Source organism: Aliivibrio sifiae, assembly GCF_002954715.1.
In the GTDB taxonomy this organism is placed as follows: Bacteria; Pseudomonadota; Gammaproteobacteria; order Enterobacterales; family Vibrionaceae; genus Aliivibrio; species Aliivibrio sifiae.
This window is the reverse complement of record NZ_MSCP01000003.1, coordinates 338,732-387,001: the sequence shown is the minus strand read 5'-3', so window position 1 is coordinate 387,001 and position 48,270 is coordinate 338,732. Positions and strand designations below refer to the sequence as shown.

The 48,270-nt window shown below is 39.9% G+C and carries 52 protein-coding genes (1 of these 52 running past the window's edge); 18 read left to right on the top strand and 34 right to left on the bottom strand.

Annotated features, from left to right (window positions below; translation table 11 throughout):
• Positions 1–252 precede the first annotated feature (252 nt).
• Positions 253–795: a gamma carbonic anhydrase family protein gene (locus BTO23_RS20165; RefSeq protein WP_060993507.1), complete on the top strand. Its 543-nt coding sequence runs from the start codon at positions 253–255 to the stop codon at positions 793–795.
• Here the strand turns inward: BTO23_RS20165 and BTO23_RS20160 are convergent.
• The 3 genes from BTO23_RS20160 to tsaC form a co-directional block, all read right to left on the bottom strand.
• Positions 788–1,051 carry a DUF1488 family protein gene (locus BTO23_RS20160; RefSeq protein WP_060993506.1) on the bottom strand — a complete coding sequence of 88 codons (264 nt, stop codon included), beginning with the start codon at positions 1,049–1,051 and terminating at the stop codon, positions 788–790. The two genes, BTO23_RS20165 and BTO23_RS20160, sit on opposite strands and share 8 nt — an antisense overlap.
• Complete coding sequence (aroE, locus tag BTO23_RS20155) at positions 1,052–1,873, bottom strand: shikimate dehydrogenase (RefSeq protein WP_061005085.1); 822 nt, start codon at positions 1,871–1,873, stop codon at positions 1,052–1,054.
• A 64-nt stretch (positions 1,874–1,937) separates the two neighbouring features.
• The gene (gene tsaC, locus BTO23_RS20150) at positions 1,938–2,495 is read right to left on the bottom strand and encodes an L-threonylcarbamoyladenylate synthase type 1 TsaC (RefSeq protein WP_060993504.1); all 558 of its coding nucleotides are present in this window, start codon (positions 2,493–2,495) and stop codon (positions 1,938–1,940) included.
• A gap of 203 nt (positions 2,496–2,698) precedes the next feature.
• On the opposite strand from tsaC, the gene purE reads away from it, so the two are divergent.
• Positions 2,699–3,184: a 5-(carboxyamino)imidazole ribonucleotide mutase gene (gene purE / locus BTO23_RS20145; protein WP_060993503.1), complete on the top strand. Its 486-nt coding sequence runs from the start codon at positions 2,699–2,701 to the stop codon at positions 3,182–3,184.
• 2 nt (positions 3,185–3,186) lie between these two features.
• A complete protein-coding gene (locus BTO23_RS20140; protein WP_061005083.1) occupies positions 3,187–4,299 on the top strand; it encodes a 5-(carboxyamino)imidazole ribonucleotide synthase in 1,113 nt (370 codons plus the stop codon).
• A gap of 55 nt (positions 4,300–4,354) precedes the next feature.
• On the opposite strand, the gene BTO23_RS20135 is transcribed toward BTO23_RS20140, so the two are convergent.
• From BTO23_RS20135 to BTO23_RS20120, 4 genes are read right to left on the bottom strand one after another with little or no spacing between them, the layout of a single operon-like run.
• Complete coding sequence (locus BTO23_RS20135; protein WP_060993501.1) at positions 4,355–4,918, bottom strand: DNA topoisomerase family protein; 564 nt, start codon at positions 4,916–4,918, stop codon at positions 4,355–4,357.
• An 11-nt stretch (positions 4,919–4,929) separates the two neighbouring features.
• On the bottom strand, positions 4,930–5,403 hold the full coding sequence (locus BTO23_RS20130) for a DUF494 family protein (protein WP_060993500.1): 474 nt from the start codon (positions 5,401–5,403) through the stop codon (positions 4,930–4,932).
• Between the two features lie 2 nt (positions 5,404–5,405).
• On the bottom strand, positions 5,406–6,509 hold the full coding sequence (dprA, locus tag BTO23_RS20125; protein ID WP_060993515.1) for a DNA-processing protein DprA: 1,104 nt from the start codon (positions 6,507–6,509) through the stop codon (positions 5,406–5,408).
• 13 nt (positions 6,510–6,522) lie between these two features.
• Positions 6,523–7,593: a LysM peptidoglycan-binding domain-containing protein gene (locus BTO23_RS20120; RefSeq protein WP_060993499.1), complete on the bottom strand. Its 1,071-nt coding sequence runs from the start codon at positions 7,591–7,593 to the stop codon at positions 6,523–6,525.
• A gap of 117 nt (positions 7,594–7,710) precedes the next feature.
• Here BTO23_RS20120 and def point away from each other — a divergent pair, with 117 nt between their 5' ends.
• From def to BTO23_RS20095, 5 genes are all read left to right on the top strand, one after another.
• Positions 7,711–8,220 carry a peptide deformylase gene (def, locus tag BTO23_RS20115; protein WP_060993498.1) on the top strand — a complete coding sequence of 170 codons (510 nt, stop codon included), beginning with the start codon at positions 7,711–7,713 and terminating at the stop codon, positions 8,218–8,220.
• A gap of 21 nt (positions 8,221–8,241) precedes the next feature.
• Entirely contained in the window at positions 8,242–9,189 is a 948-nt protein-coding gene (fmt, locus tag BTO23_RS20110) for a methionyl-tRNA formyltransferase (protein ID WP_060993497.1), read from the top strand.
• A gap of 104 nt (positions 9,190–9,293) precedes the next feature.
• Positions 9,294–10,574 (top strand): 16S rRNA (cytosine(967)-C(5))-methyltransferase RsmB, encoded by a 1,281-nt coding sequence (gene rsmB / locus BTO23_RS20105; protein WP_060993496.1) that lies wholly within the window; start codon positions 9,294–9,296, stop codon positions 10,572–10,574.
• A 24-nt stretch (positions 10,575–10,598) separates the two neighbouring features.
• On the top strand, positions 10,599–11,975 hold the full coding sequence (gene trkA / locus BTO23_RS20100; protein WP_060993495.1) for a Trk system potassium transporter TrkA: 1,377 nt from the start codon (positions 10,599–10,601) through the stop codon (positions 11,973–11,975).
• A gap of 2 nt (positions 11,976–11,977) precedes the next feature.
• Entirely contained in the window at positions 11,978–13,423 is a 1,446-nt protein-coding gene (locus tag BTO23_RS20095; RefSeq protein ID WP_060993494.1) for a TrkH family potassium uptake protein, read from the top strand.
• Positions 13,424–13,509: 86 nt separating this feature from the next.
• Here the strand turns inward: BTO23_RS20095 and trhA are convergent, their stop codons facing one another.
• The gene (gene trhA, locus BTO23_RS20090) at positions 13,510–14,157 is read right to left on the bottom strand and encodes a PAQR family membrane homeostasis protein TrhA (RefSeq protein ID WP_060993493.1); all 648 of its coding nucleotides are present in this window, start codon (positions 14,155–14,157) and stop codon (positions 13,510–13,512) included.
• 99 nt (positions 14,158–14,256) lie between these two features.
• On the bottom strand, positions 14,257–15,045 hold the full coding sequence (locus tag BTO23_RS20085) for a sporulation protein (RefSeq protein WP_061013314.1): 789 nt from the start codon (positions 15,043–15,045) through the stop codon (positions 14,257–14,259).
• A 240-nt stretch (positions 15,046–15,285) separates the two neighbouring features.
• Here BTO23_RS20085 and BTO23_RS20080 point away from each other — a divergent pair, with 240 nt between their 5' ends.
• The 5 genes from BTO23_RS20080 to BTO23_RS20060 all read left to right on the top strand — a co-directional run bounded on the left by BTO23_RS20080 (position 15,286) and on the right by BTO23_RS20060 (position 19,256).
• A complete protein-coding gene (locus BTO23_RS20080) occupies positions 15,286–15,453 on the top strand; it encodes a hypothetical protein (RefSeq protein ID WP_105056613.1) in 168 nt (55 codons plus the stop codon).
• Between the two features lie 116 nt (positions 15,454–15,569).
• On the top strand, positions 15,570–15,833 hold the full coding sequence (locus BTO23_RS20075) for a YihD family protein (protein ID WP_061005076.1): 264 nt from the start codon (positions 15,570–15,572) through the stop codon (positions 15,831–15,833).
• Between the two features lie 264 nt (positions 15,834–16,097).
• Positions 16,098–17,516, top strand: coding sequence for a cytochrome c oxidase accessory protein CcoG (gene ccoG, locus BTO23_RS20070; RefSeq protein ID WP_061005074.1), 1,419 nt, complete (start codon positions 16,098–16,100; stop codon positions 17,514–17,516).
• Positions 17,517–17,573: 57 nt separating this feature from the next.
• Complete coding sequence (locus BTO23_RS20065; RefSeq protein ID WP_060993489.1) at positions 17,574–18,557, top strand: serine/threonine protein kinase; 984 nt, start codon at positions 17,574–17,576, stop codon at positions 18,555–18,557.
• A gap of 99 nt (positions 18,558–18,656) precedes the next feature.
• The gene (locus tag BTO23_RS20060) at positions 18,657–19,256 is read left to right on the top strand and encodes a thiol:disulfide interchange protein DsbA/DsbL (protein WP_172794773.1); all 600 of its coding nucleotides are present in this window, start codon (positions 18,657–18,659) and stop codon (positions 19,254–19,256) included.
• A 77-nt stretch (positions 19,257–19,333) separates the two neighbouring features.
• Here the strand turns inward: BTO23_RS20060 and BTO23_RS20055 are convergent, their stop codons facing one another.
• Together BTO23_RS20055 and BTO23_RS20050 are read right to left on the bottom strand one after the other, a co-directional pair.
• Positions 19,334–20,191 carry an acyltransferase gene (locus BTO23_RS20055; RefSeq protein ID WP_060993487.1) on the bottom strand — a complete coding sequence of 286 codons (858 nt, stop codon included), beginning with the start codon at positions 20,189–20,191 and terminating at the stop codon, positions 19,334–19,336.
• A gap of 99 nt (positions 20,192–20,290) precedes the next feature.
• Entirely contained in the window at positions 20,291–21,817 is a 1,527-nt protein-coding gene (locus BTO23_RS20050; protein ID WP_061005071.1) for a YifB family Mg chelatase-like AAA ATPase, read from the bottom strand.
• A 405-nt stretch (positions 21,818–22,222) separates the two neighbouring features.
• Between BTO23_RS20050 and ilvG the strand changes: the two genes are divergently transcribed.
• From ilvG to cspE, 5 genes are all read left to right on the top strand, one after another.
• On the top strand, positions 22,223–23,869 hold the full coding sequence (gene ilvG, locus BTO23_RS20040) for an acetolactate synthase 2 catalytic subunit (protein ID WP_105064401.1): 1,647 nt from the start codon (positions 22,223–22,225) through the stop codon (positions 23,867–23,869).
• A complete protein-coding gene (gene ilvM, locus BTO23_RS20035) occupies positions 23,869–24,114 on the top strand; it encodes an acetolactate synthase 2 small subunit (RefSeq protein ID WP_061030392.1) in 246 nt (81 codons plus the stop codon). Before ilvG ends, ilvM begins: the two co-directional genes overlap by 1 nt.
• Before the next feature lie 26 nt (positions 24,115–24,140).
• Positions 24,141–25,997 (top strand): dihydroxy-acid dehydratase, encoded by a 1,857-nt coding sequence (gene ilvD / locus BTO23_RS20030; RefSeq protein WP_105064400.1) that lies wholly within the window; start codon positions 24,141–24,143, stop codon positions 25,995–25,997.
• Positions 25,998–26,001: 4 nt separating this feature from the next.
• On the top strand, positions 26,002–27,534 hold the full coding sequence (ilvA, locus tag BTO23_RS20025) for a threonine ammonia-lyase, biosynthetic (protein ID WP_061005066.1): 1,533 nt from the start codon (positions 26,002–26,004) through the stop codon (positions 27,532–27,534).
• Between the two features lie 277 nt (positions 27,535–27,811).
• The gene (gene cspE / locus BTO23_RS20020) at positions 27,812–28,021 is read left to right on the top strand and encodes a transcription antiterminator/RNA stability regulator CspE (RefSeq protein ID WP_060993481.1); all 210 of its coding nucleotides are present in this window, start codon (positions 27,812–27,814) and stop codon (positions 28,019–28,021) included.
• A 150-nt stretch (positions 28,022–28,171) separates the two neighbouring features.
• Here cspE and glmU read toward each other — a convergent pair whose 3' ends face one another.
• The 23 genes from glmU to BTO23_RS19905 all read right to left on the bottom strand — a co-directional run.
• Positions 28,172–29,530 (bottom strand): bifunctional UDP-N-acetylglucosamine diphosphorylase/glucosamine-1-phosphate N-acetyltransferase GlmU, encoded by a 1,359-nt coding sequence (gene glmU, locus BTO23_RS20015; RefSeq protein WP_105064399.1) that lies wholly within the window; start codon positions 29,528–29,530, stop codon positions 28,172–28,174.
• A gap of 231 nt (positions 29,531–29,761) precedes the next feature.
• Positions 29,762–30,184, bottom strand: coding sequence for a F0F1 ATP synthase subunit epsilon (locus tag BTO23_RS20010; protein WP_060993479.1), 423 nt, complete (start codon positions 30,182–30,184; stop codon positions 29,762–29,764).
• A gap of 18 nt (positions 30,185–30,202) precedes the next feature.
• Positions 30,203–31,606 carry a F0F1 ATP synthase subunit beta gene (gene atpD / locus BTO23_RS20005; RefSeq protein WP_060993478.1) on the bottom strand — a complete coding sequence of 468 codons (1,404 nt, stop codon included), beginning with the start codon at positions 31,604–31,606 and terminating at the stop codon, positions 30,203–30,205.
• A gap of 33 nt (positions 31,607–31,639) precedes the next feature.
• Positions 31,640–32,506, bottom strand: coding sequence for a F0F1 ATP synthase subunit gamma (atpG, locus tag BTO23_RS20000; protein ID WP_060993477.1), 867 nt, complete (start codon positions 32,504–32,506; stop codon positions 31,640–31,642).
• Between the two features lie 45 nt (positions 32,507–32,551).
• Complete coding sequence (atpA, locus tag BTO23_RS19995; RefSeq protein ID WP_060993476.1) at positions 32,552–34,093, bottom strand: F0F1 ATP synthase subunit alpha; 1,542 nt, start codon at positions 34,091–34,093, stop codon at positions 32,552–32,554.
• Positions 34,094–34,106: 13 nt separating this feature from the next.
• The gene (gene atpH / locus BTO23_RS19990) at positions 34,107–34,640 is read right to left on the bottom strand and encodes a F0F1 ATP synthase subunit delta (protein ID WP_060993475.1); all 534 of its coding nucleotides are present in this window, start codon (positions 34,638–34,640) and stop codon (positions 34,107–34,109) included.
• A 17-nt stretch (positions 34,641–34,657) separates the two neighbouring features.
• Entirely contained in the window at positions 34,658–35,128 is a 471-nt protein-coding gene (gene atpF / locus BTO23_RS19985) for a F0F1 ATP synthase subunit B (RefSeq protein WP_060993474.1), read from the bottom strand.
• A gap of 56 nt (positions 35,129–35,184) precedes the next feature.
• Positions 35,185–35,442, bottom strand: a complete 258-nt coding sequence (gene atpE / locus BTO23_RS19980) for a F0F1 ATP synthase subunit C (RefSeq protein WP_004411110.1) — start codon at positions 35,440–35,442, stop codon at positions 35,185–35,187.
• 45 nt (positions 35,443–35,487) lie between these two features.
• Positions 35,488–36,285, bottom strand: a complete 798-nt coding sequence (atpB, locus tag BTO23_RS19975; RefSeq protein WP_060993473.1) for a F0F1 ATP synthase subunit A — start codon at positions 36,283–36,285, stop codon at positions 35,488–35,490.
• Between the two features lie 8 nt (positions 36,286–36,293).
• Positions 36,294–36,683: a F0F1 ATP synthase subunit I gene (locus BTO23_RS19970; protein WP_060993472.1), complete on the bottom strand. Its 390-nt coding sequence runs from the start codon at positions 36,681–36,683 to the stop codon at positions 36,294–36,296.
• 189 nt (positions 36,684–36,872) lie between these two features.
• Complete coding sequence (locus BTO23_RS19965; RefSeq protein WP_060993471.1) at positions 36,873–37,757, bottom strand: ParB/RepB/Spo0J family partition protein; 885 nt, start codon at positions 37,755–37,757, stop codon at positions 36,873–36,875.
• Positions 37,747–38,547, bottom strand: a complete 801-nt coding sequence (locus BTO23_RS19960) for a ParA family protein (protein ID WP_060993470.1) — start codon at positions 38,545–38,547, stop codon at positions 37,747–37,749. Before BTO23_RS19960 ends, BTO23_RS19965 begins: the two co-directional genes overlap by 11 nt.
• A 17-nt stretch (positions 38,548–38,564) precedes the next feature.
• Positions 38,565–39,197, bottom strand: coding sequence for a 16S rRNA (guanine(527)-N(7))-methyltransferase RsmG (rsmG, locus tag BTO23_RS19955; protein WP_060993469.1), 633 nt, complete (start codon positions 39,195–39,197; stop codon positions 38,565–38,567).
• A gap of 1 nt (position 39,198) precedes the next feature.
• The gene (gene mnmG, locus BTO23_RS19950; protein ID WP_105064398.1) at positions 39,199–41,088 is read right to left on the bottom strand and encodes a tRNA uridine-5-carboxymethylaminomethyl(34) synthesis enzyme MnmG; all 1,890 of its coding nucleotides are present in this window, start codon (positions 41,086–41,088) and stop codon (positions 39,199–39,201) included.
• 423 nt (positions 41,089–41,511) lie between these two features.
• Entirely contained in the window at positions 41,512–41,946 is a 435-nt protein-coding gene (gene mioC, locus BTO23_RS19945; RefSeq protein WP_060993467.1) for an FMN-binding protein MioC, read from the bottom strand.
• 58 nt (positions 41,947–42,004) lie between these two features.
• Entirely contained in the window at positions 42,005–43,372 is a 1,368-nt protein-coding gene (gene mnmE, locus BTO23_RS19940) for a tRNA uridine-5-carboxymethylaminomethyl(34) synthesis GTPase MnmE (RefSeq protein WP_061005062.1), read from the bottom strand.
• A gap of 98 nt (positions 43,373–43,470) precedes the next feature.
• A complete protein-coding gene (gene yidC / locus BTO23_RS19935) occupies positions 43,471–45,096 on the bottom strand; it encodes a membrane protein insertase YidC (RefSeq protein WP_105064397.1) in 1,626 nt (541 codons plus the stop codon).
• 2 nt (positions 45,097–45,098) lie between these two features.
• A complete protein-coding gene (gene yidD, locus BTO23_RS19930) occupies positions 45,099–45,356 on the bottom strand; it encodes a membrane protein insertion efficiency factor YidD (RefSeq protein WP_081091604.1) in 258 nt (85 codons plus the stop codon).
• Complete coding sequence (rnpA, locus tag BTO23_RS19925) at positions 45,323–45,676, bottom strand: ribonuclease P protein component (protein WP_012548914.1); 354 nt, start codon at positions 45,674–45,676, stop codon at positions 45,323–45,325. Before rnpA ends, yidD begins: the two co-directional genes overlap by 34 nt.
• A 16-nt stretch (positions 45,677–45,692) precedes the next feature.
• Entirely contained in the window at positions 45,693–45,827 is a 135-nt protein-coding gene (gene rpmH / locus BTO23_RS19920) for a 50S ribosomal protein L34 (protein ID WP_012548915.1), read from the bottom strand.
• A gap of 184 nt (positions 45,828–46,011) precedes the next feature.
• Complete coding sequence (locus tag BTO23_RS19915; RefSeq protein ID WP_061005057.1) at positions 46,012–46,749, bottom strand: amino acid ABC transporter ATP-binding protein; 738 nt, start codon at positions 46,747–46,749, stop codon at positions 46,012–46,014.
• Positions 46,746–47,417, bottom strand: a complete 672-nt coding sequence (locus BTO23_RS19910) for an amino acid ABC transporter permease (protein WP_061005055.1) — start codon at positions 47,415–47,417, stop codon at positions 46,746–46,748. The genes BTO23_RS19915 and BTO23_RS19910 overlap by 4 nt, the downstream gene beginning before the upstream one ends.
• A 152-nt stretch (positions 47,418–47,569) precedes the next feature.
• Positions 47,570–48,270: the 3' portion of an amino acid ABC transporter substrate-binding protein gene (locus tag BTO23_RS19905; protein ID WP_105064396.1), read on the bottom strand. 52 nt of this gene lie beyond the right edge of the window; only the last 701 of its 753 coding nucleotides appear in the window; its start codon lies off the right edge, out of view; it ends in the stop codon at positions 47,570–47,572.

Genomic DNA, 48,270 nt, shown 5'->3' with positions numbered 1-48,270 from the left:
CCTCAGTGTCAAGCACTTATTTGAAACTTAATTTTTAAACCATCTTACTAACTCTGATTGCGAATCCCTTATGGGATGGGCTCTCCGTGTCAGTGAGGTCGCATTATAGAGAGTTAGATCACATTGGCAAGCTCTTTTTAAAGATAATTTCATATTTACGTTTTTATGGTTAAAGTACGAACAAATCAATGCTAAATTATCTTAATTAGCTCATTTTATTAACAGTAAGTTATCATTTTTAAGAGATATCATATGAAATCGTCATTACGCAGTTATAAATCCATCTTTCCTACTCTAGGTTTACGAACATATATAGACCCATCTAGCGTTTTAATTGGGGATATAAAAATTGGAGATGACTCTAGTGTGTGGCCTTTAGTTGCAGCAAGGGGAGATGTTAACTCAATTATTATTGGCCTTCGTACGAATATTCAAGATGGAGCAGTCTTACACGTAACTCATAAAAGCCAAGAAAACCCCAAAGGTGCACCATTGCTTATTGGAGATGATGTGACAATAGGACATAAAGTAATGCTTCATGGCTGTGAAATACAAAATCGTGTACTTGTAGGGATGGGGAGTATTATTTTGGATAATGCCATTATTGAATCAGATGTCATGATTGGAGCAGGCAGTTTAGTCCCACCAAATAAAATACTCAAAAGTGGCTACCTTTATATAGGCAGCCCAGTAAAACAAATTCGAGAGTTATCCGTAGAAGAAATTACCTTTTTAAAAAAATCGGCAATGAATTACGTTTCATTCAAAGATGACTATATAGAAGAAGCTAATTAATAATAATTTCACCAGAGGCATTGAATTCTTCATCTTCTATCAATGCTTCTGCTTGCTCTTCAACATCAAAACGATATTCTTCAAAAATACGTAATGCATCAATGTCATTTGTTATCTCTTCGTCACTCTCAGACTCAAGCCATGAAATTGCAACGCGGCATCGAATTAAATTTCCCATCTGCTGAGCAGAGAATAAGACAGTTTGTGTCTCTTCATTCCATTGAGCATCGTCACTAAAAAGGATTGACTGATTCATTTAAATACCTTCTAAGTTTTTTCGTAATTCACGCAATATCTGTTTCCCACCAGGACGAAGACCTCGCCACACAGTAAAACTTTCCGCGGCTTGCCCAACGAGCATTCCTAGTCCGTCATAAGCTTGGTGTGCATGGTGTTTTAATGCCCATTGGTTAAATACCGTTTTTCCTTGACCATACATCATGTCATAGCTAATCGTATTTTTAGAAAAAATTGTTCCACTGATATCTGGTAGCTGTCCAGATAAGCTTGCTGACGTCGAGTTAATAACTACATCAAATGATTCATCAACCTCATTCATCCGTACTGCATTAATAGTTCCGTAATTTGAAAAGATAGTAGCCAGTGTTTCTGCTTTTTCATAAGTACGATTTACGACAGTAATAGAAGAGGGGTTTTGCTTTAATAAAGGAAGAAGCACTCCACGAGCCGCACCGCCTGCACCTATTAATAAGATGCGCTTACCTTGAAGTGGGATTTGGTATTGCAGTAAATCTTGAACGAGCCCTTCGCCATCAGTATTGTCGCCCAAAACAATTCCATCATCTAATTTCTTTAATGTATTAACCGCACCAGCTAGTTTTGCTCGCTCTGTTAATTGGTTTGCAAATTGAAATGCTTCTTCTTTAAAAGGGACAGTAATATTACAACCTTTCCCACCGTTAGCAAAAAAATCAGTTACTGCATCTAGAAAACCATCCACAGGAGCCTCAATAGCAACATACTCTAAAGATTGAATTGTCTGACGCGCAAATAAGGTATGTATAAAGGGAGATTTACTTTGTGTTATTGGATTACCAAAAACAGCATACTTATCCATAAGTGATTCCTTTCAATAAATAACGTTAATTAAGTCACCTTACCTTAAAGAAATAATAGATGCATTAGCCTTGGCGTAATGTGTTTCCTGTTTTTGCATCACGAATTTCCGTAGGCTGAGTTCTATTACCTACCTCTCCCTCAAAAATAACGACTCCGGTATCACCTAACTGTTCCTTAACTTCAGATACGGTTCGACAAGGTTCATAACCAGAAAGATTTGCGCTTGTAGAGGTAATCGGTTTTCCAAATGCTGAACAAATCGCTTTAACCTGTTCATGAGCAGTAACTCGAACTGCGATACTATCAAACTGACCAATAACTAAAGAATGTGTCTTTTGGTTTACAGGAACAATCCATGTCACAGGCCCTGGCCATGTCGATTTTATCTGTTCTATTTGCTTATTCTCTAGCTGAGAAAAATCAACATAAGGAAGTAACTGCTCAATAGAAGCGGCGATCAATATTAATCCTTTCTCTTGAGGGCGTTGTTTAACCACTAATAGCTTATGGATTGCAGATTCATTATCTGGATCACAGCCAACACCAAAAACACCTTCTGTCGGGTAGGCGATAACATCACCATTATTTAAGGCTTTTACGACTAGATCTAGATTCTTCACTCTTACACCATTAATTAGACTAAATTAGTCTCTCTATTCTATTGATAAGATGAAATCAAACAACTGCTTTCCATTTTTCAATTGTCAATAATCGTTAATAACTTGTACTTTTCCTTACGCAAACGTTTCCCTTGGCATCAAATACCCATATAATGCTGCCAACTTTTTATATATTGCCAATATCTTTATCCAAGGAGTTCACAATGAAAGTCGGTATTATCATGGGTTCAAAATCAGACTGGCCAACAATGAAACTAGCTGCTGAAATGCTTGATCGTTTTAATGTTCCTTATGAAACAAAAGTAGTTTCAGCTCATAGAACTCCACAGCTACTTGCTGACTATGCAACCCAAGCAAAAGATCGTGGTATCAAAGTTATTATTGCTGGAGCTGGTGGGGCTGCTCACCTCCCTGGAATGGCAGCTGCATTTACTAGCATTCCCGTTCTTGGTGTTCCTGTTCAATCTAAAGCATTAAAAGGAATGGATTCTCTTCTTTCTATCGTCCAAATGCCAAAAGGCATCGCAGTAGGTACTCTTGCAATTGGTGAAGCAGGAGCTGCCAATGCAGGTATTCTTGCAGCTCAAATCATTGGAACATCAAACGAAGAAGTGATGGCCTCTGTTGAAGCATTCCGTAAAGAGCAAACAGAGACTGTATTAGCAAACCCAGATCCATCAGAGGACTAATCATGAAAGTGCTTGTACTCGGTTCAGGTCAACTCGCTCGTATGATGGCGCTTGCAAGTGCACCATTGAATATTGAAATTATTGCTTATGACGTAAATAACCAAAATGTTGTACATCCATTAACTCAGCAGCTTATTAATTTATCATTAGAACAAGCTATTGATGACGTTACGGTAATTACTGCTGAGTTCGAACATATTCCACATGATATTTTAGATATATGTAGCCAAAGTGGAAAATTTCAGCCAAATCCTGATGCAATAAAAGCAGGAGGAGATCGTCGCTTAGAAAAAGCTCTTTTGGACAATGCTAAAGTATCTAATGCCAAATACCACATCATCAATACAAAAGAAGATTTCTTAAACGCAATTGATATTGTTGGACTTCCAATGGTATTAAAAAGCGCACTTGGTGGCTATGATGGCAAAGGCCAATGGCGCTTAAAAGAACACGACCAAGTAAACCAAGTTTGGAATGAAATGGAAGAACTTATAAAGAGTTCACCAAACCAAGCAATGGTTGCTGAACAATTCATTCCATTTAATCGTGAAGTTTCCCTGATCGGTGCTCGTAATAAAAATGGTGATATGGTGACATATCCTCTAACAGAGAATGTTCACGTTGATGGCGTGCTCGCACTATCAACAGCCTTAGAGGGTACCAGTGAATTACAACAGCAAGCCGATAAGATGTTTTCAGCTATCGCTGATGAACTTAACTATATAGGTGTGCTTGCAATTGAGTTCTTTGATGTCAATGGACAACTGCTAGTAAATGAAATTGCACCTCGAGTTCATAACTCTGGTCACTGGACACAACAAGGTACTGATGTTTGTCAATTTGAAATGCACATACGAGCTGTATGTAATTTACCTCTAAACGGTACTGAGCTACTTAGATCAACAGCAATGATCAATATTCTAGGCGAAGATTCTTTACCAAAAAATATACTCACGATGCCCAACTGCCATGTTCATTGGTATGGTAAAGAAAAAAGGGCTGGAAGAAAAATGGGACACATAAACGTATGCGCCTCATCTTCAGAAAATCTACAAAAGGAATTAGCTACACTATCAACAATATTAGACAATGACGCTTTCCCTGTTCTTGCATAACACTATTGATATAGAGTAACTCTATCTATTTTTTGGAATAGTTATCGAGTTACTCTTACTTCTCTTGTATCGCACTACATTTTTTATCTGCACAAACAAGCTTTGCACCTGCCGCTGTCTCTTTCTTCAATAATAAAGAAAAACCACACTCTTGGCAGTTACCACTCTGAGGTTCTAAATTAACGACAAACCGACAATTTGGATACCCATCACACGCATAAAATGTTTTACCAAAACGTGATTTTTTTTCATGTAGAAGCCCTTTATGACAGCTAGGACAAGCAATATACTCTTTCGGTTCTTCTTTTTTTTGCTCTAATGATTCAATGTGTGTACATTCAGGAAAAGAAGAACACCCGACAAACATCCCATAACGACCTTGCCTTAGTACTAATTCACTGCCACATATAGGGCAAGGTATGCCAAGTTCTTTAACTACATGCCCATCATTACTTTTTAATGGACGAATATAATTACATTCAGGGTAATTTTGACACCCTAAAAATGACCCTCTTTTACCGTAACGAATAGCTAATTCACCACGGCATTCAGGACAAGATTCATGTTCTAAAGCGTGCTCATGAGCTTTAAATAATTGCTTATCTATTTTTCCAGACATTCAACAAAACCTTAATGCGTCATGCCTATATCAGCAGTATAAAGTAACTCTTCCATCTGTGTGTAAGCACTCTCTTGACCTGGGACGTTAAATAACACCATTAACACAACCCACTTTAAGTCGTCTAAAGACAATTCATCCGTTTCTAAAGCCATTACTTGTTCGATAACCATTTCTCTGGTTTCGCTAGTAAGTACTTTTATTTGCTCTAAGAAAAGTAAAAAACCACGACAAGCAGTATCAATACCCTCAATTTCTTGTTGAGTGTAAATACGCATTGAAGTTGATGTGCTTTTTTCTATATGTGTATAAGAATCGTCTTCTTGTAAACGAGCTAAGTCTTCCAACCAATCCAGTGCTTTATAGACTGCGTCTTGATGGAACCCGGCTTTAAGTAACTCATCTTCTAATTTTTCTTGATCCACACTGAGTTCAACATCACTATGGATATATGTTTCAAATAGATACATAAGAACATCCATCATGGCTAGCCCCTCCGCTTTTTAATATAACCACCTGGGACTGCAGCGATGAAACCTTGCAACTCTAATTCAAGTAATTGCATCATGATTTCATGTACAGGCATCTGACACCGCTCTGCGATAATATCAACAGGCGTCGCCTCACTGCCTACGGTAGCGAACACTTCGGGAAATGGCAATTGTTCTGTGATAACTTCTTGTTCAAATAATGACGGTTGGTGAGATATTGCACACTCAGTTAAGGCACCTATTTCATCAAAAATATCTTCAGGAGAAGAAACTAACTTAGCACCTGCTTTTATTAATCCATTAGATCCTTTTGCTGTTGGATTTTGTATTGAACCAGGAAGAGCAAAAACTTCACGACCTTGCTCATTTGCATACCTTGCCGTAATTAAAGATCCCGAGCGTTCTGCAGCTTCAACCACTAGAACACCTGTAGATAAACCACTAATAATACGATTACGTCTTGGGAAATTATCAGCCCTTGGTGGCGCATCCGGACGAAATTCAGAAACAAGCGCACCGTTTTCAATTACTCGATGAGCCAATGATCGGTGTTTTGCTGGATATATGTTATCTAAGCCTGAGCCCAACACGGCAATTGTCTTTCCTTTTGCTTCAATAGCCCCATGATGAGCATAACCATCAACACCTAACGCGAGACCACTGGTTACAACGTAATTATGTTGAACAATGGAGTGAGCAAATTGCTTAGCACAATCTAACCCCTCCAAACTGGCATTACGGCTACCAACAATTGCCACTTGAGGCTCTGACAGCGTAAGAGGGTCTCCTTTAATAAATAAAATTGGAGGAGGTGCACTGATCTCTGAAAGCAGCTTGGGATATATAGGACTACTTAATGGCAAGATAGTATGAGTATCACTTTTCTCTTGCCACTCTAAACACTTATTAACATCTTTATGTTGAGAGCATTGAAGGTATCTTATTTGCGTTGATGACAACCCCAAAGCAGTAAGTTGATCGGTATTGTAGTTCAGTATGTTTTCTGGTGAATCAATCGCCCGTAAACGAGTCATTACCTTTCCACCAACTCGAGGACAAAAACATAAAGTAAGCCAAGCTGATAAATGTACTTCTGAAATTGTCATTATCTAATTACTCTTTGTTTGGAGAGATCGCTATCACTCCTTTATGTATTGGCATTTCACTTCGAGTAATAAGCGCTAGACTGAATTTTTCATAAGGTCGAATTACGATCAGCTCTCCAATTTTAGTCTGTGGCAATTGGAGACTATTTTTATTTTTTCCCTTATCGAGATCATAATAATATTCCCCTTTATTCCCCTTAACGACATTACCTTCTTCTTTAAGAGAAAACATACTGCCTTGCAATAAACCATCATTAGTTCCTCTATCGATAACCGCTACCTGATTTACTGCGAGATACTCACCACCATCTATTGATCCCAATATTGAAACTCCCATACCTTTTGGTGCAGGTTGTGGATAAAAAGTCGTTGTTAGTTCTTTATTAATGTCACCAGATGTAATTGGAAGTACAACATCATTAATCGCAATTTCTTGTTGTTGCTTAATAACTTTTAATCCACTCATCTCTTTTGTTGTTTCAGCTAACTCAGCCAAACCAACCAATCGAAGCGCATAAGAGGTTTCTTTCGTATCTTTTCGAGAGAATTCATTTACTGTTCGATAAATACCCCATTCCTTATGCTCTAATTCAGCATCGACATATACTCGCTCATTCCCACTCAAGAATTTTCGTCCATCACTGGTTCCAAGAACTCGATATGCTTCTTTATAATTAGTCGCATCAATCAATCGATCTGATTGCAAATAAGGAACAACCAAGCTAGTTGGCAAGGTAGGTACAGGCTCTTTAATTACTGTTCGCATCTTAGGTGAGAGTTTTTTTAATGGCTTAACACTCAGGACAGGGTTGCCGTTCTGCCAAGTCAAACTAAGTTCATCGCCGGGATAAATTAAATGAGGATTATTTATCTCTGGATTGATTTTCCATAATTTTGGCCAAAACCAAGGATTATCCAAAAACAATGCGGATATATCCCAAAGTGTATCCCCCTTTTTAACGGTATAATTACTGGGATAATCTTGTTTTAGCACCAATTTTTCTTCATTTGAAAATGAAGGTAATGAGAAGATAATGGCACTACAAAATGAAGTAAAAATGAATAATTTTTTAAACATGGTCCGCTTTCCTTATCAGACATTTGAACCGATGCTGTCATTTGCTTAATAAAATGTCTAGAATTGGAGCTATTAGGTTTATGCCGTTTACGGCGCAGTTCAATATTTAGAGTAATTATGGCTTTATTAGAAGTATTAACGTTTCCGGACGATCGTCTACGTACAGTAGCAAAACCGGTAGAAGCAGTGACTCCTGAAATTCAAAAATTCATTGATGACATGATTGAAACCATGTACGACGAAGAAGGCATTGGTCTTGCTGCAACACAGGTCGATTTCCATCAACGTATCGTCGTTATCGATGTGTCAGACACTCGTGACGAACCAATGGTATTAATCAATCCAGTTATCACACAAAAAAGTGGTGATGATGGCATTGAAGAGGGTTGCTTATCAGTTCCTGGAGCAAAAGGGTTAGTACCTCGCTCTGCAGAAGTGTCTGTAACTGCACTTGACCGTGATGGTAAAGAATTTAGCTTTGATGCTGATGATTTATTAGCGATCTGTGTTCAGCATGAATTAGATCACCTTGATGGCAAACTTTTTGTAGACTACCTATCGCCATTAAAGCGTAAGCGCATCAAAGAAAAGTTAGAGAAGATCAAAAAATTCAATGCTAAAAACTAGCCATAAATACCGAGGTTCCTTTTGAGTAAACCATTACGCATTATTTTTGCGGGCACACCTGATTTCGCCGCTCGCCATTTATCTGCACTAGTCAATTCTCATCACGAGGTGATTGGTGTATATACTCAACCAGATCGTCCTGCTGGTCGTGGTAAAAAGCTAACGGCAAGTCCTGTTAAAGAATTGGCTCTTGAACACAATATTCCCGTGTTCCAGCCTGAAAACTTTAAAAGTGACGAAGCAAAGCAAGAACTTGCCGATCAAAATGCTGATTTAATGGTTGTGGTTGCTTATGGGCTACTGTTGCCGCAAGCCGTTCTTGATACACCTAAATTAGGTTGTATTAACGTTCATGGTTCAATTTTACCTCGCTGGCGTGGTGCCGCTCCTATCCAACGTTCAATTTGGGCTGGAGATGCAGAAACAGGCGTCACCATTATGCAAATGGACATCGGTTTAGATACGGGTGACATGCTGAGTATTGCAACATTGCCAATTGAAGCGACTGATACCAGCGCATCAATGTACAATAAGTTAGCTGAACTTGGTCCTGTTGCTTTAGTTGACTGTTTATCTACGATTGCGAACGGTACTGCGGTTGCAGAAAAGCAAAACGATGAACAAGCTAATTACGCGAAGAAACTTAGCAAAGAAGAAGCTAAGATTGATTGGACTATGGATGCAGACACCATTGAACGTTGTGTCCGTGCTTTTAATCCTTGGCCAATGAGTCATTTCTCTGTAGAAGATAAAGCGATTAAAGTATGGCAATCTCGTGTAGAAACATACACAGGGAATGCAACACCAGGTACTATTATTCAAGCAGATAAGACAGGTATCTATGTTACAACAGGTTCAAATGCGATTGTATTTGAACAACTGCAAGTTCCTGGTAAAAAAGCGATGGGCGTTCAAGATATCTTGAACTCTCGTAAAGAATGGTTCGAAGTGGGTAATATACTTAACTAATTCTTCAAAACATAAAAAAGGTGGCATAATCGCCACCTTACTTTTTAAATGGCAAATATTGTATTTGCCATTTTATTTTTGCCAATCATATTTTAGGTGATGACATGAACGTTCGTGCTGCGGCAGCCAAAGTTATTTATCAAGTTGTCGATCAGGGTCATTCTCTCTCTTCAGCGCTTCCAAAAGCTCAATCCGAAATAAAACCTCGTGACCAAGCTTTATTGCAAGAGATTTGCTATGGCGTATTGCGCTTTCTTCCTCGTTTGGAATCTGTTGCTCAATCTCTTATGGATAAGCCACTGAAAGGGAAACAACGTGTTTTTCACCACCTTATCTTAGTCGGTATTTATCAACTAAGTTTCATGCGTATACCTGCTCATGCTGCGGTTGGCGAAACGGTTGAAGGCACTAAAAACCTAAAAGGTCCAAAACTACGTGGTTTAATCAATGGCGTTCTTCGTAGCTATCAACGTAACCAAGAAGAATTGGATGCTAAATCAATCAGTCACGATTCAGGTAAATATGGTCACCCAGGCTGGTTGCTAAAAATGCTAAAAGAAGCGTACCCAGAACAATGGGAATCAATTGTTGAAGCAAACAACAACAAAGCACCAATGTGGTTACGAGTAAATAGCCAACACCACACTCGTGACGAGTATATTGATCTACTTAAAAAAGAAGAGATTGAAGTAACACCACACAACCAAGCGACAGACGCTTTATTATTAGATAAAGCACGCGATGTATTTACACTACCAGGCTTTGAGCAAGGCTGGGTATCAGTTCAAGATGCTGCAGCTCAATTATCGGCTGAGTACTTACAACCACAAGATGGTGAACTAATCCTTGATTGCTGTGCTGCTCCTGGTGGCAAAACTGCACATATTTTAGAACGAACTAAAAATACAAATGTTGTGGCTATCGATTGTGATGAAACTCGCTTAACTCGCGTGTATGAAAACTTAGAACGCCTTAACTTAAGCGCAAAAGTTATTTGTGGTGATGCTCGTTATCCTGAACAATGGTGGCAGGGTGAGCAATTCGACCGTATTTTATTAGATGCACCTTGTTCTGCAACTGGTGTTATTCGTCGTCATCCAGACATTAAATGGTTACGTCGTTCAGAAGATATTAAAGCGCTTGCTGAGCTGCAAAGTGAAATATTTGATGCAATGTGGTTACAGTTAAAATCTGGCGGCACCATGGTGTATGCAACATGTTCAATCACACCACAAGAAAACTGCGATCAAGTAAAAGCCTTTTTAGAGCGTACAGAAAACGCCTCTTTGATAGATAATACCGATCCTGCAAAACCAGGGCGTCAAATTCTTCCGGGTGAAGAAAATATGGACGGCTTCTATTACGCTGTTCTACAAAAAGCATAATCTATATACGAGCGAGCAAGCGGCATGAAAATCATAATCTTAGGTGCGGGGCAGGTTGGCGGCACATTAGCTGAAAACTTGGTTGGCGAAAACAACGACATTACGGTTGTTGATAAGAGTTCTGAACGACTGCGTGAGTTACAAGATAAATACGACTTACGTGTGGTTCAAGGATTTGCAAGTCATCCTGACACATTAAGAGAAGCGGGTGCACAAGATGCAGATATGTTGGTTGCTGTAACCAATTCTGATGAAACCAATATGATTGCTTGTCAGATCGCATTTACCATTTTCAATACACCTAACCGTATTGCTCGTATTCGTTCGCCTGAATACCTAAAAGAAAAAGAGCGATTATTTCAATCGGATGCAATTCCGGTTGATCACTTAATTGCTCCTGAAGAGTTAGTGACTGGCTATATTGAACGCCTTATTGAATATCCTGGCGCACTTCAAGTTGCGAGTTTTGCAGAGAAAAAAGTCAGTCTTGTTGCGGTAAAAGCCTACTATGGTGGTCCACTTGTCGGTAATGCACTTTCTGCACTTCGTGACCACATGCCTCACATTGATACTCGTGTTGCAGCTATTTTCCGTCAAGGTCGCCCTATTCGCCCTCAAGGAACAACGGTTATCGAAGCCGATGACGAAGTGTTCTTCGTTGCGGCAAGTAATCACATTCGTTCTGTCATGAGTGAATTACAACGTTTAGAGCGTCCATACAAACGAATTATGATTGTTGGTGGCGGTAATATCGGAGCAGGTCTTGCGAGACGTTTAGAACAAAATTACAGCGTTAAACTTATTGAACGTAATATGAAACGCGCAGAACAACTATCAGAATTGCTTGAAGAAAGTATCGTCTTCTGTGGCGATGCTGCCGATCAAGAGTTACTTAGTGAAGAGCATATCGACCAAGTTGATGTCTTCATTGCTGTAACCAACGAAGATGAAGCCAATATCATGTCAGCCATGCTCGCTAAACGCATGGGTGCTAAAAAAGTGATGGTGCTGATCCAACGTGGCGCTTATGTCGATTTAGTTCAAGGTGGCGTGATTGATGTTGCCATTTCTCCGCAACAAGCGACAATCTCTGCGCTATTAACTCATGTTCGTCGTGCTGATATCGTAAATGTATCTTCTCTTCGTCGTGGTGCAGCAGAAGCGATTGAAGCCATTGCCCACGGTGATGAAACTACCTCTAAAGTTGTTGGTAAAGAAGTACAACACATCAAACTTCCACCAGGTACTACTATTGGTGCAATTGTTCGTGGCGAAGAAGTTCTCATCGCACACGATAAGACTGTGATCGAACAGGATGATCACGTTGTTATGTTCCTAGTGGATAAAAAATACGTTCAGGATGTTGAGCGTTTATTCCAACCGAGTCCGTTCTTCTTGTAATTATGGTTAACTACAAACCGATCTTATTTGTTATAGGGCTTGTGCTATCTAAGCTAGCCCTATTCATGTATATCCCAACCCTTGTTGCCTTATTTACTGGTACTGGTGGTTTTATCGAATTTGCACAAGCGGTTGCTATTACACACATAGTGGCATTTGCTTGTTTAACTTTGGGCCGCAGTAAACAGTTTAAGATGAACGTGCGGGATATGTTCCTTATCACAACACTCGTATGGACAATCGCTAGTGCCTTTGCTGCACTTCCTTTTGTATTCATTAATCACATCAGTTTTACCGACGCTTACTTTGAAACCATGTCAGGGATAACCACAACGGGTTCAACGGTTCTCAGTGGCTTAGATGATATGGCACCGAGCATTTTATTATGGCGTTCAACATTACAGTGGCTTGGTGGTGTTGGTTTTATTGTAATGGCTGTGGCTATTCTTCCTATGCTTAATGTCGGTGGTATGCGGCTGTTCCAAACTGAATCTTCCGATTGGTCAGACAAAAGTGCTCCAAGAACTAAATACGTCGCTAAATACATAGTTAACGTCTATCTCAGCTTAACCTTGTTATGTTTTTTAAGTTATTTAGTCACAGGAATGACACCATTTGAAGCAATAAACCATGCCTTCACTACACTATCGACAGGTGGTTATTCAACATCAGATAGCTCAATGAATCGATTTTCCAACAGCACTCATTGGGTCGCTTCTTTCTTTATGTTTGCTGGCGGTTTGCCTTTCTTACTGTTTATTCAAGTTCTTAAAAAACGCGATCCCAAGGTTCTATTTAAAGATGCTCAAGTGGTTGGTTACCTTAAACTAATCTTAATAACTAGCTTATTAATTGCAGCTTGGTTAGTCATCCATAATGATTATGAAATCATGGACGCATTGCGAGTGTCTGTATTTAACATCATTTCGGTGGTAACTACGACGGGCTTTGGTTTAGATGACTTCACGGCATGGGGAGCGTTTCCTGCCATCATTTTTGCCTTCGTAATGTTGACGGGGGCATGTTCTGGCTCAACAGCGGGCGGAATTAAAGTTTTCCGCTTTCAAATTGCCTCAACCATGCTTAATAAACAGATGATGAAACTTATTCACCCATCGGGGATATTTGTTCAACGTTATAATGGACGCCCAGTAACTGACGATATTGCCCGCTCGGTAGTTGCTTTAGTATTTACCTTCATTTTAACCATCATCGTTATCTCGGCGCTATTAGGCAGCTTAGGTCTTGACCCAGTAACAAGCATAACGAGTGCAGTGACGGCAGTAGCTAACGTTGGCCCAGGTATGGGGCACATTGTTGGTCCAACAGGGAACTTTGCCACATTGCCTGATGCCGCAAAATGGATATTAAGTATTGGTATGTTAATGGGACGACTAGAGATTCTAACGGTATTAGTCTTATTTTTCCCTGCATTCTGGAAAGGATAACTAAGCCTTAATTTGATACAAAAATGGCGCTAGAGCTTCTTTATAAAAGTATCTCTAGCGCCATTTTTTATAGTAAGAAAGGGAACTTAAACCGGCTTCACATAATAGTAAATCGATAGAAATTGAGTAATACAACCACCTAATACAAATAGATGCCAAATTGCATGATTGTATGGGATCTTCTTCGCGACATAAAAAATAACCCCTAAAGAATAAATCACACCACCAAGGCCTAATAAAATAACGCCATTAATATCTATATGAATGACTAACTGATAAACCGCAATAACGGATAACCACCCCATAACAAGATAAGTTATTAGCGACAGTTTTTTAAACCGATACACAAAAACAATCTTGCCTATAATTCCAATCAAAGCAATCGCCCAAATAACAGCCATTAACCAATAGGCTAGAGGGGTACGTAAACTCACTAATAGATAGGGAGTGTAACTACCTGCGATAAGCAAAAATATGGCACAGTGATCAAGGGTTTTTAATAAACGCTTTGCTTTAGGTGCTGCAATAGAATGGTATAGCGTTGAAGCCAAAAACAGTAAAATAATACTAATACCATAAACAGACATACTTGCCATTGTGAGCCAATCTGCATCGACAGCATATGCCTTAACAAGCAATAATATTAATGCAACAACACCAAAAATAAGTCCTAAACCATGAGTTAGGCTATTGGCTAATTCTTCTTTTTTTGAATAAGGGGTAGGAGTAGACATTAATTATCCCATAGAGTGATTACTCGATAAGATAAGTATGCCACATTTAAGCGTACAGTTGTAAGCTTAAATGTGGCAATTTTTCACCAAAATAATGAATTATGTTGTTTGATTTAAGAAATCAATAACTTGTTGACCAGCATCTTCTGGCGATAGTTTTGTTGAGAGCACTAATTTACGCTTTAAATCTCCATTACTTAACACTGAAGATAATAGGCTCAATACTCCTCCTTGGTGTCTTCTATCAACCTCAAACCACAACTCTAATTCGTCATTATTTCTATGTGCGATTAATTCAAGCTCACGCCAACGGCCATGGTATGGTCCATCAAAAGGAACAAATTCAAATTCTTGTACGAAAGGGAAATCAAATCCCTTTACATATTCACACTCAACTTGCCGAATTCGCAATCCTTCTGTTTCCAACGCAGTTAAAACGCCATCAAACAACGGTTCAGGACGAACGGTAATAGGGTCTTTATCTGTAGGATCCAATCCTAAAGAGATATCTAGCCCTGTTTGTACCCACACTTTGGCTTCACCAATTGTCACCGGTGTGTTGAGTGGTAAGTCTAATTCAATCTCAAATTTTCGTTCTTGTTTTGGCTCTATCATAAACGCATAAGGTAAACTCCAATCAGCTAACACATGAGTTTGTTTTATAATTTGTGTTTGAGAACCATTATCACGATTACGCTTAACTTCTTTTTTATATTGGCAACATAGTTTCAAATCAATATTATCAATTTGTTGAGCCGTTGCTCCGCCAGTTACTTCAACCGTCACCAGTACTTTTTGCCCTGGGATTAATACTTCATGATGAATAACCGTGTCTACATTCGCAGAACCAATGCCTAATGACGCCAACGTTTTCTTAAAAAAAGACATTTTTATCTCCTAACTCATCCATGTTTTATGCTGTTATTATTACCTAGATCGTAAAATTACGTTGAGATGCACCTCGACTAATTAACAGTTTATGATACCCTTAATGAGTGTTTTTTAAACACATAATCCTGACTATTTATTTGGATTGCGAAAGCTAGAAGAGAGTTCCATCTTGATGTAACTCATAAATAGTTAGGTCATTAATTTGGCCAAGGAAGTGCCTGGCTATAGAGATCAACAATGCGTCCTATGACTGTCAGGTTCTCACGCTCTGCTTCAACGCACAGCGTGGATCGTCGTCGCAGCCACTTTGTAAAAGTTGCGGTAACGAAAAAGAACGTCCCTGAAATGACTTTAGTAGTTTCAGAAAAACCAGAAACGCTAAAAGAAGTTTCATTCGCGGCATAAGCAAAAAGCGTGACCTACTGGTTGCGCTTTTTTTTCTTAAAACAACCGCAATATCGCACTTAACATCCTTTATAACTTAGATATACTAACCCTAATAATTATAGGGAGAATGCTCAATGAAATGTCACCGCGTTAATGAATTAATCGAATTAATCCACCCAGAATGGAAAAAAGAACCTGAACTTAATCTTATGCAGTTCATTGTGAAACTAGTAGAAGAAACGAAGTACGAAGGAAAGCTAGAAGACCTGACCGATGACGTTCTTATTTACCATCTAAAAATGCGTAACAGCGAAAAAACAGAAATGATCCCTGGCCTTGCAAAAGACCAAGAAGATGATTTTAAAACCGCTATTTTAAGAGCTCGCGGGCTGCTATAAATAACCATCAACGCTAACCTCTACTCTATACCCAAGTAATTTCTGAAACAGTTTCAATAACTCTTACTTGGGTATCTCAATAAAAATGATCGTTTCTCCCTCAAATAAAACACACTTTTTTAACTAAATTTGAACCTTCTTACGAACTCTACCTATTCATCAGGCTATAATTCAGCCGCAATGTCTTAATATCTCAAACAAACAAATAAGTAGTTATGCTCAATAAACTACGTTGAGATACCCATAAAAATAATAGGAAGAATAATGAGTCAGGATAAGATCGACATCAAAGATGTGACTCCAAAACAATTTAACCCCAAAACACATAAATCTAGCAGTGACCGCTTTAACCCTAATTCCGGTATTTATGTGCGTCAAAGTAAAGGTTCATTCCAAAAATTACGTCGCTACGGTGGCTGGTTTTTGCTTGCTCTCTTTGTTCTAACCCCTTGGATTTCATTCGGTGATCGCCAAGCCATTTTGTTAGATATTAGCAGTCAACAATTTAACTTTTTCGGCACAACGTTATTTCCTCAAGACCTCACATTACTTGCTCTATTATTTGTTATCGCAGCTTTCGGTCTCTTTTTTATTACCACCTTTTTAGGCCGTGTATGGTGTGGTTATCTGTGCCCTCAAACCGTTTGGACCTTTATGTATATTTGGTTTGAGGAAAAGTTAGAAGGTCCAGCCAATAAGAGACGTAAGCAAGATCAAATACCTATGACCTCTAATTTATTGGTCAGAAAAACCATTAAACACATAGCATGGATAACAATAGCTATCGCCACAGGATTAACTTTTGTTGGCTATTTCGTTCCAGTAAAAGAATTAGTGGTCGATTTCTTTACTTTTAATAGTGATTTTTTACCTGCGTTCTGGATACTCTTTTTTGCTGCTTGTACTTATGGTAATGCTGGATGGATGCGTTCTATTGTTTGTTTACATATGTGCCCTTATGCTCGCTTCCAATCTGCAATGTTCGATAGAGATACTTATATTGTTGGCTATGACCCTAAACGAGGCGAAAATCGAGGCCCAAGATCTCGTAAGAAAGATCATAAAGAACTAGGATTAGGTGATTGCATTGACTGTAATTTATGTGTTCAAGTTTGTCCTACAGGTATTGATATCCGAGATGGCTTACAATATGAATGTATTAACTGTGGGGCTTGTATTGATGCGTGTAACGAAACCATGGATAAAATGGGTTACGAAAAAGACCTTATTAGTTATACAACCGAACATAAACTCGCAGGTCATAAAACTCATATTATGCGTCCAAAACTGATTGGTTATGGGTTAATAATGGTTTTAATGATGGGTTTATTCTTTGCTCAAATTGCAACGGTAGATCCAATGGGGCTTGACGTCTTACGAGATAGAAATCAATTATCTCGAATTAACAATGCAGGATTAGTTGAAAATACCTACACATTAAAAATTATCAATAAGACGCAACAAAAACAAGATTACCACTTGTCTGTTATTGGTTTAGAGGGGGTGACTTGGTATGGTTCTGACAGTGTTAATGTCGACCCCGGAGAAGTGTTTAGTTTACCTATTAGCTTAGGTATTAGTGCTGATAATTTAACAGCACCGATTACCACTATTATTTTTGAAATTAAAAATGATGAACAACAAGTGATAAAAGCAGAAAGCCGTTTCTTTAAACCGCTATAATTACTCTATTATTGACTCAAAGGGCTCATAATGAGCCCTTTTTATTTGAGAATAACTATGTCTGAACATGCCTTCAATTTCAGTACCCTTACTCCTGATATATTATGGAACGCGCTCGCAGATATCGGTATTCGAGCGGAATCAGGTTTTTTAGCTTTAAACAGCTACGAGAATCGAGTTTATCAATTCACTGATGAAGAAAGACGTCGTTATGTCGTTAAATTCTATCGACCTCAGCGTTGGTCTGAAGCTCAAATATTAGAAGAGCATCTTTTTGCTAAACAACTTGTTCAACAAGATATCCCCATTGCTGCACCTGTAGAGATTAATGGCAAAACACTGCACTTTGCCAACGGTTATTGGTTTGCACTATTTAATAGTTTAGGTGGGCGTACATTTGAAGTGGATAACTTTGATCAACTTGAATGGGTTGGTAGATTCTTAGGCCGAATACATAAAGTTGGTGAATCCGAATTATTTACTCACCGCCCAACACTTGGATTAGATGAATATCTATACCAACCTCGTAAGTTATTAGAGAACAGTTCTTTTATTCCGTCACATTTAGAAAATAGCTTTTTCTCTGATCTTGATATGTTAATTGGTCGAATTGAAGAACATTGGCAGCCAAGTAAAGCAATCCGCTTACATGGCGACTGCCACCCTAGTAATATTTTATGGCGAGATGGTCCGTTATTTGTTGATTTAGATGACGCAAGGAACGGTCCTGCAGCCCAAGATATTTGGATGCTTTTAAATGGCGAACGACAAGATAAATTAGTTCAATTAGATATTCTGGTTGAAGCTTATTCTGAATATTGCGATTTTGACCACAGCCAACTGAAACTAATTGAGCCTTTACGTGGTCTACGAATGGTACACTACATGGCATGGCTAGCAAAACGCTGGCAAGATCCGGCTTTTCCTATTGCATTCCCATGGTTTGCCGACGCAAAATACTGGGAGAGCCAAGTTCTAGGCTTTAAAGAACAAATAGCGGCATTAAATGACGCACCTTTGGAGCTAATGCCACAGTGGTGATACAGTTCAAATAAGCAGTTATGTGGGAAAATACATTCATAAACATAACAAGCTAAAATAATAAAACAAACACAAATGGATTGGAGAAAGTTACACATGATGAAGAAAATGATGGCACTGTTTGGTGCTTTAGCGCTAAGTTTTTCAGTAAATGCGGCAAACTTTACAGAAGGTGATTACTATAAAGTTTTAAACCTTCCTGAATCGAAAACACCAACGGTAAACGAGTTCTTCTCTTTCTACTGCCCACACTGTAATAGCTTTGAACCACTGATTCAGGGGTTGAAAAAAACATTACCAGATAATGCTACCTTCAAAAAAACGCACGTTTCGTTCATGGGTGGAAAGATGGGTCTATCGATGAGTAAAGCTTACGCAACGATGGTTTCTCTGGGTGTTGAAGATAAAATGATTCCTGTTTTTTTCAATCGTATTCATACAATGAACAAGCCACCACGTAATGAACAAGAAATTCGTCAGATCTTCCTAGATGAAGGTATAAACGCTGATGAGTTTGATGGCACTTACAATAGCTTTGCAATTAACTCTATGGTTAATCGTTTTGATAAAGCTTTCCAAGATAGTGGCCTAACGGGTGTTCCCGCTCTTATCGTTAATAATAAATACCTTGTTGAAACAGGTAAAATTCAAAGTGCAGAAGAGTACTACGAATTAGTTAACTGGCTACTTAAGAAGTAGTTAAACGGTATTATCCTAAAAAGTAATAGAGACTAAAAAGGGAGCGATAATTCGCTCCCTTTTTTATATATCTAAGTTCATTTCTTTAAAATACCTTGCAGGTACTCATCTTTCTCTTTCCATAAATCATTTATCCACTTATGGAAACTGCGTTTAAACACTTTGTCACCAAAATAATCACCATTCACTTTCTCATCATTTTCGTGCAAATTAATACGAACAACCACTTTAGTCAGTTTACCTTGCAGCATATCAGTAAAAGGGGAATCCTGATTATCAGGATAAGCTAAAGTAACGTCCACAATGCCATCAAATAACTCGCCCATAGCAGAAAGGGTAAAGGCAATTCCACCTATCTTTGGTTTAAATAAATGCTGATAAGGTGTGCGTGCTTCTTTTAGCTTTTCTGGCGTTGCTCGTGTTCCTTCAACAAAATTAACAACGGTTGTAGGTACAGAACGGAAGTTGTTACATGATTTTTGGATCGCTTTAAAGTCATCTTCACGGCGTTCAGGATCACGACGCATGAAAGGCATATCTGCGCCCCAGCACGCTAGACCTACAAACGGGACGTAAAGCAATTCATACTTTAAAAAGAATTTGGTCATTGGTATTTTATCTTTCATCACTGATGACAATATAACGATATCAGCCCAGCTTACATGATTAGAAAGAAGTAAATACCATTTATCTTGAGAAAGCTCATCACCACCATCAACAACCCATTCGATGGTGTTATTCACATTCAACATCCAAAGATTCAATGTAGCCCAACCCCACAAGGTTTTATTTGCCATTGATACTGTGATTTTTTTTATAAAATAAAAAGGAAGTATGAGTTTGATAACAGCAAAAAAACTGATAATCAAAGAGGTTAACGCTGTATTAAGCATTACAAGCAAAACACTGATAACCAGTCGAATATTAGCAAACATAAGGCTCTTCATTTATTAACAGGGTGAAAATTGCTCATATCATAACAAGCCTCACTTTGTTTTTGTAATCATCTTTACGCCCATCTAAATAAAAAAGTACTACACAGCCTGAGCAGTAAGTTGCTTTAACAAACGGTCCATCGCTCTATATCCAACAGCTTCAGCAAGGTGAATCCGTTGAATTTGTTCTTCTCCTGCTAGATCTGCAATGGTTCTCGACACTTTAATTATTCGATGATAAGCACGAATAGAAAGACCAAGTTGATGAAGTGTATTTTCTAAAAATGCCGCATCTTCCTTTATTAATGGGCAATATTTCTCGACCTCTCTGCTGCCTAGTAAAGCATTCACCTTATTACTGCGTTCAAGCATTCGGGCACGAGCAACAAGAACTCTCGCCTTTACTTTTTGTGTCGACTCTCCTCTATCTCCTCCTTCTGTTAGTGTTCCTTTAGGTAAGAGAGGTATCTCTAATGACATATCAAAACGGTCAAGCAAAGGGCCTGAAATTCGGTTAAGGTAACGGAGTATTAATTGAGGATTAGTACGAGTTTGATTCCCTTCATAATACCCTGTAGGGCTAGGATTTAATGCACCAACCAATTGAAAACGAGCAGGGAATCGAGTCTTACTTGCTGCACGAGAAATGACAATCTCCCCAGACTCTAATGGCTCACGCAGTGAATCAAGTACCTTTCTTTCAAACTCAGGCATTTCGTCCAAAAATAAAATACCATTATGAGCTAGTGAAATTTCTCCCGGTCTAGGAATCGATCCGCCACCAACCAAAGCGGCCATAGAGCTAGAATGATGTGGAGAACGAAACGGACGAGCACGCCAATTAGATTCATTAATATGTTGATGAGTTAATGAAGCAACTGCGGCGGTTTCTAACGCTTCATCGTTAGTCATTTCTGGAAGTAAATCACTCATGCGAGAAGCCAACATTGTTTTCCCTGTACCAGGAGGGCCAAGGTATAAAAGATTATGTCCCCCCGCAGCAGCTATCTCTAATGCTCTTTTTCCCTGTTGCTGTCCGATAATATCTTGAAGATCACGATCAAGATATTGTATAGGCTCATCTATAGGAGAAGAGGTTAATAACCCAAGCTGTTGTTGACCACATAAAAACCCACACACAGATAATAGGTGAGGTGCTGATTTATGAATATCCTTGCCAACTAGCGCAGCTTGATCACCATTATCGTCAGGTACAATTAAACAACGATTGGATTTTAATGACGCTAACGCCGCAGGTAACACGCCTTTTACTCGACGTAACTCCCCAGAAAGAGCAAGCTCTCCCACAAATTCATGTCCTCGCAGTTTTGTCTCAGGGATCTGATCTGAAGCGGCAAGAATACCAAGCGCAATAGGGAGATCAAATCGCCCTCCTTCTTTGGGTAAATCTGCAGGAGCTAAGTTAACTGTAATTCGTTTTGATGGAAACTCGAAGTTCGCATTAATGATTGCACTTCTTACCCTGTCTTTTGCTTCTTTTACGGTCGTTTCTGGTAACCCAACTAAACTGAACCCTGGCATTCCATTACTAATATGAACCTCAACAGTGACCTCTGGCGCCTCTACACCTACGCATGCTCGACTGTGTATTATTGCTAATCCCATTTCCCTACCCAATTATTTATAAAGCGACTATTTCGAAGAATTTTATTGATTTGTTATATATAAGCGCTAAATGAACGAGAATTGTGAATAAAATGAGAGTTTTTTCTTGTCATGAGAGCCATGTCTGTGTTACCACTAAGTTAATGTAACGAATTATCAAAAAAAACACGTTTACGGATAGATTAAATGACCTTGTTTGCTCAACTTAATATTCTAATTATTAACATTCTCGTGGTGATTCTGGTCACCGCGCGGGGATAAGTGAGCAAAAAGTAGCAACAGCAACGCACACTTAAAACCCCCAAGCTAACAAGCAAGGGGGTTTTTTTATAGATTCAGGAAGAAATGGGAGCACATGATGTGCAAGAATAGAGAAAGAATCACTCACGCAGGGAGCGACAGTGTATGAATGGCTCACAGTTAGTAGTTAAAGCTTTGAGAGATGAAGGGATCACCACCGTTTTTGGTTATCCAGGCGGGGCAATTATGCCTATCTATGACGCCTTGTATGACGGCGGTGTAGAACACATTTTATGTCGACATGAGCAAGGTGCGGCAATGGCTGCCATTGGTATGGCACGAGCCAGTAAAGATGTTGCGGTTTGCCTTGCAACGTCAGGCCCTGGAGCAACTAACCTAATAACAGGTCTTGCTGATGCAATGCTTGACTCTATTCCCCTTGTTGCCATCACAGGACAAGTTGCTAGTCATTTAATTGGTACTGATGCCTTCCAAGAAATGGATGTCATTGGTATGTCTCTCTCTTGTACCAAACACAGTTACCTTGTTACTGACATTAATGAACTGGCACCAGTCATTGCTGAAGCCTTTGAAGTAGCTAAATCTGGCCGACCAGGCCCCGTATTAATAGATATAGCTAAAGACGTACAAGTTGCAGAAGCTCCTGTAACAACTCTTCCTCATTTTGAAGCACCAAGTATTCCTGTCGTATCTCCTGAAAATATTGAAGCCGCACAAGTCATTTTAAAATCAAGTAAAAAGCCTGTTTTATATGTTGGTGGTGGCGTTCAATTGGCTCATGCTACCGATGCCGTTCGTGAATTTTTAAACAACAACCCAATGCCTTCAGTAAGTACGCTAAAAGGATTAGGGTCAATAGCTCGCCATGATCCTCATTATCTCGGAATGGTTGGAATGCACGGCACCAAAGCGGCAAACCTTATTGTGCAGGATTCTGATTTATTAATCGTTGTTGGTGCTCGCTTTGATGACCGAGTAACAGGCAAACTTGAAGGTTTTGCCCCTCATGCCAAAGTGATTCACATCGATATAGATGCTGCAGAATTCAATAAACTTCGTCACGCTCATTCCACATTACGTGGCGACATTAATGTTGTTTTACCTCAGTTAAGTGCATCTCAAGACATTACCCCATGGTTAGAGCATGTTTCAGCTCTGCGTGCTGAATTTAAATGGCGTTACGATCACCCCGGAGACCTAATCTACGCACCATTACTATTAAAGCAGCTATCGGACATGATGCCAGACAGCTCGATTGTTGCTACCGATGTTGGTCAGCACCAAATGTGGGCAGCTCAGCATATTCAACCTCGCGCGCCTGAAAACTACTTAACCTCAGCAGGTCTTGGCACCATGGGGTTTGGTTTACCTGCAGCAATGGGAGCCAAAGTCGCTCGCCCTGATGATGAATCCATTCTTATCACTGGTGACGGTTCATTTATGATGAATGTTCAAGAACTAGGCACATTAAAGCGTAAACAAATTCCAGTAAAAATGGTGCTATTAAACAACCAGCGTCTAGGTATGGTTCGCCAATGGCAATCACTGTTCTTTGATGGCCGTCATAGTGAAACCATCCTTGATGATAACCCTGACTTTGTCGCATTAGCAGCAGCATTCAATATTCCAGGGAAAACCATCACACGCAAAGAAGAAGTAGAACCTGCACTAAAAGAACTATTAGAAAGTAAAACTGCTTATATGCTGCATGTGCTTATCTCTGAAGAAGAAAACGTATGGCCACTTGTTCCGCCAGGGGCTGCAAACCAAGACATGGTGGAGGGTGAATAATGCAACGTTATATTTTAGAAATTGAAGCCACAGACAAACCGGTATTATTAGAACGCGTATTACGAGTTATCCGTCACCGCGGCTTTGCTATCAAGCAAGTACTGGCGACTCAAAATCAAGCAAGTGGTGTTGCTGCTATCGAGATTATCGTAGAAAGTGACCGTCCTATCAGCCTGCTTACGAATCAAATTGAAAAACTTTGGGATATTACCGCGGTTCATGTCTCTACATTAAATCGCGCATAAGATAAAAATTTAAAGGATTAATGACAATGCCTACAGCACCTAAAAACAGATACCGTTCAGCCACCACAACTCATGGTCGTAATATGGCTGGAGCTCGCGCATTATGGCGCGCAACAGGCGTAAAAGAAGAAGATTTTGGCAAACCAATCATTGCCGTAGTTAACTCCTTTACTCAATTTGTTCCGGGTCACGTTCACCTAAAAGACATGGGCCAACTGGTTGCTGGAGAAATTGAAAAAGTAGGCGGCATAGCTAAAGAATTTAATACCATCGCTGTCGATGATGGTATTGCAATGGGTCACGGTGGCATGCTTTATTCACTACCGTCACGTGAACTGATCGCGGACTCTGTTGAATACATGGTCAATGCTCACTGTGCCGATGCTATGGTTTGTATTTCTAACTGTGACAAAATCACTCCTGGAATGATGATGGCAGCAATGCGCCTTAACATTCCGGTGATCTTTGTGTCTGGTGGCCCAATGGAAGCAGGTAAAACTAAGCTTTCAGATCAAATAATCAAGCTGGATCTTGTCGACGCAATGATCCAAGGCGCCGATCCAACTATTTCAGATGAACAAAGTGAGCAAGTAGAACGCTCTGCGTGTCCAACATGTGGTTCATGTTCTGGTATGTTTACCGCTAACTCAATGAACTGCCTAACTGAAGCACTTGGTTTATCTCAACCGGGTAATGGCTCAATGTTGGCGACACACGCCGATCGTGAAGAGCTATTTATCAATGCAGGTAAGCGCATCGTTACTCTAACAAAACGTTATTACGAACAAGGTGATGATTCAGCTCTACCACGTAATATTGCAAACAAAGCAGCCTTTGAAAACGCAATGGCATTAGATATTGCAATGGGTGGATCAAGTAATACGGTACTTCACCTTATTGCTTCAGCCCAAGAGGGTGACATTGATTTTGATATGGATGATATAGATGCCATGTCTCGTCGTGTACCTCACTTATGTAAAGTAGCGCCATCAACACCAAAGTATCACATGGAAGATGTTCACCGTGCAGGTGGAGTAATGGCTATCCTTGGTGAGCTTGATCGTGCAAATCTACTTAATAGCGATACTAATACCGTGCTTGGTTTAACGATGAAAGAGCAATTGGCTCAATACGACATAATGCAAACTGAAGATGAAGCGGTACTTAAGTTCTTCCGTGCAGGTCCTGCGGGTATTCGAACAACCAAAGCCTTCTCACAAGATTGTCGTTGGGATCGTCTTGATGATGATCGCGAAAATGGTTGTATTCGAACCAAAGAGAATGCCTTTAGCCAAGAAGGTGGACTAGCGGTTCTTTCTGGTAACATCGCCGTTGATGGCTGTATTGTTAAAACTGCCGGTGTTGATGAAGATAACCTTAAATTCCAAGGTCCTGCCATTGTATTTGAAAGCCAAGATACCGCAGTAGAAGGGATTTTAGGAGGAAAAGTAAAGGCAGGTGATGTGGTTGTTATTCGCTACGAAGGTCCTAAAGGTGGCCCAGGCATGCAAGAAATGCTGTATCCAACCACTTACCTTAAATCAATGGGACTAGGCAAAGCTTGTGCATTACTTACTGATGGTCGATTCTCTGGTGGCACATCTGGTCTATCAATTGGTCACGCCTCACCAGAAGCAGCAAGTGGCGGTACTATTGGTTTAGTAAATACAGGCGACATCATTACGATTGATATTCCAAGTCGCTCAATTACTCTTGATGTATCTGACGTGGAATTGGCTGAACGTCGAGTGAAACAAGACCAATTAGGCTGGAAACCCGTCAATCGTCAACGTGAAGTCTCTTTTGCATTAAAAGCCTATGCAATGATGGCAACTAGTGCAGACAAAGGTGCAGTACGTGATAAATCTAAGTTAGAGGGATAAGTTTATGCCTACACCTTCTAATCAAACTGGCGCAGAATATCTGCGTCAGATCTTACGAGCACCAATCTATGAAGTGGCCACAGTGACACCACTTCAAGATATGCCTCGTTTGTCAGAACGTATTCAAAACCGAGTTCAATTGAAGCGAGAAGACCGTCAACCGGTTCACTCATTCAAGCTTCGTGGCGCTTACAATATGGTTTCTAGTCTAACTGAAGAGCAAAAGAAAGCTGGCGTTATCGCGGCATCTGCAGGAAACCATGCTCAAGGAATGGCGTTATCTGGTACTAAACTTGGAATTCAAACCACAATAGTTATGCCACGCACCACTCCAGATATAAAAGTAGAAGCGGTAAAAGGCTTTGGCGGCAATGTGGTTCTTCATGGCAGTAATTTTGATGAAGCCAAAGCAGAAGCAGAACGCTTATCAGAACTCCATGGTTATACATTTGTTCCTCCATTTGATCATCCACTTGTGATAGCTGGTCAAGGAACAATAGGAATGGAAATGCTACAACAAAATGGGCATTTAGATTATATTTTTGTTCCTGTTGGTGGTGGTGGTTTAGCCGCTGGTGTTGCTGTTCTTATTAAACAATTAATGCCTGAAATTAAAGTCATTGCTGTAGAACCGGAAGACTCAGCTTGTTTAAAAGCCGCGTTAGATGCAGGAGAACCCGTCGTTCTAGATCAAGTAAGTATGTTTGCTGATGGTGTCGCCGTAAAACGCATTGGGGATGAAACATTCCGTTTATGCCAAAAATATATTGATGGACATATTACCGTTTCTAGCGATGAAATCTGCGCTGCCGTCAAAGACATTTTTGAAGATACTCGTGCAATTGCTGAACCATCAGGCGCATTAGCACTCGCAGGTCTCAAAAAATTCGCCGATAAACATCAACTGAAAGGTAAGCAGTTAGCGACGGTTCTTTCTGGCGCAAATACTAATTTTCATGGCTTACGTTATGTTTCTGAACGATGTGAACTTGGTGAAAAAAGAGAAGGGTTGTTAGCGGTAACGATTCCTGAACGCCAAGGTGCATTCTTCGAGTTTTGTAACCTTATTGGTGGTCGAGCAGTTACTGAATTTAACTATCGTTATAACGATGATAAATCAGCTAATATTTTTGTAGGTGTTCGATTACAAGAAGGGCAGCAAGAGCTAGATAATATAATTAATGACTTACAACAAGGCGACTATCCCGTCGTAGACCTATCTGATAATGAAATGGCAAAACTCCATATTCGCTACATGATTGGTGGAAAACCATCTAAATCATTAAAAGAAAGATTATATAGCTTTGAGTTCCCAGAATACCCAGGAGCATTGGTTAAATTCTTAAGTACCTTAGGCACTCATTGGAATATTAGTCTCTTTAATTATCGTAACCATGGCGCTGATTACGGTCGTGTTTTATGTGGTTTTGAATTAACGGATTCCGATCTTGTTAGTTTTTCAAAACACCTTGAAGAGCTTGGTTACCAATGGAAAGATGAAACAGATAATCTAGCTTATCGATTCTTTTTATCTTAAGACCGTACGGCGTAATAAGGCTAAGTAAATTTTAGCCTTATTTTCATTCATTTTTGAAATTATGCTATACAATCGGTTAAAAAATGCTATTATTTTTCTCGGCCTGTAAACAGACCTATTTATCTGTAATATTATGCTTTTGAAACCTTCGTTATACTGCTTTACCAGTTATGCTTGAAGCTTTTTATACATATGTTTTACCTCAAATAAATAATTCTTTATGGCTACAACTTCGCATTATGCGAATTATTTAATTAAAAAAATTAGGATATATATTATGTCTAAAACAACTGGTATCGTTAAGTGGTTTAACGAAGAGAAAGGTTTCGGCTTCATTACTCAAGATAACGGCGGCGCTGACGTATTCGTTCACTTCCGTGCTATCGCATCTGAAGGCTTCAAAACTCTGAAAGAAGGCCAAAAGGTTTCTTTCGAAGTTGAACAAGGTCAAAAAGGCCCACAAGCAGCTAACGTTGTTGGTGAGTAATTCGAATTTTCGAATTGAATTCTAAAAAATGCTGACTTCGGTCAGCATTTTTTTTATCTGCAATTTGAGTAAAACAATTAAGCACAAATTATAGACATAAAAAAGAAGCCTAAGTGACTTCTTTTTTACTATCCATACACTACAGATTAATTATTTTTTAACAGGACGCTGCCAGTTAGCAATTCGACGCTCTTTCGCACGACTAATGTATAATTCATTTTCACTAACGTCTTTAGTTACTGTTGAACCAGCACCGACTGTCGCGCCATTAGCGATAGTAACCGGAGCGATCAGTTGACTATCAGAACCAACAAATACATCATCACCAATGATTGTTTTAAATTTATTGGCACCATCGTAATTACATGTAATGACACCAGCACCAACATTTACACGTTTACCAATTTCAGCATCACCAAGGTATGTTAAATGATTTGCTTTAGAGCCTTCACCTAAACGTACATTTTTCACTTCAACGAAGTTACCTACGTGAGCATCATTACAAAGCTCAGCACCTGGGCGTAAACGAGTAAATGGGCCAACGGTACAATCTTCACCAACTGTTGCACCTTCAATAACACTGTATGGACGAACAATTGTATTGTCATCAATCTCACAATCTTTCAGTACACAGCCTGCACCAATAACAACATTATCACCCAGAGTTACATTACCTTCGATGATCACGTTCACATCGATCTCAATATCCATACCGCACTGTAATGATCCTCTTAGATCAAAGCGACTAGGATCGCGAAGCATAACCCCTTGCTCTAATAACTTTTGTGCTTGTGCTAATTGGAATGCTCTTTCTAAACGAGCAAGTTGAGCACGATCATTCACGCCTTCAACTTCAATCGGGCTAACAGGGTGTACCGCTTCTACAGCACGACCTTCATCATGAGCAGCAGCAATAATATCAGTTAGGTAATATTCACCTTGTGCGTTTTCATTTTTAAGAGCTGCTAGCCAACGTTTTAAATCGCCGCCCGTAGCAACCATTACACCGGTGTTAATCTCTTTAATTAGCTTCTGTTCTTCTGTTGCGTCTTTCTGTTCTACGATAGCGATAACAGGACCATTACGACGAATAATACGTCCATACCCCATAGGGTTATCTAAAACAACAGTAAGTAAAGCTATACCACCAGTTGGTTGAGCATCTAATAAGTTTTCAACTGTTTCAGCGCTAATCAGTGGAACATCACCATAAAGAATTAATACTTTCTCATCATCAGCAAATTCTGGCGATGCCTGATTAACCGCATGGCCTGTGCCTAATTGCTCAGCTTGAAGAACCCAAGTTACTCGTTCTTGACCTAACTCTGCTTGCATTTGATCACCACCATGACCATAAACAAGATGAATGTTTTTAGCACCAAGACCTTCACATGTATCAATTACATGCTTAGCCATTGGTTTGCCCGCTAAAGTATGAAGTACTTTAGGTTTATTTGAATACATGCGAGTGCCTTTACCCGCTGCTAAAATTACTGCACTGAAGTTCATAGGAAGCCCATTTTATTTTTATGCTGACTTAATTTGCCTAGCTCGTTAATACCAAAAATACTAAATCCATTACTTACTTCATCATTTTATTAATGAATAACCAATGGGATTAATATGCGGGTTAAATTATATGCTAAAAAATACGCGATAGGGTGAGAGATTAGTAAGAATTACAGCGAACAATAAAGAAAAGGCGACCATATAGGTCGCCTTCTTTCTAATGGTGCTTGATTAACGCGAACGTTTTGTCAGTTCGATAACTCGAAGCTGTGCGATCGCTTTAGCCAAATCACTGGCCGCTTGAGCGAAGTTAATGTCGCCATGCTGATTACGGATATTCTCCTCAGCCTTGCGTTTAGCTTCTTCTGCCTTAGCTGCGTCTAGGTCTTCACCGCGGATAGCGGCATCTGCAAGAACAGTTGCCGAACCAGGTTGAACCTCAACAATACCACCAGAAATATAAATAATTTCTTCGTGGCCATGTTGTTTAACAATACGCACCATACCAGGCGTGATAGCGGTCAGCAGCGGTGCGTGACCATGGAAAATACCAAGTTCACCTTCGCTACCGGTCACCTGAATCGTTTCAACTAGTCCTGAGAATAGTTTCTTCTCAGCACTTACAACGTCCAGGTGAAAGGTCATTGCTGCCATATCGCCTCCTAATCAGCCTTATAGCTTCTTCGCATTCTCAAGCGCGTCTTCAATTTTACCGCAGTACATGAAGGCTTGCTCAGGAACGTCATCGTAATCACCAGCTAATAAACCTTTAAAGCCAGCTAATGTGTCTTTAAGTGGTACGTAAATACCTGGGTCACCCGTGAATACTTCAGCTACGTGGTAAGGTTGAGTTAAGAACTTCTCAATCTTACGAGCACGAGATACAACTTGCTTATCTTCTTCAGACAGCTCGTCCATACCTAGGATAGCGATGATATCTTTTAGCTCTTTATAGCGCTGTAATGTTGATTGAACATTACGAGCGATATCATAGTGCTCTTGACCAACAACAAGTGGGTCAAGTTGACGAGATGTAGAATCTAACGGGTCAATCGCTGGGTATAAACCCATAGACGCGATATTACGGTTAAGTACAACTGTCGCATCTAAGTGAGCAAACGTTGTTGCTGGAGATGGATCCGTTAAGTCATCTGCAGGTACATATACCGCTTGAACTGAAGTGATAGAACCACTACGAGTTGAAGTGATACGTTCCTGAAGAACACCCATCTCTTCAGCTAGTGTAGGTTGGTAACCTACCGCTGATGGCATACGACCTAGTAGAGCTGATACTTCAGTTCCCGCTAGTGTATAACGATAGATGTTATCAATGAATAGTAAAACGTCACGACCTTCGTCACGGAAACGTTCTGCCATTGTTAGACCAGTCAAAGCAACACGTAAACGGTTACCTGGTGGCTCATTCATTTGACCGTAAACCATCGCTACTTTTGATTCTTCAGGATTCTCGATGTTTACAACACCAGCTTCCTGCATTTCAAAGTAGAAATCATTACCTTCACGAGTACGCTCACCTACACCTGCAAATACAGATAGGCCAGAGTGTTGTAGTGCGATGTTGTTGATAAGTTCCATCATGTTGACAGTCTTACCTACACCAGCACCACCGAATAGACCGATTTTACCACCCTTAGCGAATGGACAAATTAAGTCGATTACTTTAACACCCGTTTCTAGAAGTTCAGTCGAGTTAGACTGCTCTTCATAGCTAGGCGCTTCGCGGTGAATTGAATAATGCTCTTCAGCACCAATCTCGCCACACTCATCAATCGCGTCACCAAGAACGTTCATGATACGGCCTAAAGTTTTAGTACCCACTGGAACAGTAATTGGCGCGCCAGTATTTTCTACTGTTAAGCCACGACGTAAACCATCTGAGCTACCCATTACGATACAGCGCACTACGCCGCCACCGATTTGTTGTTGCACTTCAAGAACAAGACGTTCTTGTGCATCAACAACATTCAAAGCATCGTATACACGAGGTACATTGCCTTGTGGGAACTCTACATCGACTACCGCACCGATGATCTGTACGATCTTACCTGTAGTCATCGTTAATCCTCTAAACTGTTTAAATACCTATGCTTAAACCGCTGATGCGCCTGAAACAATTTCAGAAAGCTCTTGTGTAATAGCCGATTGACGGGCTTTGTTATACACAAGTTGCAGTTCATCAATGATGTCACCAGCATTATCAGTTGCTGCTTTCATCGCAATCATTCGCGCTACATGTTCACACGCCAAGTTTTCAACTACACCTTGATATACTTGTGATTCAACGTATCGAACCAATAATGTATCTAGTAGTAGTTTAGGCTCAGGCTCGTAAATGTAGTCCCAAGAATGAGTACGTTTCATTGCTTCATCTTCAGATTTAGGCAAAGGAAGTAATTGGTCAATTGCTGGCTCTTGCACCATTGTGTTAATGAACTTATTGTTCACTACATATAGGCGATCCAACTGGCCTTCATCGTATTTCTTCAGCATAACACCAACACTACCGATCAATTCTTCAAGACTTGGGTTATCGCCTAGTCCTGAATTTTGAGCAATAACATTACCGCCATAGCTGTTAAAAAATGCTGTTGCTTTTGAGCCGATAACGGCTAAATCAATTTCAACACCATCTTTTGACCATGTATTCATTTCTGCCATGACTTTTTTAAACAAGTTAATGTTTAAGCCACCACATAAACCACGATCACTAGAAATAACAATGTAACCAACACGCTTAGCTTCGCGTTCCTCAAGATACGGATGACGATACTCAAGGCTACCAAGCGCTAAATGACCGATTACTTTACGTATTGTGTCAGCATATGGGCGAGATGCTGCCATCGACTCTTGCGAGCGACGCATTTTAGAAGCAGCTACCATTTCCATTGCTTTCGTGATCTTTTGAGTGCTTTTTACACTCCCGATCTTGTTACGAATCTCTTTCGCACCGGCCATCGTTACTCTCCGTTTTCGGGTGACCCATAACAGGCCACCAACGAATTACCAGGTCTGGGTTGCTTTGAAATCTTCAACCAGTTTCACAAACTGAGCTTCAACTTCATTATTCCAAGCACCCGATGAGTCGATCTCTGTTGCTAGATCGGCAAATTGACCACGAGCATACGACAGCAGAGCTTCTTCAAAATCAGCAAGCTTAGAAAGCTCAACATCATTCAAGTAGCCTTTCTCAGCGGTAAAGATAACTAACGCTTGATCAAAAACAGACATTGGAGCGTACTGTTTCTGTTTCATAAGTTCAGTTACTTTTTCACCGTGATCAAGTTGCTTCTTAGTCGCGTCATCAAGATCAGATGAGAACTGAGCAAATGCTGCAAGTTCACGATACTGTGCAAGAGCAGTACGAATACCACCAGACAGTTTCTTAATGATCTTAGTTTGCGCAGCACCACCTACACGAGATACAGAAATACCAGGGTCTACCGCAGGACGAACACCAGCAGTGAACAGTTCTGTTTGTAGGAAGATCTGACCATCGGTAATCGAGATTACGTTGGTTGGTACGAATGCAGATACGTCACCAGCTTGAGTTTCGATGATAGGTAGAGCAGTTAAAGAACCAGTTTTACCTTTCACTTCACCATTAGTGAATTTCTCAACATACGCTTCGCTTACACGAGCAGCACGCTCTAGTAGACGAGAGTGTAAATAGAATACGTCGCCAGGGAATGCTTCACGACCTGGTGGACGTTTCAGTAGTAGAGAAATCTGACGATAAGCTACAGCTTGCTTAGATAGGTCATCATAAACAATCAGAGCATCTTCACCGCGGTCACGGAAGTATTCACCCATCGCACAACCTGAGTACGGTGCAAGATATTGCAGCGCAGCAGATTCAGAAGCAGAAGCAACAACAACGATAGTGTTAGCTAACGCGCCGTGCTCTTCTAATTTGCGAACTACGTTAGCAATTGTTGATGCCTTTTGGCCAATCGCAACATAGATTGAGAAAATACCAGAATTTTTCTGGTTAATGATCGCATCAATCGCCATTGCTGTTTTACCAGTCTGACGGTCACCGATGATTAGCTCACGCTGACCACGGCCGATTGGGATCATTGAGTCAACTGACTTGTAGCCAGTTTGTACAGGTTGGTCTACTGATTTACGATCGATTACACCAGGTGCAATCACTTCTACTGGAGAAGTCAGTTTCGCATCAATAGGGCCTTTACCATCAATTGGCTCACCAAGTGTGTTTACAACACGACCTAGCATTTCAGGACCTACTGGCACTTCAAGGATACGACCAGTACCTGTTACTTTCATGCCTTCCTGTAGGTCAGCATATGGGCCCATTACAACAGCACCAACTGAGTCACGCTCAAGGTTAAGTGCTAGCGCATAACGGCCACCCGGTAATTCAATCATTTCGCCTTGCATAACATCTGCAAGGCCGTGGATACGAATGATACCGTCGCTTACCGAAACGATTGTACCTTCATTACGAGCTTCACTTACAACGTTGAATTTTTCAATGCGTTGTTTGATTAGATCGCTAATTTCCGTGGAATTAAGTTGCATGCTCCATTCCCCATCAAGACTGCAATGTTTCACTCAGGCGGCTTAAACGGCCACGTGCTGAGTTATCAATGACTAGGTCTCCGGCTCGAATTATGACCCCAGCTAACAGGGCCTCATCTACGCTACAATTCAGCTTCACTTTGCGCTCTAGACGAGCTTCAAGTTTGGCACTAATGTCAGCTTTTTGCTGTTCAGTCAGTTCAATTGCTGAAGTAACTTCAGCATCAATTTCTTTTTCAAGCTCATGCTTTAAAAAGATAAATTGCTCTAACACACTAGGTAAAATCTTCAAACGGCCGTTTTCAGCCATAACATGAATTAGATTTTGTCCAAACTCGTTCAGTTGTTCACCACAAATTGAAATAAAGATTTCTGACAGTTTATCTGACGCAATAGCGCCATCCAGTAACTGAGCAACATCTTCATTTTTTGAGACTTCTGAACAAAAAGTTAGCATTTGAACCCATAGGTCCAATTCGCCTTTTTCGACCGCAAAGTCAAAAGCTGCTTTCGCGTAGGGGCGTGCGATGGTTGTCATTGTTGACATATCTTGCCCCCTTTTACTTACAATTTCGCAGTGATGTTATCAAGAATATCTCTTTGAGATTCTATATCAATAGAACGCTCCAAGATCTTCTCGGCACCAATCACAGCCAGAGTTGCAACTTGTTTACGCAGTTCATCGCGAGCGCGTTTACGTTCAGACTCAAGTTCAGCTTCACCTTGCGTAAGAATTTTTTGACGTTCAGTCAAAGCTTCTTCACGAGCTTCATCCAAAATTTGGCCTTTGCGTTTATTCGCTTGTTCGATGATCTCAGTTGCAGCGCGTTTTGCTTCTTTCAGTTGATCAGAAGCATTGGCTTGTGCCAAATCAAGGTCTTTAGCTGCGCGTTCAGCGGCAGATAAACCGTCAGCAATTTTCTTCTGACGTTCCTCGATCGCTTCCATGATTGGTGGCCATACATATTTCATGCAGAACCAAACAAACAGTGCGAAAGCGATTGCTTGACCAAGCAGAGTTGCGTTCATATTCACAACAGCTACCCCTCGTTAAGAATCAGCTACAAAAATTCAATTAGCAAAAGGCTAGATTAGCCTGCTAGTTGACCAACAAATGGGTTAGCAAATGTAAATAGTAGCGCGATAACGATACCGATCATTGGAACCGCATCCAATAGACCAGCGATGATGAACATCTTAACTTGTAGCATTGGAGCCATTTCAGGTTGACGAGCTGCGCCTTCCAGAAACTTACCACCAAGAATAGCAAAACCAATTGCTGTACCTACAGCACAAAGACCAACAATAATAGCTACTGCGATAGCTGAAAAACTAAGAACGGTTTCCATTTATATTCTCCAATTGAATAGATAGAGTTGTATTAAAAATTTAAATTAATGATCGCCATCTTCATGAGCCATTGACATATAAACTATCGTCAACATCATGAAAACAAATGCTTGGATTAAGATAACCAGAATATGGAAAATAGCCCAAGGTAACGCACCGACCCATTGTAAATACCACGGTAACATTGCAGCAATTAGTATAAATACCACTTCACCAGCAAACATGTTACCAAACAAACGCATGCCTAAAGAAAGAGGTTTAGCTAGTAGCGAAACAACTTCAATAAGTAGGTTGAACGGGATCATGAGCCAATGATTAAATGGATGTAATGCTAATTCTTTTGCAAAACCACCTAGGCCTTTCACTTTAATGCTGTAATAAATCATCAAAGCAAACACACCAAGAGCCATCGCCATAGTAATGTTTACATCAGCTGTCGGAACCACTTTAAGATAAGGGATACCTAGCAAATGTTCAGCAGAGTAAGGAATGAAATCAATAGGAACTAAATCCATGACATTCATTATAATTACCCAACAAAATATGGTTAAAGCTAATGGAGCAACCAAAGGGTTTCTGCCGTGGAAAGTCTCTTTTACGTTACTATCAACGAATTCAACTACCATTTCGACGAAACACTGTAATTTACCTGGTACTCCAGTCGTTGATTTCTTAGCTACAGAACGAAATACCCAAAGGAATAACACACCTGTTAGCACAGAAAAAAACAAACTGTCTATATGCACATTCCAAAAACTTAATTCATCAACAATGCCTAACTTCCCTAATGAGAGATTCTGCAGGTGATGATTAATATATTCAGTAGGCGTTGACGCAGACATAACTTTTCCTATTTCCTGTTGTTAATAAAGAAAACTGGTGCAAAGATATTACTACCCAGTACCAGCAAATAGGTTAGTTTGAGGGGAACAAGTTCCACCTCCGTATACACGTAAACAATAGAAAATAAGACAATTGTTATAAGAATTTTAAGCACTTCACCCAGATAGAAAAAAGCAGCAACCATTTTAGCCGCTCTTGCTCCACTGAACATAAATGCGCATTTTGAAAACACTGAATTTGCAATAATAAAAATACTACCGCCTATCAATGCAGACATTCCCCAACTAGCACTAACGGCTATGCTCATCCCTATTGTCATAACTGTAGTGACACTAAGCTGAATCAATAACAATCGCTTAGCAAGCAAACGCCCAGGTTTAGCTAGCGTAACTACCATGTATTCTTCCTTTTAAAGCATCTTTGCCTTGATATATATCAACAGAAGGCAAAGATTTTGCAAAAATTATACGTTGCACCGATATGAATGCAATCAAATAGCATTAAAAAGTTACATTTATGAGAACAAAGCAATAACTTTTACGACGTAAAATACAATTTTGCTTTTAAACACCGTTTTATATCACACTTAGCTTTCTAGCTTTGCGATAAGTTGTTCTAATTTGTGAGCCTCGTCAAAGGTAATCGTTACCTTCCCTTTACCTGATGAGTTTCGATTAATAACAACTTTAGAACCAAGCATTGCAGATAACTTATCCGATACCTCGGCCATTTCTACATCTTGCTTTACTGGTTTTTCTTCTTTTTTAGGTGATAACAACGCTTTAACTTGTTGTTCTGTTTGACGAACATTTAGTTTCTTTTTTATAACTAATTGAGCGAGTTCAATTTGAGATTCAAGGTCTAATGCTAATAACGCTCGCGCATGACCCATTTCTAACGATTTACTCTCAACAAGAGCTTTCACTTCATCAGAAAGTGCATTTAAACGTAATAAATTTGTCACCGTAGTACGAGATTTACCAATCACTTCAGAGATCTGCTGATGCGTTAATTCAAACTCTTGCTGTAGGCGCTCTAACGCTTGTGCTTCTTCTATTGCATTAAGATCTTCACGTTGAATATTTTCAATCAGTGCCATTGCAATTGCGGCTTTATCTTCAACTGACTTAACAACACAAGGTACGTGTTTTAATCCTGCTTTTTTAGCTGCACGAAAACGTCTTTCGCCAGCAATGATCTCATATTGTTGATGGGAAGTTTGACGAACAACGATAGGTTGAATAATGCCTTGAGAACGAATGGAAGCAGATAATTCCTCTAATGCTTCTTCTTCCATTATTTTTCTTGGTTGATAATGACCCGCATTCAGTTGATGGATACCCAGCTCAACCAATTGAGTTTCTTTTGAAATAGATTCACTTTGTTCTGCTGCAACTTGCTTTTCACGAGCCAGTGAACTTGTTGCTAATAGGGCATCTAATCCTTTACCTAAACCACGTTTATTTCCCATGAATTTCTGTTTCCCTTTCTTTTTCCACTTCGTCACGGCGAATTATCTCTCCGGCAAGAGCTAAATATGCTTTTGCACCATTTGAGTATTTATCATAATACATTGCAGGTTTACCATGACTTGGCGCTTCTGCTAAACGCACATTTCGAGGAATGACAGTACGATACACTTTGTCTCCGAAATGTTTTTTTAGTTGATCCGATACATCATTAGCTAAGCGATTGCGAGGATCGAACATGGTTCTTAATAACCCTTCGATCTTTAAATCAGCATTCACTACAGCGGCTAATTTACCAATAGTATCAATTAAAGCGGTAAGTCCCTCTAGTGCATAATATTCACACTGCATAGGAACTAATACAGAATCAGATGCTGCCATGGCGTTAATTGTAAGGAGATTTAGAGCGGGAGGGCAATCAATAAAGATGAAATCATAGTTACCACGAATTGGGTAGATCATGTTGCGCAAGCGAACTTCTCGCGCAAAAACTTCCATTAACTTAATCTCAGCAGCAGTAATATCACCATTTGCTGCTATTAAGTCATAGCCTCCAGATGTTTCCTCTATCACAACCTTTTCAAAAGGCACTTCGTCAACCAACAACTCATAAGCAGTAGCATCTACATCGTATTTATCAACCCCACTGGCCATCGTCGCATTACCTTGCGCGTCTAAGTCAATAAGTAGAACTTTTCGATGTGTTGCTGCCATAGAAGCGGCAAGATTCACCGCTGTTGTTGTTTTACCTACGCCACCTTTCTGGTTCGCAATAGAGATAACTTTTCCCACACTAACCTCTTATTCCATTATTTTTTTCCGGTTAAGGTGACTAAATGTCTTTCACCTTCTAACTCCGGAACGATTAATGTCGCTACATCTCTGACCGAACACCACTCAGGAAGATCATTTGCTTCATCTTCTGAATAGATCCCTTTTAATGCCAAAAATACACCATCTTCTTCTTTAGGTAGATGATGACACCAATTCACCATGTCTGTCATTGATGCAAACGCACGACTTAGGACTGCATCAAACTTTTCTTCTGGTTGAAACTCTTCAACACGACTTTGAATTGGTGTGACATTGTTAATTTTTAACTCATGAATAACTTGTTTAATAAAACGAATTCGTTTTCCTAAGCTATCTAACAGTGTAAATGATTTATCAGGGTTCATGATAGCTAATGGAATACCTGGTAAACCAGGTCCTGTACCAACATCAATAAAACGTTGACCTGATAGCTTTGGACTAACAACGATACTATCCAAGATATGTTTAATAACCATTTCACTTGGGTTTCTTACTGAGGTTAAGTTATACGCTTTATTCCACTTGTGAAGTAGAGCTACATAACCAAGTAACTGTTCTTTTTGCAATTCAGAGACAGTTAAATCAGTTTGAGCAATCAAACGATCGAATTGTTGAGATAAATCGGTCACATTACTCACCTTTTTTTAATAAACCGTGTTTCTTTAAATGAACCAATAAAATTGAAATCGCAGCTGGAGTAATACCAGAAATACGAGAAGCAATACCAAGAGTTTCTGGTTTTGCGTCGCTTAACTTAGCAACCACTTCATTTGAAAGGCCTTTTACTTTGCTGTAATCCAAATCTAATGGCAGTTTTGTATTTTCGTGGCGTAATGATTTTTCAATTTCATCTCGCTGACGTTGAATATAACCTGCATATTTAACTTGAATTTCAACTTGCTCTGCTGCTTGTAGATCTTCAATCGCTGGACCAAAGTTTTCAAGTGATACTAAAGAGTTGTAAGTAACTTCTGGACGACGAAGAAGATCCTCACCATTAGCTTCACGAACGATCGGGGTTTTTAAGATCGAATTTACTTGATCAATATTTTCAGATTTTGGATTAATCCAAATATCTTTTAATCGTTGATTTTCTTTTTCAATATTTTCTACTTTTTCACTAAAGCGAGCCCAACGAATGTCGTCAACTAAACCAAGAGCACGACCTTGTTCAGTTAAACGTAAATCTGCATTATCTTCGCGTAAAGATAAACGATATTCAGCGCGTGAAGTAAACATACGGTAAGGTTCTTTTGTTCCAAGAGTTGATAAATCATCAATTAAAACTCCCATGTACGCTTCATCACGACGTGGACTCCAACCTTCTTTGCCTTGAGCAAATAAACTAGCATTCAAACCAGCCATCAAACCTTGAGCAGCGGCTTCTTCATATCCAGTTGTACCGTTGATTTGACCAGCAAAGAATAAACCTTCAATAAACTTAGTTTCATACGTTGATTTTAAATCACGAGGATCAAAGAAATCGTACTCAATTGCGTAACCAGGACGTACGATGTGTGCATTTTCGAAGCCTTTCATTGATTGAACAATTTGTAATTGAACATCAAATGGTAAGCTTGTAGAAATACCATTTGGGTATAACTCGTGCGTAGTTAGCCCCTCTGGTTCAATAAAGATTTGGTGACTGTCTTTATCTGCAAAGCGCATTACTTTATCTTCAATTGAAGGGCAGTAACGTGGGCCAATACCTTCAATGACACCCGCATACATTGGACTACGATCAAGGTTCTTACGAATAACATCATGTGTTTTTTCATTGGTATGAGTAATGAAACAATTAACCTGCGTAGGATGCTGTTGACGATTACCTAAGAATGAAAATACTGGTGTTGGATTATCACCTGGTTGTGCTTCTAGTACTGAAAAATCAACAGTACGAGCATCAATACGAGGTGGGGTTCCTGTTTTTAAGCGGCCGATCCTAAATGGACGATCTCGTAAACGTTGCGCTAAAGTGATCGAAGAAGGATCTCCTGCGCGGCCTCCAGAGAAGTTTTCCATGCCAATATGTATCTGACCCCCTAAAAAGGTTCCAGCGGTTAATACAACTGATTTAGCACGGAATTTAAGGCCCATCTGAGTAACTGCGCCGATAACTTTATCATTTTCAATGATCAAATCATCTACGGCTTGTTGAAATAGGGTCAAGTTTGGTTGGTTTTCTAATACTGAACGAACGAATGCTTTATACAATGCTCTATCAGCTTGAGCACGTGTTGCTCGTACTGCAGGACCTTTTGAAGCATTTAGTGTTCTAAATTGAATACCACCGTGATCAATGGCTTGTGCCATTAATCCACCTAAGGCATCCACTTCTTTTACCAAATGGCCCTTGCCGATCCCACCAATCGCTGGGTTACACGACATTTGACCTAATGTGTCAATGTTATGAGTGAGGAGAAGTGTTTTTTGTCCTGTTCTTGCCGCAGCAAGTGCTGCTTCAGTACCAGCATGACCACCGCCAATAACAATGACATCAAAGTTTTCTTGGTAAAACATGATTCGACCTTAGGTGTAATGAAAAGAGTTAGAAGAATTTAACTTAAGAGATCTATTTTACCCTTTTTCTAGCTTGGAAAGAAATGAAAAAGTGACGAAGTTCAAAAAAGAAAGATCGCTTAATATATTTAAGATCTTTTAAAGAGATCTCTTATTAGATCTATTATATAGATCGCCGATCTCTGTGGATAAGTGCTAAATGATCAATTGGATCATATACTTTGGATCGATCCAAAGTTGTTACTTTTCTTTGATCTTCGATCGGATGGCTTGAGGATAAAAGAGCTTGTTATCCACAGGGGGGTAGGGCAATGGATCTTATTCAATGGATAACTATAACTTGATCACTGGATCTTTCTATAGTTATCCACATCGTAGATGTTTTCTATTTAATAACTTTTCATCATGATCATAAATGAATTATTAACAAATATATTCTTTTAGCCACAATTCTGCCGGCTCTTCAGGGATACTATGTTGGGTTACATCTATTTCTAAAAGTGGAAATTTTTCAGTTGCGCCTAATTCTAGAAGGGTGTTTTGCAGTGATTTACCAGCAGCACAGAAAGTGTCGTAATTTGAATCACCAATGGCAACTATTGCAAACTTTACTTTTGAGATGCTTGTGTTGTTGTCGGTGAGCTGCTGAATGAAAGGCTTGATGTTGTCTGGGTAGTCTCCCGCACCATGAGTAGATACGACTAAAATCCAAAGGCTACTGTTGTCTATTTCGTCTAAATTAGGTTGATTATGGATATCGGTTGTAAAGTCCATTTCCTCTAATAAATCAGCGATATGATCGCCAACATATTCAGCACCTCCTAGGGTGCTACCTGTAATGATTGATGCATTTTTCATGAATTTTTCCTATAAAAAATGGGCTGTAATAGCCCATTATTGTTTGTATTATTTAGTGTTATTTACCAATACAGAAAGAAGTAAATATACGTCCTAGCAGGTCATCAGAAGTAAATTCACCTGTAATTTCACTCAGGTGTTGCTGTGCTATTCTCAGTTCTTCAGCAAGAATTTCACCAGCCATATAACCTTCAAGTTGTTGCTGGCCTATATCTAGGTGTTGAGAGGCCTTTTCTAGTGCTTCTAAATGGCGTCTACGAGCCATAAAGCCACCTTCTTGGTTACCTGAAAAGCCCATACACTCTTTTAAGTGAGTACGCAGTGCATCAACACCTTCGCCTGTTTTGGCTGATAAGCGGATAAGAGTAGGATCATTTACGTGGCAAATACCAAGCTCTTCACCTGTTTGATCTGCTTTATTGCGGATCACTGTCATTCCCATATTTTTAGGAAGACGATCAAGAAATTCTGGCCAGATTACTTTAGGGTCGGTTGCATCTGTTGTTGTGCCATCAACCATAAATAAAACGCGATCAGCTTGTGCTATTTCTTCCCAAGCTCGTTCAATACCAATGCGTTCTACTTCATCAGAGGCTTCACGAAGACCGGCTGTATCAATGATATGTAAAGGCATACCATCAATATGAATGTGCTCTCTGAGTACGTCACGTGTGGTTCCTGCTATATCAGTAACTATTGCGCTGTCTTTGCCCGATAAAGCATTTAGTAGGCTTGATTTCCCTGCATTAGGACGACCGGCTATTACTACTTTCATGCCTTCACGCATGATCGCACCTTGGTTCGCTTCTTTACGAACAGCGTTTAGGTTGTCAATGATCCCTTGTAAATCACCACTGACTTTACCGTCTGCAAGAAAATCGATCTCTTCTTCTGGGAAATCAATGGCGGCTTCAACATAAATTCGTAAATAAATAAGTGACTCAACTAAGGTGTTTATCTTGTTTGAAAAAACGCCTTGTAATGAATTTAGCGCTGATTTAGCCGCTTCTTCAGAACTTGCATCAATTAAATCGGCAATGGCTTCTGCTTGAGCTAAATCCATTTTATCATTTAAGAAGGCTCTTTCTGAAAACTCACCTGGGCGTGCAGTACGAATGCCATCTATTTTTAGAATGCGTTTAATCAGCATATCCATGACTACAGGGCCACCATGACCTTGAAGTTCTAGAACATCTTCACCAGTAAATGAATGTGGGTTTGGGAAATAAAGCGCAATACCTTGATCAAGCTCTATACCGCTTTCATCTTTAAATGGGGTGTATTCTGCGTAACGAGGTTTAAGCGTCTTTCCTACCACTTCTAGAGCGACTTGTTGAGCTTTAGGACCTGATACTCGAATGATGCCTACGCCGCCTCGGCCAGGGGCTGTTGCTTGCGCAACGATAGTGTCTGTATGTAATGTCATGATTATTCTTAATGTCTATTGCTTGAGCATATTGTAAGCCGATAAAACAAAAAAGGCGACCAATGGCCGCCTTTTGTTTATTTCTTTAGAAATTCAACTTACTTAGAATGTAAGCCTTTTTTCTCAAGTGCACGATAAATCAGAGTTTGCTGAATTAGCGTTACGATGTTTGATACTAACCAGTAAAGAACTAAGCCAGCTGGGAACCATAAGAAGAATACCGTGAACATTACAGGCATGAATGTCATGATCTTCTGTTGCATTGGATCCGTTACTGTCGTAGGGCTCATCTTCTGGATTAAGAACATACTAGCACCCATTAGTAATGGCAGGATGTAGTATGGGTCTTGTGCTGATAAATCCGTGATCCAACCAAAGAATGGAGAATGACGAAGTTCAACTGATTCCATTAGTGCCCAGTACAGAGAAATGAAGATCGGCATTTGAAGAACGATTGGTAAACAGCCACCTAGTGGGTTTACTTTTTCTTTCTTATAAAGCTCCATCATTTCTTGGCTCATACGCTGACGGTCATCGCCGATGCGCTCGCGCATTGCTGCCAACTTAGGTTGAAGCATGCGCATTTTAGCCATTGATGTGTATTGTGCTTTCGTTAGTGGGTACATTGCACCACGAACGATGAACGTTAAGAACATGATCGCTAGACCCCAGTTCCCAACAATACCGTGAATGAAAGACAGTAGTTTGTGAAGAGGAGATGCAATGAACCATAACCAACCGTAATCAACACTTAAATCTAAGTATTTAGCAGTTGCAGCCATTTCTGGTTGAAGTTTTGGACCTGTCCAAAGCGTTGCTGTAAGCGTTGCTTCTTGGCCTGCAGGGATTGTTACTGAAGGCATACGAACGCCAATGTAACCGTAATCGCCAGCAACACGTGAAGTCAGTGTTGCATTATTCACGTTACGTGGGATCCAAGCTGATGCGAAGTAATGTTGTAGCATACCCGCCCAACCTTGACCATTTGTCATGTCGATAGATAAGTTCTTATCTTCCATGTCGTCAAAGCTGTATTTTTTATAGCGTGTATCTTCAGTAGAGTAAGCACCACCACGGTACGTAGGCATTGTTAAGCTGCCACCGTCATCCAATAAGTTTTGCTTTAAGTTTGCGTACATTTCTACTGTTGCTGGTGCTGAAGATTGGTTATCAACCGTGTAATCAACATCAATAGCGTAGCTGTCACGTTTAAGCACTAGTGTTTTAGTATAAGTAATACCATCTTTCACTAATGTTAACGGAACACGTAATTCGTTTTGGCCATCCGCTAAAACATAATCTGTTTTTTGCGCTGTAAATTGTGCACGACCCGTGTTTGAATCGATGCCTTGAGGACCGATTAAACCACTTTGAGCAATATAGCTATGATCAGCATCGTTTCTAAGAAGAACGAATTTTGCTTTAGAGTCTAATTCTGCATCGTATTTATTAAGAACAGATTCAATGATGTCACCACCCAACGTATCTACTTTTAAAGTAAGCACATCAGTTGTGATTGTAATCAGCTTGTCAGACTGTGCTGAATCCGCTGGTGTATCACTGTTTGCTGTCGAAGAAGTTGGAACATCACCATTCGTGTGAGTTTGTTGAACGGTACTAACTGTAGCTGGTTGCTGCGGATTAGTTTCTACTTGCCATTGTTGGAAAAGTAAAAAAGAAACTAAAGCCAGTGCTAGCAACAGAATATTACGTTGGGTATCCATCGTTATTGTTCTCTGTCTTTATGCTGCTTGGGTGGGACGGGGTCATAGCCCCCATCATTCAAAGGATGACATTTTAATAGACGTTTGCCAGTTAGCCAACACCCTTTTACTAAACCGTGTGACTTTAGTGCGTCAATTGCATAATGCGAACACGTTGGAGTAAATCGACAGCGAGGTCCAATCATTGGACTGATGACGAGTTGATAAAAACGGATTAGACCGATTGCTATCCACGAGAAGGGCGAGACAGGCGATGCCATAATTTATCTAGTAGCTTGTTAAAGTCTTCGTTACTCAATTCTTGAGCACTCTTTTTAGCGATAACCACAAAGTCTTTCGCAGGTAATGAATGTTGCTTATTGCGGAAACTTTCACGAGTTATACGTTTAAACTTATTGCGACCAACAGCAGTTTTAATTTGCTTCTTAGGAACAGCAAGACCTAAACGAGGGTGTGATAGTGAATTTTCTCTGGCAAGAATGGTGAAGTGAGGTGAGCCGGCTCGGTGAGCTTGCTTGAAAACTGATTTGTAATCCTCGGGAGTTAACAAGCGTAACTCCCGAGAGAAGTCGTAATTCATCAAAATAATCTATTGATTACTTAGATAGACGCTTACGGCCTTTAGCACGACGAGCGTTGATTGTGTTACGACCGTTCTTAGTTGCCATACGAGCACGGAAGCCGTGAGAACGTTTACGCTTAAGAACTGAAGGTTGGAAAGTGCGTTTCATGGTATTACCTTATTACTGATCAGTAGTTATTAGGTTTAATTAAACCCGGCGTGGGACGTACATTCCGACGCCTCTCAACAAAGAGGCGGAATTGTAATCATTGACAGAAAAATAGTCAATAAGAGGTTCCACGTATTTTCCGGACGATGAATTATACGTTTTGTGAGCGAGAGCGCAAGGATCTTTATGCGATCCCAACTTGATTTAAGAATTTCTGTAATTTTGGATCCTGTGGATAACCAAAAATTTGTTCAGGCGTTCCTTGTTCTACGATCTTTCCATCAGCCATATAGATAACTCTATCGGCGACTTCTTTAGCAAATTGCATCTCATGGGTAACTACTAACATGGTTTGATGTTGAGTAGCGAGTTTTTTCATTAAACTCAATACTTCATTTACCCATTCTGGATCCAGTGCTGACGTGGGTTCATCAAACAATAATAGCTCAGCTTCTAATGCCATTGCTCTACCAATGCCTACACGCTGTTGCTGGCCACCAGAGAGGGCTGCAGGGTAACTATCTCCTTTATCACCAAGACCAATATCATCTAATATTTGTTGAGATCGTTTGAGTGCTTCTGCCTTATTCCACTTGTGGACAGTTATTAAGCCTTCAGCAATATTCTGTCGTGCGGTTAAATGAGAGAATAAGGCATAATTTTGGAAGATAAAGCCTGTTTTTCGTCGTAACGCTAATATTTCTGCCTTGGTATTTTTTTCAGCATCAACGCTGACATCATCAATACTGATAGTTCCTTTGTCGGCTGTTTCAAGAAAATTAACGCATCTTAGTAATGTGGATTTGCCTGTGCCACTAGATCCTATGACGGCAATTATCTCACCTTTATTAATGGTAAGGTCAATACCTGAGAGAACGTCAGTCTCACCAAAGCTTTTATGTAGGTTGGTAATTTTTATCATCGTACATAGGCCTTATTAAGTTTAGTTTCAGCCCAAGTTTGTACTCGGGTAAGAATAACGACAACACCCCAATAGATTAGCGCTACGGCTAAAAAGGCTTCAAAGAACTTAAAGCTGGAAGAGGCTTCCATTTGAGCTTTCGCCATTATTTCAGATACACCAAGTGTAAAGGCCAAAGAAGTCGACTTGATCATATCGATAAAGTAATTCATTAATGAAGGTAAAGCCACGCGAGTTGCTTGAGGTAGAATAATACGACGCATTGCTTGGGAAGTTGTCATACCGATAGACAAGCTCGCTTCCATTTGGCTGCGATCGACACCAATAATAGCTGCACGAATACTTTCAGCCATATAAGCTGCAAAATGAAGTGTTAACCCGATAACGGCAGCACTGAATGCATCCAACCCAACAAAAATTGGAAACACTTGCGGTAGGCCATAATAAAGAAGGAATAACTGAACAAGCAATGGTGTTCCACGAAAGAAACTGATGTAAAGCTGGCTGAGTTGATCCAATACAGGGACTTTAAATACTCTTAAGTTAGCAAGTACTAACGCGAGAGCTAATGCGAAGAATAATCCCCATATTGCCATTTCTAGTGTCGTACCTAAATACTTAAATAGTATAGGTAAGAGCTCAATCATATACGTAAAATCAAATCCCATGATGTCTCTCTATGTATTCGTATGAAGAAAAGTGACTGTTGTTAGTGTCAATGAAATAAATGAGATAAGCAATAAACACAAAACCCACTAGAGTTGATAGTGGGTTTTGATCGTTCTATCTGAGTGAACGCTTACTTAACATAAGTAACAGATTATTTTGTTACGTCAGCATCAAACCATTTTTGAGATATTTTTGCTAATGTGCCATCTGCACGCATTTCAGAGAGGGCTTTGTTCACTTCTTTCTGAAGTTTTTGTCCTTTCTCATTTTTAACAAAAGGCCATGCATTTTCGATCGTTTCAAACGGTTCACCTGCTAATTGTAGTGGTAAACCTGACTTTTTGATTAATTGTGCCGCAGATAAACGATCCATCACAAATGCATCAGAGCGACCTAAAGCGACATCATGTTCGATACCAGTATCGTAAGTTTTGATGTTAATTTGGCCTGATTTATCATTATCTCTTAGTAATTTCTCAAAGTTCGATCCTAAATTCACCGCAACGGTTTTTCCTGCTAAGTCATCAATACTTTTAATGCTATCGTTACCTTTACGAACGGTAATTTGAGCACCATCAACAACATAAGGATCAGCAAAAAGATACTTTGCTTCGCGTGCTTCTGTTTTTGTTATTTGATTTGAAATTGTATCAATACGACCGGTTTCTAATAAACCAAATAGGCCAGAGAAGCTCGCTGTAACGTACTCTACGTTGTAATCATTACGACGACCAATTTCATCCCACAAATCAACTTCAAAACCTTGTAATTTATCCTGCTTAGCAAAGGTAAATGGGAAATAACGACCAGACATCCCTACTTTTACTTCAGTGGCTGCTTGAGCAAACTGTG

Bases quoted from the DNA above. Each gene is read 5' to 3' on its own strand.
- yidC (WP_105064397.1), bottom strand. From the start codon at position 45,096: ATGGATACCCAACGTAATATTCTGTTGCTAGCACTGGCTTTAGTTTCT.
- mnmE (WP_061005062.1), bottom strand. From the start codon at position 43,372: ATGACATTACATACAGACACTATCGTTGCGCAAGCAACAGCCCCTGGC.
- BTO23_RS20065 (WP_060993489.1), top strand. From the start codon at position 17,574: ATGTCTGAACATGCCTTCAATTTCAGTACCCTTACTCCTGATATATTA.
- BTO23_RS20085 (WP_061013314.1), bottom strand. From the start codon at position 15,045: ATGTCTTTTTTTAAGAAAACGTTGGCGTCATTAGGCATTGGTTCTGCG.
- BTO23_RS20075 (WP_061005076.1), top strand. From the start codon at position 15,570: ATGAAATGTCACCGCGTTAATGAATTAATCGAATTAATCCACCCAGAA.
- trhA (WP_060993493.1), bottom strand. From the start codon at position 14,157: ATGTCTACTCCTACCCCTTATTCAAAAAAAGAAGAATTAGCCAATAGC.
- glmU (WP_105064399.1), bottom strand. From the start codon at position 29,530: ATGAACTTCAGTGCAGTAATTTTAGCAGCGGGTAAAGGCACTCGCATG.
- rnpA (WP_012548914.1), bottom strand. From the start codon at position 45,676: ATGAATTACGACTTCTCTCGGGAGTTACGCTTGTTAACTCCCGAGGAT.
- atpD (WP_060993478.1), bottom strand. From the start codon at position 31,606: ATGACTACAGGTAAGATCGTACAGATCATCGGTGCGGTAGTCGATGTA.
- BTO23_RS20050 (WP_061005071.1), bottom strand. From the start codon at position 21,817: ATGGGATTAGCAATAATACACAGTCGAGCATGCGTAGGTGTAGAGGCG.
- BTO23_RS20130 (WP_060993500.1), bottom strand. From the start codon at position 5,403: ATGATGGATGTTCTTATGTATCTATTTGAAACATATATCCATAGTGAT.
- yidD (WP_081091604.1), bottom strand. From the start codon at position 45,356: ATGGCATCGCCTGTCTCGCCCTTCTCGTGGATAGCAATCGGTCTAATC.
- def (WP_060993498.1), top strand. From the start codon at position 7,711: ATGGCTTTATTAGAAGTATTAACGTTTCCGGACGATCGTCTACGTACA.
- atpH (WP_060993475.1), bottom strand. From the start codon at position 34,640: ATGTCAACAATGACAACCATCGCACGCCCCTACGCGAAAGCAGCTTTT.
- atpG (WP_060993477.1), bottom strand. From the start codon at position 32,506: ATGGCCGGTGCGAAAGAGATTCGTAACAAGATCGGGAGTGTAAAAAGC.
- ilvM (WP_061030392.1), top strand. From the start codon at position 23,869: ATGCAACGTTATATTTTAGAAATTGAAGCCACAGACAAACCGGTATTA.
- BTO23_RS20160 (WP_060993506.1), bottom strand. From the start codon at position 1,051: ATGAATCAGTCAATCCTTTTTAGTGACGATGCTCAATGGAATGAAGAG.
- BTO23_RS20010 (WP_060993479.1), bottom strand. From the start codon at position 30,184: ATGGCAGCAATGACCTTTCACCTGGACGTTGTAAGTGCTGAGAAGAAA.
- trkA (WP_060993495.1), top strand. From the start codon at position 10,599: ATGAAAATCATAATCTTAGGTGCGGGGCAGGTTGGCGGCACATTAGCT.
- ilvA (WP_061005066.1), top strand. From the start codon at position 26,002: ATGCCTACACCTTCTAATCAAACTGGCGCAGAATATCTGCGTCAGATC.
- atpB (WP_060993473.1), bottom strand. From the start codon at position 36,285: ATGTCTGCGTCAACGCCTACTGAATATATTAATCATCACCTGCAGAAT.
- BTO23_RS20095 (WP_060993494.1), top strand. From the start codon at position 11,978: ATGGTTAACTACAAACCGATCTTATTTGTTATAGGGCTTGTGCTATCT.
- mnmG (WP_105064398.1), bottom strand. From the start codon at position 41,088: ATGTTTTACCAAGAAAACTTTGATGTCATTGTTATTGGCGGTGGTCAT.
- rsmB (WP_060993496.1), top strand. From the start codon at position 9,294: ATGAACGTTCGTGCTGCGGCAGCCAAAGTTATTTATCAAGTTGTCGAT.
- BTO23_RS20120 (WP_060993499.1), bottom strand. From the start codon at position 7,593: ATGTTTAAAAAATTATTCATTTTTACTTCATTTTGTAGTGCCATTATC.
- atpA (WP_060993476.1), bottom strand. From the start codon at position 34,093: ATGCAACTTAATTCCACGGAAATTAGCGATCTAATCAAACAACGCATT.
- BTO23_RS20055 (WP_060993487.1), bottom strand. From the start codon at position 20,191: ATGTTTGCTAATATTCGACTGGTTATCAGTGTTTTGCTTGTAATGCTT.
- ilvD (WP_105064400.1), top strand. From the start codon at position 24,141: ATGCCTACAGCACCTAAAAACAGATACCGTTCAGCCACCACAACTCAT.
- ilvG (WP_105064401.1), top strand. From the start codon at position 22,223: ATGAATGGCTCACAGTTAGTAGTTAAAGCTTTGAGAGATGAAGGGATC.
- BTO23_RS19965 (WP_060993471.1), bottom strand. From the start codon at position 37,757: ATGGGAAATAAACGTGGTTTAGGTAAAGGATTAGATGCCCTATTAGCA.
- BTO23_RS19910 (WP_061005055.1), bottom strand. From the start codon at position 47,417: ATGGGATTTGATTTTACGTATATGATTGAGCTCTTACCTATACTATTT.
- aroE (WP_061005085.1), bottom strand. From the start codon at position 1,873: ATGGATAAGTATGCTGTTTTTGGTAATCCAATAACACAAAGTAAATCT.
- purE (WP_060993503.1), top strand. From the start codon at position 2,699: ATGAAAGTCGGTATTATCATGGGTTCAAAATCAGACTGGCCAACAATG.
- atpE (WP_004411110.1), bottom strand. From the start codon at position 35,442: ATGGAAACCGTTCTTAGTTTTTCAGCTATCGCAGTAGCTATTATTGTT.
- ccoG (WP_061005074.1), top strand. From the start codon at position 16,098: ATGAGTCAGGATAAGATCGACATCAAAGATGTGACTCCAAAACAATTT.
- BTO23_RS20165 (WP_060993507.1), top strand. From the start codon at position 253: ATGAAATCGTCATTACGCAGTTATAAATCCATCTTTCCTACTCTAGGT.
- mioC (WP_060993467.1), bottom strand. From the start codon at position 41,946: ATGAAAAATGCATCAATCATTACAGGTAGCACCCTAGGAGGTGCTGAA.
- BTO23_RS20080 (WP_105056613.1), top strand. From the start codon at position 15,286: ATGCGTCCTATGACTGTCAGGTTCTCACGCTCTGCTTCAACGCACAGC.
- BTO23_RS20140 (WP_061005083.1), top strand. From the start codon at position 3,187: ATGAAAGTGCTTGTACTCGGTTCAGGTCAACTCGCTCGTATGATGGCG.
- rpmH (WP_012548915.1), bottom strand. From the start codon at position 45,827: ATGAAACGCACTTTCCAACCTTCAGTTCTTAAGCGTAAACGTTCTCAC.
- BTO23_RS20135 (WP_060993501.1), bottom strand. From the start codon at position 4,918: ATGTCTGGAAAAATAGATAAGCAATTATTTAAAGCTCATGAGCACGCT.
- BTO23_RS19970 (WP_060993472.1), bottom strand. From the start codon at position 36,683: ATGGTAGTTACGCTAGCTAAACCTGGGCGTTTGCTTGCTAAGCGATTG.
- BTO23_RS19915 (WP_061005057.1), bottom strand. From the start codon at position 46,749: ATGATAAAAATTACCAACCTACATAAAAGCTTTGGTGAGACTGACGTT.
- BTO23_RS20060 (WP_172794773.1), top strand. From the start codon at position 18,657: ATGAAGAAAATGATGGCACTGTTTGGTGCTTTAGCGCTAAGTTTTTCA.
- cspE (WP_060993481.1), top strand. From the start codon at position 27,812: ATGTCTAAAACAACTGGTATCGTTAAGTGGTTTAACGAAGAGAAAGGT.